Origin of the sequence: Pseudogracilibacillus amylolyticus (SeqCode) (genome assembly GCF_051918545.1) — a bacterium.
Taxonomy (GTDB): Bacteria; Bacillota; Bacilli; order Bacillales; family Amphibacillaceae; genus Pseudogracilibacillus.
On the sequence record NZ_JBPPZG010000003.1, the window covers coordinates 1 to 43259 of the forward strand.

A 43259-nucleotide genomic window follows, 5' to 3' on the forward strand; every position below is an offset into this window, starting at 1 on the left:
GTAACAGACCACTTTTAACAGGAAACTATGGTGTCGATTTTTTCACACTTATTAAGAAATTGGAAAAGGGAGACTTATAAGCCCTTTTCCACCACAAAATCCGAATACCCATTGTTTTTTTGAAATATATACATTCCCCTACATACGCCTAAACTGATTAATATTAATCAGCCCCAAATTAGCCCCAAATACGTTCATTTTCATGCTTTATCTTGCAATTCTAAGAAAAACAAAAAAGCCCCAAACCTTTGATATTTCAAGGGTTTTAAGGCTTTTAATGCTTCACTTTGCAAAGCGAAATTCCTAACGTGAGTAGAACTCAACGATTAGCGCTTCGTTAATTTCAGCAGGTAATTCTGAACGCTCAGGTAGACGAGTATATACGCCTTCCATTTTATCTTGATCAAATGTTAAGTAATCAGGAACAAAGTTGTTCACTTCAATTGCTTCTTTGATGATATCAAGATTACGAGCTTTTTCGCGAACGCCGATTACTTGGTTCGGTTTTACACGGTATGATGGAATATCAACGCGACGACCGTCAACAGTAATATGACCATGGTTTACAAGCTGACGTGCTTGACGACGTGTACGTGCTAAACCAAGACGGAAAACAAGGTTATCTAAACGAGACTCAAGAAGAACCATGAAGTTTTCCCCGTGGATCCCTTTCATCTTACCAGCTTCATCAAAAAGCGTACGGAATTGACGCTCATTTAAACCGTACATGAAGCGTAGTTTTTGTTTTTCTTGTTGCTGTAAACCATACTCCGAAATTTTACGGCGTTGGTTTGCACCGTGTTGACCTGGTGCGTAAGGGCGTTTTGCAAGCTCCTTACCAGTTCCTGTTAACGAAATGCCATAACGACGTGACTTTTTCCAAATTGAACCAGTATATCGTGACATAGACATTTCCTCCTTTATATTTTACTTGCATAAAATAAACGACGTGTACCCAATGTTGTCCATTTTGTTTTCATGTACCATCGCTCCAGCAGCAGAGAGTTACGCGATACACCTCATTTAAGAGGAACAAAATGGGGTCAACCATTAGTCCACAAAAGCTACCTTATTATTTTACACAAAGAATAGTATATAGTTTTACAAAGTAAAAGTCAATGAAAGAACTGTGATTTTAATGATTAGATTAGAAATCCGTTATTCTTCCAATATGGCAAAAAATTTTACAACGAAGGTCTAATTGATTATTCAAGAAAATAAATAAAAAATTAATTGAACTATTCAAGATAATATTTGGATAGTTCTTTTTTATTGTAAAAATTTGGATGACTCCTGTTAGTTATATATAAAATGAACTACAACAAAAGTGCAATGTTAACAGAATTGTCTTAAATATATTAAAAAACATAACTAAAGTATTGAAAATTGAAACAGGTTGTCTTCAAATTTCCTCTAAACTAAGAGTCGAGATTAGACCTTTAGTAGGTTTCTTTAAAAAGAAGTGAAAGGAGGAAAGCTGTTGAATAAGGCAAAAGTACTTTCAATTATCGCTATTACACTACTGATTTTGCAAATGTTTAGTTCAAATTTAGGACTTATGGCGGCAACAAAAAATACAGAAAGTGATAATAGTACCAAAATCAAAGTGGAGGAGCTAGATCATAATGAAGCAGTAATTAATTGGAAAGTTACCATTAATGCGGCTGGTGACGAAAATGATGGGACAAATACAATGCTTACTTTTGGAACAGGACACTCTCACGGAAAAATAAAGGATGTTGGCAATGTAAAAATCACCCAAACATCATCTGGATATAAGGTAGAAACTCCAGAGGGTAATAACACCTATGAATTTAACCTGCAAACGAACATTACAAGTGAAGAGCAAACAATCTTTTCGTTACAAGCAGAATCAGATTACGGAGATAAAACGTTTAAAGCAAAAGATCAAGTAACAATCGAAACATCTCCGCTAGAAGAGGAAGTTGTGGACGAAGAGAAAGTAGAAACGACTAAAGAGTCAGGGTCAGAAAAAAATGAATCTGAGCAAGAAAAGTCCAAGTCCGAACAAAGTGAAGTTAAGAAAGAAAATGCAAGTCCTGAACAAAATGAGGCAGAAGCAAAAGAGCCAGAAGATGAAAAGCAGAAAGAGAAACAGAAGTCGATTGAAGAAATAATAGCTCAGTTAAAGAGCAAACCATTAGAAGAGTTTACTGAGGAAGAGATAAAGAGACTGATAGAAGGTCTATCTGAAGAAGAGTTGCAAAAGCTGGAAGAAGAACTAGGACAGGACGAAGAGGTTGTCATTGATCCAAATTTTAAACCATTTGTAAAATCTGCTCAAAAATTTAACGCAATGTCCATGGATCCAGGGTCTGTTAAGTTAAATGGAAAGGATGCAACACCAACTAAAAATTACGGCGAGTGGGAAATTGAACTTTCCGTAGAAGCGAAAGATGTTGACACAACAAAAGCTACAGATATTGTTCTTTTGTTTGATAGGTCAGGAAGTATGAATGAAGGACAGCGATTGTCGAAAGCAAAACAAGCAGCAAGACAATTTGTTAATGAATTATTGACAGAAGGATCTCAAACAAGAATTGCTGTTGTTACTTTTAGTGACAATTATCAGACATTAGCTGGAGGATTCCAAGGAGCTGGAGGAAAACAAACGTTATTAAACGCGATTAATGGCATTTCAGCCAATGGTGGTACAAATATTCAAGGTGGCTTAAGGGAAGCAAATAATTTGGTTGCCCCTACTAATGCAGAGAATAAAATCATTGTCCTTTTAAGTGATGGAGAGCCTACGTATAGTTATAAAGCTAACAATGCAACTGCACATTCATGGGCTGTTGGTAACTATGATTTTAGACTATCAGACTTTACAAGTACACAGCTTGGAAGTGGAAGCAGCTATAATTTATCGGAACCTACATGTATTCCAATTTTTGGTTGTTTTGGAGGACAACAATATTCCGTTAACGGTTATGACGTTAAAACAAACGGAAGTGCTACTATTTCCGAGGCTTGGCAAATTATGAACAATGGAATTAATATGTATTCCATCGGCCTTGATGTAGGAGGTAATACCAATGCAACAAATGTACTTAAAAACAGTCAAAACAAAGGATACTATCAAGCCGGGCAAGATGATTTGGATGATATTTTTGCACAAATTGCTGGTCAATTAAAACATGCTGCGACAAATGCAATTGTTACAGATCCACTAGGCGACATGTTTAATCTTGTAAAAGGTAAATATAGCGGAACTCATTTTTCTGCAACACATGGAAAAGTCACATGGGATGAAAACACAGAAACATTTACATGGGATATTGGAACTATTAAAGAAGGTGAGAAACCGACATTAAAGTACACCGTTACAATCGATTGGGAGCATCCTGATTTAAAAGGTCATGTGGACTATCCAATGAATAAAGAAACACCACTTCATTATAAAGACGTGAATGGAAACGATCAGGTTAAACATTTTTCTATTCCTAAAGGTCAAATCGATAAAGGTAAAATTAAACGAATTGGATACCGGATGAATGCACAAGGCGAACCAATTGATGAGCAAGGAAATGTTGTCTCTTCAAAAGAAGAAGCCCAAATTTTCTACGATGAATATTACAAAGAAAATAATAGTGAGTTGTTTGAATACGGCACACATAGTGTTCCGTCAAAAGGCGTACAAGATTACACGCTTTACACCGACAGCCCTAAAGTTCTTACATTAAGTCCAAATAACCCAGTACAAACTGTCTGGTTCGGTTATGTGAAAACAACCGATATGGTAGCTGGAGATGTGACGGCAAAATATCAAGATGAAGACGGAAATGAGCTTGCAAGTGATGAAGTGTTCTCAGGAAAAATTGGAGATGATTACGAGACGAAACAAAAAGATATTCCAGGATACGTATTTAAAGAAATGCATCCTAACAGTGCCCCAGCGTCAGGGAAATTTACAAAAGAAGAACAAACTGTCATCTATGTATATACGAAAAAACTAGGTACACTTACTGTCCTAAAAGTGGATGAAGAAGAAAAACCACTTGCAGGTGCAGAATTCAAGTTGACCGGTGCAGAAGGTTTCGAAGCTATTGGAATTTCCGATGAAGATGGAAAAATCACTTTTGACAACCTTGAGTGGGGTACATATACACTCGTAGAGACGAAGGCACCAGAAGGGTACCGTTTACGCACAGGTAAAATTGAAGTAGAAATTACAAGCGAAAATTTACATGTGGAAAAGACGATTGAAAACACAAAACAAGAGTGGACGATTCCAAAAACGGGAGGATTTGGAACGCTCGGTTTTTACGGAATTGGACTTATCTTGATGGTAGTTGCAGCGTGGTTTTTCATTAGAAGACGACAAGCATAAAAATAATAGAATTTTGGAGGGAATAACATCATGAGAAAAAGATTTTCGATTTATCACCTATTAATAGCAATAATGATGTTCAGTCTCGTAATACCAGCCGGAGTAGCGAATGCAGAACCAAGTAATCCAAAAGGATCTTTAACCATTCATAAGTTTGAACAAGAACCAGGGGCAAAACAAGGGAATCCCGATGGATCAGAATTAGATAATCCACCAGACGGGAAAGCACTCGAAGGAGTAACATTTACACTTACGCAGACACATAAATATGATCCAGCAAATGACAAATGGACAGCGTATACAGGAGAACCTTTTACTAGGGTCACAGACGGAAATGGAATAATTAAAATTGACAACATCCCACTTGGTCGCTATAAAGTTCAAGAAACGGCTGGACCACCTCATGTTAATCTTAATAAAGAAGAGTATTTTGTTGATATTCCGATGACAAACAAGGCAGGAACAGATGCTAACTATAATGTTCACATTTATCCAAAGAATGAAACAATTCGTGGAAATGTTAAGTTAACTAAAATTGATGGGGATTCAAAAAAACCATTAAAAGGAGTTAAATTTTCTCTTCACCATAAAAATGGCGATAAGGTAGAAGATACAACAACATTTGAAACGGATCATAACGGAAGAATAACAGTTGATAACCTAAAATATGGTGATTATTACTTTAAAGAGATTGAAACAATTGACGGTTACATGCTAGGTAGTCAAAAAGTAAAGTTTAAAATTGAAAATAGTAAAGAAACTGTTAAAGTGTCTGTAAAAAACTACAAAGAACCGGATGTAGAAAAGGAAGTGGATCTGAATGCAGTAAATCGTGGAGAGGAAGTAACATATACGATTACGGTTGATCTACCTGGTGATATTAAAAGTTATAACTCCTTTATTGTAACAGACGAATTACATCAAAATTTAGAGTTTGTTGAAGTAGTGTCTCAACCGAACGGATTTTCTTTTAGCCAAAATGATCAAAAATTAACGTGGAACGCTACTCCAGGAGATTTGAATCCAGGGAAGGCAGAATTTATATTTAAAGCAAAAGTTAAAGAGGACGCACCTGCAAATGTGGTTATAAATAATAAGGCTTATATTGATTATGAAAATCAACATGGTACAGAAGGACATAAGGATACGGACGATATTCCATTAACGCCAACAGCAGGTAATTTAAAAGTTGTTAAGCAAGATGGAGATGATAATAAGAAAAAACTAAAAGGAGCAAAATTTGAACTTCGTCAAGGGAATAAAGTAGTCCGATCCGGGACTACGGATGAAAACGGTGAAATCAACTTTAAAGAACTTGACTATGGCAATTACCAATTAGTTGAAACAAAAGCGCCAGAAGGGTACAACAAATTAAGAAATCCGATCAATATCACTATTGATGCAAATAATAATGACATCACTTACACTGTCGACAACTACAAATCCGGTTGGGAACTTCCAAAAACAGGTGGAATGGGTACGTTATTCTTCACGCTCATCGGACTTACATTTATGGGATCAGCGCTATTCATGTATATCCGTCGTAGAAGAGCGGATGCATAATCGTTTGACAATTTAATATGGAAAGAAAGGGAGCCGCATGCTCTCTTTCTTTTTACCAAAATTCGATGAAAAGGTCTAGATTTAATGGATTTTTTACCAGTTCCTACTAAATAGTATCCAAAAACTAAAAGGATGGCGGATATGTTACGAAAATTTATTATTCCAGCCGTATTTATTATCGGTTTTCTCATTTTTTTTTATCCAATCGTCAGCAATTGGCTTAGTACAAAAGACCATTATACGGTGATAAGTAAGCATAATGAAGTGCTCGCACAAATGACAGAAGAAGAAAAAAAGCAAGAACGTGAAAAAGCACAAGAATATAATGATTCATTGAATGAAACGGCAATCCCAATCGAAGATCCATTTGCAGAAGACGATGCGCAAACGACGATAACCGGTTATTTTAATGTGTTAGATATTGGAGAAACGATTGGAAGTATTGAAATTCCTAGTATAAATGCTAAGCTGCCAATTTATCATGGGGTTAGTGATGATGTCTTGCAACAAGGAATAGGTCATATGTCTAATTCATCTTTTCCAATTGGAGGGCCAGGCACGCATACCGCTTTAACAGGGCACCGTGGTTTACCAAGTTCAAAATTATTTCGTGATTTAGACAAAATGAAAAACGGTGAACTTTTCTTTATTCATACATTAGATGAAACACTTGCCTATAAAGTCGATGATATTCGAATTGTTCTCCCAGATGAAACGAATTGGCTCGAAATGAAAGAGGATAAGGATTATGCAACTTTAATTACCTGTGAGCCATACATGATTAATACCCACCGACTGTTAGTAAGAGGGGAAAGAGTCCCATATAATGAAGAAATACAAGTCGTTGCAACTACAGACCCAAGTAAAAAGGGTGGAAAAACAATATTAGGCTTATTTATTGGAGGCTTATTGACTATACTAGTATTACTTATTTTCTATTTCCGAAGAATAAGGCAAATGGAAGAGTGACCGCAATGAGAAAAAACAAATTGATTATAATATTATTTTCCTTTGGTTTGTTCATTTTGGTCTATCCGCATATTGCGCAAATTGTGAATAACCAAATCCAAAAATCACAAGTACATCAGTTTAAGAATGAGACTAATTTACTTACCCCAGAAAATATTATGGATAAAGTCGAAGCGGCACGCAATTGTAATGAAGCAATTTATAAAAATGAAGGAGGACTACAAGATCCCTTTACAGAAGGGTATAACCGGAATGATTATCAACAATGCAAAGATGCTCCAGATGATGGAAACCATTTTGCTTCAATTGAAATTCCGAAACTTAATTTAGCAATCCCGATTTTACTGGGAGCAAGTGAAAATGAACTCTCAAGAGGCATAGGTCAGGTAGAAGGATCGTCACTTCCAATTGGAGGGGAAAGTACACATACCGTTTTGGCTGGACACCGGGGCATGGGAACAAAAGCGATGTTCCGGAATCTGGATGCCTTACAACCAGGTGATATTTTCTTCATTTATACATTAGAAGGGAAATTGGAATATCACGTTTATGATGTAGAAGTCATTTTACCACATGAAACGGAAAATTTACAGATTAATGAAGGCAAAGATTTAGCCTCGTTAATTACGTGTCATCCATACCGAGCGAACAGCCACCGACTAGTTGTTCACGGGGAGCGAAAAAATTAAAAGGAGATAATTCCATGGTAGCAAGTAATATGGACGTAAATAAAATTAATATCATTTTAATAGATCATCAACAATTATTTAGAGAAGGGGTAAAACGAGTATTGGAATCAGAATCATCCTTTAACATTCTTGTAAGTAGTGATGATTATTCAGTCGTAAAACCGTTATTACCAGTTCAACATGTTGATGTCATCTTAATTGATGTCAACATTCTCTTAGAAAATAAAGATAGTATACGAGAAGATATTATTAAAAACACTGATACGAAAATTATTGTCATGGCAACAGATGGTGAAGATAACTTTGTCACAGAAGCAGTGAAGTTGGGTGCGCACGGATATCTAATAAAAGAAATGGATATATTTTCTTTCATCGATGCAATTAAGACGGTGGAGGATGGTGCATCTTATATTCATCCAGCTGTTACACACGGATTAGTTGAAGATTACCGAAAAATCATGGAAACGGAAAAAGTTGAAGAAGGAGTCAAAAGACCGCTTCATTTATACACAAAAAGAGAATGTGAAGTACTTCAACTTCTAACAGACGGAATGAGCAATCGTGATATTGCAAAGTCACTTGATATTAGCGAAAAAACAGTCAAAAATCATATTAGCAGTCTGTTTAAAAAAATGAAAGTTCATGATCGAACCCAAGCCGTAGTTACAGCAATAAGGAATAATTGGGTTGAATTATAATGGATATCCAATAAATTGCAGAAATTGCTCCCCCTCATGGGGGTTTTTAATTTCTTCAATGTTTAGGAATCGGTTGTCTGAAATTACAATGCTTAATTTACCCAAAACGTATAGATAGATTTTAATTGTTATAAAGAACGGTATTATAACCATTTTACTCCTAAAATTGCGTTGCCTACTAGTAAAAAATAACTATTAATAGTATAATAATAACATAAATTATGGAAGATAAGTAGGTGTTAAGTATGACTAATAAGTGGATTATTAATCACCTGAAAGCAAGTCTCTTTGAATTAACCTACATTATTGATGATTATAAACGAAAAGAAATTATGGATATGCTTTGCATTCGTACAAAAGATATTTTAAACGCTTCTGAGATAAGTTTTTTTATGTTTAACAAGTCAGAATTTGATCAACCAATTGTTATTCATTCATCTAAATATCCTGTAACAAAATATAAAAACATTCCTATAAAAAAATTTATTACCTATTATAATCAAAAAGAAGATATTACAGTGATTGAAAATGATCAGTTAAACGATTTTTTGGAAAAAGATATAACGTCAGTTTTATTAAAAATATATTGTAAGGAAAATTATTTTGGGTTTTTAGTGGTCAGCTTTAAAGAGCGAAAAACAATCGATTTTGAGCTGCTTGAAAAATCACGTGTTGCTATTAGACAGTTTTTACAAATACTTTTTTCTCATCGTCATTATAAATTTTTGCAGGAACGTAATCATTTATTATTTCAATTATCAACAAAATTACATTCTGTTCATCAAACAGATCAAGTACTGGAAAAAGTGTATCGTACACTGCAAATTCTTTATCCTACATTCTGTTATTACTTCCTGATGTCACAAGAATTTGATAACAATGATCTACCTGTTAAATTAATCGAGTATTCAAATGACACAATACTTTCGGCAGAGCTCCTAGCTTTTATGAATAATAAATTTCAAGCCGAAATAGACAGTGAAAAAGGCGAAACGAATATTTATTCCCCATTAAGTGGAAAACAGGGAGTATATGGAGTCTTACAAATTGTTATCCCGCAAACTGTTGAATTAATTGAAGAGGAAATCAATTTTATTAAAGAATTTACGAACATGGTTGGCAGAGCAATTGAGAGAACGACTTTATATCAATCCTCAAATAAGCTTGTATCCAATCTGAAAATTATTAATAATGCTTCACATGATTTAAATGTAAATTTAGATCGAAATGACATTATTGCAACTGTGAAACAGCACATATTTGAGTCATGTTTTGCAGAACAAATAGGTATTATTCTTTTTACTGCAGACAATCAATCCGAGATATTAACAGGTAGCACAGATTATTTTAATACGGTAAAAGGAAAAAAATTAATAGCTTTTGCTAAAGAAAAGATTCAAACCGAAGAAAAAGCTTGTTTTACAGGTAATTTTCGGTCAAATAAAATAAAAATACCATTCAACTCTTTAATGCTTATACCGATGAGAACCGCAGAAAATATTTTTGGCTGTATTATAATTGCGCATCGAACTCCTTATTATTTTTCATTTGATAAATATAAATTAATCCAATCCTTTATTCAACATGCTTCATTAGCCTTCTATAATACAATTTTAAAAGAAAAGTTAAAACATACTGCTATAACTGATTATTTAACTAATCTTTATTCTAGAAATCATATTGATAAGATTATAAAAAAAGCAATGGAAAATGACAAACAAGGTGCCCTTGTTCTCTTTGATGTCGATGATTTTAAGCGAATAAATGATTCGTACGGCCACTATACAGGAGACAAAGTACTAAAACAAATAGCTGAAATAATTCAAAGTGAAATGAACGATGGAGAAATTGCAGCAAGATGGGGAGGAGAGGAATTTGCTGTATATTTGCCGTTATACAATCTAAACAATGCAACCGAAAAAGCAAATAAGATCCGAGAAAAAGTGATAAATAAATCAAAACCACAGGTGACACTTTCTTGCGGGGTGTCTGTTTGGAATAAACAACAAAAAAATTCTATTGAAGATTTATTTATACGTACGGATGAAGCCTTATATGCGGCTAAATTCTCTGGAAAAAATAAAGTAGTACAAAAAGCGATTGAATGAATTGTCCGGTTAAGATAAAAGTGTTTAGTCATACAGAAATCCGAACTATCATACAGACTTTTTCGATAAAGGTTTGAATAGTTCGGATTTTTCTTTTAACCTACCTGAACTGTGTTGCTGAATATCTATAAACTGTTCAGTAACTTAGGCTAATTTGCTCTGTAAATATCTAAACAAAGTTGTGATATAAAATACCGCTTCGGAAATACACTGCGCTTTCCGCAGGCGGCTGTTGAGCCTTCCTTGTGCTAACGCACTGCGTTGTCTCACCTAGGCCTTTCCTCCTGCAGGAGTCTCCGTGTATTTCCTACGCTGGGTGTGATTGGTAAACAGATCTACACAGTTTGATACTACTATCACAATAGTTGATTGGAGCTGGAGGGCAGTCGACTCCTGCGGGAAAAGCACGTGTCTGAAGTCTCAGAAGCAGTGGGTTTCTGCTTCGGAGGCTGAAGCCGTGCCCGCGGAAAGCGTACTGCCCGGAGGCGGAAATCAACGGTTTACCAACTACCTTAACAAATTTTCACTACTACATAGTTTCCTTCAACTCCGTATTTATGATCAAGACGAAAGGGGCTTTTCTTATCTTATTATCCAATAATCGTTCGTCTTTAAAATTAATCGTTTTTAGTTATCTCTTCGGCTCCTTACTAAAACGAGAAAAATCGTTAAAATGATAATTACCGTGGACAGAGAACCTTTTTCAACGAATTTTTTATATTTTGCCATGAAACGTACATGAAATTAAAGGATTTTTACTTTATTTGTCGTAATAAATAAAGGAGAGGGTGTATATAGATGAAAATTAATCCAACTAAACAAAAAGTTGTGGATGCAGCTTCTTTCCTATTTTTTCAAAAAGGATTTCATGGAACGTCTGTGCGAGATATTGCAGGAAAAGCTTCTGTTAATGTTTCGTTAATCAGTTATTATTTTAAGGGTAAGCAAGGTTTACTGGAATATGCTGTAACGAATTATTTTGAGAACTATTTAACCTTGTTAGAAGAGGAAATAGAATCTAATGAATCCTTGGAGAATGTGGAAAAGCTCAAAAAAGTCATTAATGCTATTATTCATTATAAAACAGAACATTTTCAATTAACTTCATTTATTCACCGCGAATTATCATTAGACTCGACATTCGTTAGAGAGATGACGGTCACTTATTTGGCCAAGGAAAATTATATATTAAAGACATTATTTTTTTCTGTTTTGGGAGAACGCTACAAAAGGCGGAGAAATTTTTTATATATGCAATTAAAAGGGATGCTTGCCTCTCCTTATATATTAAAACATGAATGGAACACCCAACTGCTTGATGAACATGCATTTAAAAATTTTGTTCGAAATTACACAGATTCAATTAACCAATGGCTTCAATTTGTTTGTGAAACGGCTAGAACTAATTAACTATATCAAGCGAAAATCGACAATCGTGTAGAAAAAGTATATTTTTTTGTTTTTTTTAGCAAAAACAGTCGTAATCGTGGTATCATTAATAGAAGAATGTACGTTAAATTATATATATATCCTTCTATAAAAACGATTAGGAGGTAAAAGATGGAATATGTAATTGGGATTATATTAGCAATCATTGTAATTATCATTGTAGGGCTCCTATTAAGAAAACGACTGTATGATTCTGTCGACTATTACGAAAGCTGGAAACTGGATATTATGAATCGTAATGTTGCCCAGGAATTATCTAAAGTAAAAGAGTTAAACTTAGAAGGAGATACGAAAGAAAATTTTGAAGAGTGGAAAGAACAGTGGGAATATATTTTAACGGTTGATTTAGCAAAAGTGGAAGAATTACTTTATGATACAGAGCATGCTGCAGATCGTTATAATTTTCCTGTTGCAAAAAAATATATGAAACAAATTGAAGAAACTTTAGTAACTGTTGAAAAGAAAATTGAAACAATCTTAATTGAATTAAATGAATTGCTAGCAACAGAACAAGAAAATCGCAAAGAAATTGAAGAACTTGAGCCTTTATACAGTGAATTACGGAAAGAATTGACGCATAATCGCTTCAAGTTTGCTCGAGCCGAAGTACGCTTTGAAGTGGAACTTGATGAAATTAATACAGAATTAAAAAATTACGAATCGCAAATTGAAGAAGGAAACTATATTCAGGCAAAAGAGATTGTATCAACGATCAAAAAACGATTAGTTGAATTACAAATAGAAATGGAAGAATTCCCTGACCTTTATAAAACATGTAAACAAGAATTACCTTCACAATTAGATGAACTATCTAAAGGTTTAAGGGAGATGAAGGATGAAGGTTACTATATTGATCATTTGGACTTAACTAGAGAAATTAATGCTTATCAATCACGGTTGCTCGATACAGTTTCTGCTTTGGAAAAAGAAGGGATAGGTACAGCTAAATCTATTATTGAAGAAGTAGAAGAACGAATTACTGAAATGTATGAGCTTTTGGAAAAAGAAGCAATTGCCAAAAACTATGTAGATTCAAAAATGCCAAGTTATGAAAAAGCATTGGATAGTTTTGAAACTCAATTTTTGGAAACAAAATTAGAGGTGGAACAATTAAAAAAAGCATATTATTTTGAAGATACTGATCTGGAAAAATATATGGCTCTTGAAAAAATGATGACTCAGCTAAAAAACAAGTTAATGGAATTTGCCCAAAAAATTGAAAAGAACGATCATGCTCATTCGAAACTTCGTGCTGAATTAGAAGAAGGTTTCCAACAATTGGATAAAATCGAGGAAGAGCATGAGCAATTTAAAAAACGGATTCAAAATTTACGTAAAGATGAGTTTGATGCGCGTGAACAATTAAAAGTTATGATGGATGAGATTTATAAGACGACACGTAAATTACGAAATAGCAATTTACCCGGTGTACCAAGTTTTGTATGGTCAATGATAGAAGAAGCGGGTCTGAAAAATGAGCGAGTCCTTCAAGCGCTAGATGACCAACCGCTTGATATTATTCAAGTTCAGCAAACACTAAGTGAAGCAAAAGTTGCTGTTGAAAATGCAATAGAACAAACCAATGCAATGTTAGAACAGGCGGCATTAACTGAGCAAGTTATTCAGTATGCAAACAGGTACAGAAGTACAGATCCTGAGCTCGCAGCAAAGCTTTCAGAGGCGGAGTCTTTATTCCGAAAAGCTGAATATGAGCTTTCACTGGAACAAGCGGCAAGTGCGATTGAAGATGTAGAACCGGGAGCTTTGAAAAAAATAGAAAAATATCAAGAAATGATTGTATCATAATAAATAAAGACTGTCTCACAGGGAATAATCTCTTGTAGCCAGTCTTATTTACTGTAAATTGTATGTAAAGATATTTGTTAAGCGAAATCCATAAACTGTTGAGTAACTTAGGTTGATAATTTATCGGTCAACCTTGCTACTGCACCGTTGATTTCCGCCTCCGGGCAGTTCGCTTTCCGTGGGCACGGCTTCAGCCTCCGAAGCAGAAAACCACTGCTTCTGAGTCTTCAGACACGTGCTTTTCCCACGACGCACAGGACGTGCTAGTGTCGACGTTGGTCACAGGACGTGACCGCTTTTAGCCGACCAGGAGTCGACTGCCCTCCGGCTTCAATCAACCATTGAGATAGTAGTAACAAACTATGCAGAGTTGTTTACCAAGTACACCCAGCGAAGGAAATACACGGAGACTCCTGCAGGAGGAAAGGCCTAGGTGAGACAACGCAGTGCGTAGCACAAGGAAGGCTCATCAGCCGCCTGCGGAAAGCGCAGTGTATTTCCGCAGCGGTATTTTACTTTGTAACTCATCTATATTTACGTAGATAGTTAAATTTTCACTACTCAACAGTATCCTTCAACTACGAAGACGATATCAGCATAGATTTATGAAGCATTTGGATACTTGAAAATAGGAAGGAATTTCAAAATGATTTACTTAGATAATAGTGCAACAACGAAACCTGATTCTACTGTTGTAGCGAGTTTTAAACAGGTTTCTGAAAAATACTTCGGTAATCCATCCTCAATTCATGAACTTGGTGGAGAAGTAGAGCAATTACAAAACAGAGCTAGAGAACAAGCGGCGAATATATTACAGGTTAAACCAAGTGAAGTAGTGTTTACTTCTGGGGGAACAGAAGGAAATAATTTAGCAATTAAAGGAATAGCGTTAAGACATCAAAAACGTGGGAAACATATTATTACAAGTAAAGTGGAGCATGCTTCCGTTTATGAAACGTGTAAAAGTTTAGAGGATTTGGGTTTTACGATTACGTATCTACCCGTAAAACCTAATGGAGTTATCGATATCGAACAACTTGAAAAGGAAGTTACGGACGAAACAATCCTCATATCGATTATGTATGTAAATAATGAAATTGGTTCTATTCAACCAATTTTTGACATAGGTAAAAAGCTTAAAAAATATCCAAAAATTTTCTTTCATGTTGATGCCGTACAAGCCTTTGGAAAGGTACCATTATATTTAAATGACAGTGGAATTGACTTATGTACATTATCTGGGCATAAGATTAACGGTTTGAAGGGTACTGGGCTTCTGTATGTGAAAGAAGGAACTTCGTTGTATCCATTATTCCATGGTGGTAATCAAGAGTTCGGATTGCGTTCCGGTACTGAAAATGTAGCCGGAAATGTATCTTTTGTTCGAGCACTTCGCTTGATGAAAGAAAAAGAACAAAATCAATGGAAACAATTGAAAAATCTTTATGAAAAATTGTATCAAGGTTTAAAAAAATTAGATCATTTGAAGATAAATTCTTCTTTAGACGGAGCACCTCATATTTTAAATGTATCCGTTCCAGGATTAAAACCAGAAGTCGTCATTCACGCGCTTTATGAAAAAGGAATTATTATTTCGACACAATCCGCCTGTTCTTCCAAACAATTTGATAAAAGTAGAGTTTTAAGTGCATGTGGGATATCAGACGAACGAGCTAGTTCAGGGTTAAGAATAAGTTTATCGTATGAAACGACAGAAGAAGATATTGACATGTTTATTAACGTTTTTAATGAAACAATTACACATTTAAAAGATATATTGGAGTAGATAAGATGCAATACGATCATATATTAATTCGCTATGGTGAACTTGGATTAAAAGGAAAGAATATTAAACAATTTATTGTACAATTACAAAACAATATTCAAGAAGTATTAAAAGATTTCCCAGAAGTTCGTGTTACAAGATCCCAGGGTAGAATGTTTGTCGTTTTGAATGGACAAGATCCGGAGCCAATCATTGAAAAATGTAGAACAATTTTCGGAATTTATAGTTTAAGTTTAGCTATCAAAGTTAAAAATGAAGTAGAAGCAATCAAGGAAGGTGCACTTGCTGCACTCAAACAAAGTGAAAATGCAAGTACGTTTAAAGTGTCTGTTAGACGTGCTAACAAAGGTTTTCCAATAAAGTCTCAAGAAATGAACCAAGTTTTGGGTGCTCATTTATTAAAAAACACATCGGATTTTTCTGTAAATGTTCATGAACCAGATGTAGAAATTAAAGTGGAAATTAGGGAAAAAGCAACGTACATTACTTCGACAGTTATTCGAGGGGCTGGCGGACTTCCTGTAGGAACTGGTGGAAAAACGCTTCTCCTTCTATCAGGTGGAATCGATAGTCCGGTAGCGGGTTATTTAATTATGAAACGTGGGGTTGAATTAGAGATGATCCACTTTCATTCCCCACCTTTTACTAGTGAACGAGCAAAGCAAAAAGTATTAGATTTAACAAAAGTTCTTACGGAATTTGGTGGAACAATAAAAGTTCACGTCGTTCCATTCACTAAATTACAACAAGAAATTTTTAAAGCAATTCCAGACCGGTATGCGATGACAGTAATGCGTCGAGTTATGCTTAAAGTGAGTGAAAAGTTCTGTCAAAAACATAACATTTTAGCGCTGGCAACAGGAGAAAGCCTAGGTCAAGTTGCTAGTCAAACATTAGCAAGTATGAATGTAATAAATGAAGTGACGAATTTACCAGTTATTCGTCCATTAGTTGGCTTAGATAAAGAAGAAATTATTGCTTATTCTAAAAAGATTGGAACATACGATATATCCGTTCGACCTTATGAAGATTGTTGCACCGTGTTTGTGCCTAAATCTCCGGTGACTAACCCAACTAGGGAAAAAGTTAATTACTTAGAAAAGAATATAGATTTCACACCATTAATTGATGAAGCAGTAAATAATATTGAGGAGATTACGATTGATAGTGCTGCAATTTTAGAAGAATCTTTTGACGATCTATTATAGAAGATACACCACTTTAGTAAAAAGTACTTAAATTAACAACAACTACCAAATAAAATAATGTATGATAGACCTCTTTGGTGTGCATCATAAATGGTACCAAGGAGGTGAAGAACATGCCAAATAGCAGCAGAAATAACTCAAACCAATTGCTAGTTCCAGGTGCAGAACAAGCGTTAAACCAAATGAAAACTGAGATTGCACAGGAATTTGGCGTACAACTTGGTGCAGATACTACTTCTCGAGCTAACGGTTCCGTTGGAGGAGAAATTACGAAGCGTCTAGTTCATATGGCGCAACAACAAATGGGTGGAACGCAACAATAACTAGTATAAATACTGAAAATCTAGAGAGTCATTCCTATATTAAATTAGGAATGACTCTCTTTTAAATGTATGTTAAACTTCTCGATCCCAAAAACGAACGTGTGCAATAGCTGCAACGAATTTTTCCGGAAAGTTAGGATGATCTCCATAATAATCCCAGGGACTGCATTTCATGACACTCACCGGTTGTTGCAATTCTATTTGGTTTATTTAAATTGTCACCTTTTAAAGTTCTAATATTCCGTTTGCAATCCGCTTGATTATTTACTTCTCAGCAGAAAACATAAATTGAATCATAAAGTACGGGTATTTCGTTTTAATTGTTTCATTAATTATAATATTTATCCCATCCAGTAAATTTTATCGCATCTCTTGACTTATCTATGAATCCCCTCTCCTTCCTTAGTTTGTCACACTGTATTATTATTTAACCTTTATTTAAAATGGGTTCTTATCCCTTAAAAAAATGTTGACAGGAAAGAATTTTATGGTAATCTACAATATATGTAAACCACAAAATAGAAAGGTGAACATAAAGATGACATAGAGGGGGTGTTTTACATGAGAGAACAAAGTAAAATATTCAAGTTAATTTTTGGAGCAATGTTTGTCGCACTTACCGCTATTGGTGCTAACATGACTTCGATTGCTCCTTTTCTTGTAGTTGGAGGGGTGCCAATTACATTGCAAACATTTTTTGCTGTATTGGCCGGATTAGTTTTAGGAAGCAGATTAGGTGCTTTTTCCATGTTTGTTTATATGATGTTAGGTCTTGTAGGAGCACCCGTTTTTGCTCAATTTAAAGGTGGAGTAGGAATGATTCTTTCACCAACATTCGGTTTCATATTATCATTTATTCTTGTTGCTTACGTAGCTGGTAAAATAAGAGAAATTAATTCTAGTTTCCCTTCTTATATAGTAGCTGCATTAGTTGCAATGGCAATCAACTATGTTTTCGGGACGAATTGGATGTATGTAGCTTATCAAGTATGGTTTGAAGCTCCAGCAGAATTTTCCTATAAAATTGCCTGGTTATGGATGATTGTACCATTGCCGAAAGATATCTTACTTGCGATAGTCGCAGGTATGTTTGCATATCGTTTAGAGAAATATGGGATTACAATTCGTAATCCGATCTCGGAACAGAGTGCATAATTCATTATGTTTTAGAAGTAATGATTTACATAATTAAACAATTAGGAGGAGTTTCATGTATAAGTGGAAAGAATTAGCCGACAAAGTTCTCAATGGATATGAGATTAATAAGGAAGAAGCTTTAGCTATCCTACAATCTTCAGACGACGAAATCTTAAATGTAATGGATGCTGCGTTTAAAATTAGGAAATACTATTTTGGTAAGAAAGTAAAATTGAATATGATCATCAGTACAAAAACAGGTCATTGTCCTGAAAATTGCGGTTACTGTGCCCAATCAATTGATTCAACAGCCCAAATTGAAAAATACACGATGATGACAAAAGAACAAATCATTGCAGGGGCAAAACGTGCACATGATTTGAAATCAGGAACATATTGTATTGTTGCAAGTGGAAGAGGCCCTACTAATCGTGAACTTGATGTTGTAACGAGCGCAGTAAAAGAGATTAAGAAAGAGTATACGGATATGCGTGTATGTGCTTGTTTAGGGATTTTAAGAGATGGGCAAGCAGAAAAATTAAAGGCTGCAGGGGTAGATCGTTATAATCATAACTTAAACACTTCAAAAGAGCACCATTCGAATATTACGACAAGCCATACATATGACGACAGGGTAAATACAGTTGGTAAAGTAAAAAACGTAGGAATTTCACCTTGTTCTGGCGTTATTGTTGGAATGAAAGAAACGTTAGAAGACGTTTATGAAATGGGAAGAGCGCTAAAAGAACTAGATGCTGATTCTATTCCTGTAAACTTCCTACATGCAATTGATGGAACAGCACTTGAGGGGACAGATGAACTTAATCCATTATATTGTTTAAAAGTACTAGCTCTATTTCGCTTTATGAACCCTACTAAAGAAATCCGTATCTCAGGAGGTAGAGAAGTGAACTTACGCTCTTTACAGCCATTAGGATTATTTGCTGCAAATTCAATTTTTATCGGTGATTATTTAACGACTGACGGACAAGAAAGGAACAGTGACTATCAAATGTTAAAAGATCTAGGGTTTGAAATTGACTTTGATAATGTAGAAGACAGAGAAAAAATGTTGAATTGATGTTAATAATGCACAAAATAATGGACATTCCTCTATCACTTATTCATAATAAGAGTAAATAATAATGGAAAGGTTGATCTATAGTGATAGAAGTTACATTTAAAGATAGTCCCGTTACATTATTAGGTACAGAAATTAAAGTTGGAGATGACGCACCAAACTTTACCGTTTTATCAAATAGTTTGGAGGAAAAGTCTCTAGATGATTACAAGGGAAAGGTAAAATTAATCAGTGTTGTTCCTTCACTTGATACAGGTGTTTGTGCTGAACAAACGAAACGATTCAATCAAGAAGCGGATAAGTTAGATAATGTTCAGTTACTGACAATAAGTATGGATCTACCTTTTGCGCAAACCCGTTGGTGTAGTGCTGAGGGAGTTCAAAATATCGAAATTTTATCAGATCATCGTGATGCCGATTTTGGCGAAAAATATGGTGTTTTAATAAAAGAATTGCGTCTTCTAGCAAGATCCATTTTTGTCGTAGATAGTAATGATAAGGTGACATATGTAGAGTATGTTCCGGAAGTTTCGAATCACCCTGACTATGAGAAGGCATTAGAAGCAGCTAGACAAGCAGAGTGAAGGTTTAAGAAGCGGACACAATAAATGTTGTGTCCGCTTTTTTTGGGCAGAATAAATCCTTGTTTAATTCGTTCACGATTAAATTAGTATAAGTAAAACGAATAATTTGATATTGATAATAATTTTAACGAAACACGGTAAACCAAGCAAAATATACAAGTAAGGCACTAAAAATAACAACTTAAACATTTGTACGTTAATTCATGTCATTTTTCGCGAAATTTGGTACAATAATATGTGATTTATTAGAATAAAGCCGGACTCGGGAATTGGAGGAGGCGGAACATGAATGATTCAAAAGTAGTAGAATTATACGAATGGCTAGAAGAAACAACCTTAACGATACAAAGCAGTGCAAATGAACCTTTTTTAGATAGTTTGGCTATAGCTTTGGAAGCGCTGTTTTACGGAGATATCCATGAAGAAAATTTGGAAGGATTAAATGAAAAAATTCAAGAGGCACTTGTGCGAATTAATCTTACCGATTATTCAACCGAAAATATTAGAAAGGCAATCCAGTTGGCTGTCTTAAAGGGGATGAAAAAAGCGACACAACATCATCATACAATGACTCCAGAAGCAATTGCATTATTCATCGGTTACTTGGCGGAAAAATTAACGCAAAATTTAAATGAAGTTCGCATATTTGATCCGGCTAGCGGTACAGCAAATTTACTGTTGATTGTAATGAGTCATTTAACACAACCCGTAAAGGCATTTGCCAGTGAAATTGACTCTACCTTGCTTAAAATCTCACTTTTAAGTGCAAATTTACAGAAGAAAAGGGTAGAATACTTTCATCAAGATAGTTTGCGACCATTACTATTAGATCCAGTTGATCTAGTTGTTGCAGATCTTCCGGTCGGTTATTATCCAGATGATATTCATGCGAGTAATTTTGAGTTGAAAGCAGAAAAAGGTCACTCATATGCACACCATCTATTTATTGAACAAAGCTTAACATATACAAAAGAAGGTGGCTTTTTAATATTTATTATTCCAGAATTTTTATTCGAAAGTGATCAAGCTGAACAATTGCACATATTTTTACAAAAAAATGCACATATAGTTGGACTTTTATCGTTACCAGAATCAGCATTTACGTCTAAAGAGAATAAAAAGAGTATCTTTATCCTTCAGAAGAAAGGACAATCAACTAAAGAGATTAAACAACCACTTTTGGCCATGCTACCATCATTTAAAGATACAATAGCAATGGAAGATATGTTAGTGAAAATAAACAATTGGTTTAATAAATCTGAACTTAACAGTTAAATTTAATCGATGATCAAACTTGAAAATATTGATTTTTTGCCTCAAGAGAGAAAAATGAGGCAAAAAATCATTTATATAGATTGGAAAAGGAAGTCAACATAAATTAGATGAATTCAGACTATTTAAAATATAAAAATCATTTATCGGATTGGGTTTGTGAAACTTATCTTTGTTGGCAGATAGGTAAGTATAAAACTTTCCTACTGCTCACTGGCTAAAAGCGCGACGTCTTGCCGCAACGCCAGTACTAGCACGTCCTGTGTGTCGTAAGTGCAACCAAGGCTTGCCGATAAGCCAAGTTTTCTAAGCGGATGGGTAAGTATAAAACATTTACTATTCGGTAATCAAAAGCGTAGCATAAAAAGACAACGTTTACGTTCGTGGTAATGAATAGAGTTTGTTGCAGGCATTAGCTGTGCGTGTGACTAAAGTTTTCGTCAATAAAAGTTTAGCGATAAGCAAAGTTTTTCCAATCTAATCAGGGTTGATAAAGAGGAGGATATTGAGTTGGGGAAAATATTAGCGATTAATGCTGGAAGTTCATCTTTAAAATTTCAATTGTTTGATATGCCAGAAGAGGAAGTCCTAGCGAAAGGATTAATTGATAGAATTGGAACTAACGGTTCTACATTCAATTTAGAAACAGGTAAAAAAACAAATACTATTACGAAAGATATGGAGGATCATGAAGAGGCAGTTAAGTTATTGCTCAACCAACTGATTGAGTTAAAGGTTATTGAATCTTACGATGAGATCGATGCCATTGGTCATCGAGTAGTCCACGGTGGTGAATATTTTAGTGAATCAGTGTTAATTGATGATGACGTGATTTCTAAAATTGAAGCGGTATCAGAATTAGCTCCTTTGCATAACCCACCAAACTTAACAGGAATTCGTGCTTTTAAAGAATCTTTACCAAAAGTGCCTATGGTAGCGGTTTTTGATACAGCGTTCCACCAAACGATGCCGGAAAAATCCTACTTATATAGTTTGCCTTATGAATATTACGAGAAATATGGTATTAGAAAATATGGTTTTCATGGTACGTCACATAAATATGTTTCAGAAAAAGCAGCAGAAATCTTAGAACGTCCATATAAACAACTTAGAATAATTACATGTCATTTAGGAAATGGAGCAAGTATTACTGCTGTTGAAAATGGTAAATCGATTGATACGTCCATGGGATTCACTCCACTTGCTGGGGTGACAATGGGAACAAGATCTGGTGATATTGATCCAGCAATAATCCCATATTTAATTGAAAAAACTGGATTGAATGCTGCCGAAGTTGTTGATGTGTTAAATAAAAAGAGTGGTTTATTAGCTCTATCTGGTATTTCAAATGATTTGCGAGACATTCAAGAAGCGGCAGCTACCAATAAACGTGCTGAGTTAGCACTCGAAATATTTGCTGCTCGCATCCACCAGTATATTGGCTCATATGCTGCAAGAATGGCGGGTGTAGATGCAATTGTATTTACAGCAGGTGTTGGAGAAAATAGTAAACTTATCCGAAGTAAAATTTTAACTGGATTAGAATTTATGGGAGTTTATTGGGATCCTGCATTAAATGACGAATGCGGTAGAAGAGGTTTAATTAACTATCCACATTCACCAGTAAAAGTATTAGTCATTCCGACAAATGAAGAGGTAATGATTGCTAGAGATACAGTTAAATATGCGGAGGAGAAAATAAAGGTTACTGTCTGAAAAGATCAAAAAAGAGCAAAAAATGGGAAATACTAAAAATAGCAACGAATAAACAGCTTCGTTGCTATTTTTAATTCATTATTAAAGTTTTTTACGCAGACAGTTCAAAAATATTTCACAGACTGTTACATCCACATGTGTTGCCGGCGTCATTTTATCCTAACTTGTTAAATTGACAAACTTCATAAAATCGGGGATTTAAGGTTTCTCTCATTCATTATCTTGAATTCTGTCTTCTAACTCGTCAAAGATTTCATCAGAAGTTTTCACTAAATCCTGTTGCATTTGTCTAAAAACAGCATCTTCTTGATTGTTCTGTGCTAAATTTTGATAGGCAATTTCTTGCTGATTTAGACGTGGATCTTGTCGCTGCACAAAACTATTTTCATTTTCACCACGGTTATAATGATGTTTTACTCCTCGGTCATGGTGAGATTTATTATCTTTTTTTGCCAATATACTCGCTCCTTTATAACCCGTATTTATGTTTTAGCATTACCCGATTATTTATTGCTATTCTTTCACAATAAATTTTGAGCTAATCGTTTCTTGGAGAATCCGAAAGCTTGAAAACATCCCTAATTCCACAATAGACTTAAGTAATATAAAATAACTAGTCATAAAGAACTAATTATGGTAATATACGATTGTTGTATAGGCAGGAATATTATAAAAAAATAAAATTAATGCTTACACAATAAACAGTCTACTCAAAAATTGGAGGATGTTTTTATGGTGAAATTAAAAAATGTAGGTTTAGGGAAGGATGTAGTAGTTGATGAAAATCCAGTTTCAAGGTGGTTATTTACGAATACCTCTTCGGCTTGGATTTGGTTGATTTTACGGCTATATCTTGGGTACTCTTGGTTAACGGCAGGTATTAACAAAGTTACTTCGGACGATTGGACAGGATCCAACGCCGGCATGGCTATTAAAGGTTTTTTGGAAGGCGCGCTTGGCAAAGTGGAAGCTGGTGATGTCGCTGGCTGGTATGCTTGGTTTCTAGAAACTGTCGTTATTCCAAATGCAGTACCTTTTTCCTACATGGTCGCTTGGGGAGAAGTATTAGTAGGACTTGGTTTAATCGTAGGAATTTTAACAGGAATTTCTGCTTTTTTTGGTGCACTTATGAATATGTCATTTCTTCTTGCTGGGACAGTAAGTACGAATCCCGTCATGTTTATGATTGCGATGTTACTCATCATGGCCTGGAAGGTAGCAGGTTGGTACGGACTTGATCGCTGGGTATTGCCACGCTTAGGAACGCCATGGTCGCTTAAAGATAAAGCTTAGAATAATGATTCATTTCTCCATTTGCTTATTGGTATTAAATTGGCTATCGTATAGATAAGAAATGGAGTTGATAAATGTGCATCATGTTAAGAAGCGGTCTGTTCGTTGCTTCATTGCAACCGTTAGTGATACAAGAACGGTTGAGACGGATAAAAGCGGGAAGTTAATAAGAGAGTTACTGGAGCAAAATGAGCATAAATGTGTAAATCACGTAATTGTTCCGGATGAAATGGATGAGATTGAACGAATAATTCAGCAAGGGATAAAGAATGAACAGGTAGAAGCGATACTCCTAACAGGGGGGACCGGTATTTCAGTGCGTGATGTTACCATTGAGGTGGTAGAAAAAAATATTGAAAAAGAGATCCCTGGATTTGGAGAAATATTTAGGATGCTAAGCTATACAGAAGACATTGGTTCTGCAGCAATGATGTCTCGTGCAATTGCGGGAGTAAAGAATCGAAAAGTTGTTTTTGCAATGCCCGGCTCTTCTGGTGCGGTGAAACTTGCAATGAATAAGTTAATTTTACCTGAAATTTTACATATTATTCATGAATTACATAAGGATATTAAATAGATTAAAATACCGCCCAGTTTCGGGCGGTATAATTTTTTACCTAACAATAAGTACATCACATTTTGCATATCTAGCAACACTTTCTGAAACGCTACCAATTAGGAAACGCTCTACAGCATTTAACCCAGTTGCACCAACAATGATGAGGTCAGCGTCTTTTTCAGGTGCAATTTCTTTAGCAATTGCTACTTTCGGAGAGCCATACTTAATAACCAATTCTACATTCTCTACTCCTGCTTCTTTCGCATTTTCAACGTACTCGTTCATTAAATCTTTTGCGTATTTTTCAGCTCGTTCTGATAATGACTTATCATACGCTTCGGCTGTAGCAAAAGTACGTGTGTCGACAATATGAGCTAGGATTAGAGTTGCATTATCCGCTTTTGCGATCTCAACAGATTTTTTAAACGCTTTTTCAGAAGCTTTTGATCCATCAACTGCGATAACAATTTTTTCATAGTTATTACTCATTTTTTTGTCCTCCTTTAAAGTTCGTCCCTACACTTTAATTATAACTCATTCTGTGAGAAATTGGAAAAGAATTTAATAGATTAGTAGTCATATTACAACAAAGTTCATACAAATTTAAAAATTAATGATTTTTCGTCTTTTTAAAAAGGGAAATAATACATAAATAATATAATGCATTTTAAAGGTATATTTGATAAAATGTAAATGGTTTAAATTTTTTAAAAATTTCTTAAGAGGTGTAGGTCAGATGAAAATTGGAATCCCGAAGGAAATATTGAATAATGAAAATAGAGTTGCTCTTAGTCCAGCTGGAATTCTCACTTTAACACATGCTGGTCACGAAGTTTATGTTCAAGCAGGTGCAGGAGAAGGAGCAAATTTTACAGATGCTGAGTATGTCGAAGCAGGTGCAACAATTGTAGAAACGGCGAAAGAAGCTTGGGATCAAGAGATGATTATGAAAGTAAAAGAACCTTTGGAAGAAGAATATGATTTTTTACATGAAGGGCAAATTATTTTTACATACTTACATTTAGCGTCACATCCAGAATTAACTCAGGTAATGCTAGATAAAAAAGTTATCGGGATTGCTTATGAAACAGTTCAATTACCAGATCGATCATTACCATTACTTACACCAATGAGTGAAGTAGCAGGATATATGGCTACACAAATCGGTGCACAGTATTTGGAAAAGACCAAGGGCGGTAAAGGAATTTTACTTGCGGGGATTTCTGGTGTAAAACGCGGAAACGTGACGATTATCGGTGGCGGTGTAGTTGGAACGAATGCCGCAAAAATGGCAGTTGGACTTGGTGCGAATGTAACGATTTTTGATTTGAATCCAGTAAGATTAAAAGAATTGAATGACTACTTTGGTAACTCTGTAAATGCATTAATGTCAACTCAATTAGATATTGCAAATGCGATTGCTAATACAGACTTAGCTATCGGTTCTGTGCTTATTCCTGGAGCAAAAGCACCGGTACTCGTGACTGAAGAAATGGTTCAATCTATGGAAGCAGGATCAGTAATCGTTGACGTGGCGATAGACCAAGGTGGAAACTTTGCAACAAGTGACCGGACAACAACACATGATGAACCTACTTTTGTAAAACATGGAGTCGTGCACTATACTGTTCCTAATATGCCGGGAGCTGTCCCACAAACGTCAACGACAGGTCTAACAAATGCTACAGTACCATACGCATTACAAATTGCGACCAAAGGTTTTGAAAAGGCAATTAAGGAAAACGAAGCTCTTTTAAAAGGAGTAAATATTATTGAGGGGAAAGTGACGAATCAAGGGGTTGCGGAGGCACTTGGTTATGATTATGTAGAAACATTGAAAATGATTAAATAATAATGACATTTTTGGTGGCACTCTGTACGTTTTGAAACGAAAACTTTTCTGTATCTGTTCGCGTCATTCTCTCGCGCCTTCGATCTCGGTGGAAATGAAGGAGAAGAAACGTGCGTCGTTCTCCCGCACCTTCGATCTCGGTGGAAACGGGAGAGAAGAACCGCGCAGCGTTCTCCCGCGCCTTTGATCTCAGTGGAAATGAAGGAGAAGAGCCGCGCAGCGTCCTCCCGCGCCTTTGATCTCGGTGGAAACGGAAGAGAAGAACCGCGCAGCGTTCTCCCGCGCCTTTGTTCTCGGTGGAAACGAGGGAGAAGAGCCCCGCGTCGTTCTCCCGCGTCTTTGATCTCGGTGGAAACGGGAGAGAAGAACTGCGCAGCGTCCTCTCGCGCCTTTGTTCTCGGAGGAAATGATGGAGAAGAGCCCCGCGTCGTTCTCCCGCGCCTTTGATCTCGGTGGAAACGGGAGAGAAGAACTGCGCAGCGTCCTCTCGCGCCTTTGATCTCGGAGGAAATGATGGAGAAGAGCCGCGCGTCGTTCTTCCGCGCCTTTGTTCTCAGTGGATAAGAAAGAGAAGAGCTACGCGGCATTCTCTAAATAGATAAAATGTCTAAAGAATAATGATTTATCTTAAATAGAATCGTATTTTTTCTCTGGAAAGATTTAGAATTTATTATTTCTGTGATAGAATAGAATGCAATAAAATTATGCGAGGAGAGATATGGATGAAGGTAACGTACCATGGACATTCTTGTGTTCGTGTAGAAACAGATTCTCACAAAATTTTAATTGACCCTTTTATTACCGGAAATGAACTGAGTGATCTCGACCCAGATACAGTAGAAGCAGATGTTATTATTTTAACCCATGGACATGGAGATCATGTCGGAGATACAATGAAAATTGCTGACCGCACCGGCGCGTTTATTGTTGCTTTGAATGAATTGGCGGTTTATCTGGGGCAAAAAGGATATAACGCGCACGGCATGAACATCGGTGGAGCATATGACTTTGAATTTGGACGAGTAAAATACACGCAAGCATTCCATAGCTCATCATATGAAGAAGAAGATGGGACATTCATTTATACTGGTATGCCTGGTGGATTTTTACTTACTATTGATGATAAAACCATTTACCACCTAGGTGATACTGCACTCTTCTCCGATTTAAAACTTATCGGTGAAATGAATAATATTGATTTAGCCTTCGTTCCAATTGGAAATAATTTTACAATGGGGCCAGAAGATGCTTTAATTGCTTCAGAATGGATTAAAGCTGATATCGTTGTACCTGTTCATTACAATACTTTCCCTGTAATTAAACAAGATGGGCAGGCATTCGCCGAAAAAGTAAAACCCGGAAGAGGGGTTGCACTAAAAGTTGGCGAATCGTTAGAATTATAATTTTAAATAAAAGAGCATTGTTCTCACGTAGCAATGCTCTTTTATAAGCCTTATAACAACTCTTCATTTTTTCTCACCAACATTTTCCCTACCATAAACTACCTGAAATTAACTAGTTTTCCCTAAAATCTACTATAATTAAAATTAATAGATATTTTCTCGTTTAAGGAGCTTAAAAAATGGATATGTTTTGGGTTATTATGCTTTTTTTGTTTGGCATTATATTTGGATCATTTTTTAATGTAGTAGGTCTTCGTTTACCTAAAAAGATACCTTTTTATCATGATCGTTCTTTTTGTCCTGTATGTAAGCGGCAATTAAAATGGTACGAGCTTATTCCCATATTTTCTTTTATCATACAACGTGGAAAATGTAGGAATTGTTCAGCGAAAATTTCGCCTATTTATCCGATAATTGAAATGTTAACAGGTCTGTTATTTGCATTTAGTTATGCGCAAATTGGATTTCAACTTGAACTTATAATAGCATTATTATTTATTAGTATGCTGATGATCATTTTTGTTTCTGACATTACTTATATGTTAATTCCAAATAAAATTTTATTATTTTTTCTACCTTTTTTCATTATGTTGAGAATTCTTGCACCTTTAACACCTTGGTATGATGCTATTATTGGAGCGATAGTAGGCTTTGGCTTAATTGCACTCATTATTATCGTCAGTCAGGGTGGTATGGGAGCCGGTGATATGAAGCTATTCGGTGTAATTGGGATTGTGCTTGGTTGGAAAAAAGTGTTACTTGCTTTTTTTATCGCAGCTTTCCTAGGAGCAATTATTGGTGGAATATTAATGGTCGTAGATAAAGTGAAAAAGAAGCAACCAATACCATTTGGCCCTTATATTGTAGTTGGTGCATTAGTCAGTTATTTTTGCGGTGAACAAATTATAACATTTTATTTGTCATTACTATGAACATTTAGTCATAGTTATATTCCAGTATTGACATATTTATGGGTTATTGTTACTATTTTATTAGTTCTAAATAACTATTCTAAGTGAAAAGTAAATATGAATTAATAATCATTAAAAGGAAGCGTTGAAGTACGATTGTTAAATTGGGCACTTAAATCGTATGGAGCTAGTTGTGCAACCGGCCTTTACTTAAAATACGTGATGTATTTGTAAAGGCCGTTTTTTGTGTTTATTAAACAAGTTAAAAGGATATATCGCCTAACTGTGTATAAATGGATATTTTTAATCGTGGAAAAGGGGCTAAAAAAATGAAGAAAAATTATTTCTTAGCTGTTATGATAAGCATCGTTTTATTCTTACCGATAAATGTTGCGGCAGCTTCTAAAATGCCAAATGATTCTATGATTGCAAATATTTCTATTGCGGACAAAACAGAAAATGAAATAAGCGAATTATTAGAAAGTGAGGTTACTTTATGGCAAGAAGGTGCAGACATTATTTTGGAAAGTGATTTTGAACAAATAATGATTCCTCGCTCTGCATTTCAATTTGATATAAATGCAACAATTAATGAGTTAAAGGAAAGAACGAAACGGACTTTTTCGAATTTTTTTATGGGGCAAAAAAATGTCCATATTCCGTTATCCGTTCAGATAGACGAAGAGAATGAAGCAATTCAAGCATTGCAAAAATTAGACTATATCGACTTGGACAGAACATTAACGAGCGTAGAAGAAATGGCAAGTCAATTAGATAGTTCACCAGTCAATCTTACATATATTGAAGGAGAAGAAATACCGCTAGAAACGATAGCAAGTGTGGAAATGCAAATTCCTACGTTGTCAAATGCCATGTTAACTTATGCGATTGATGAATTAAATGGTTTTATTATTAGTTCTGAAGAAACTTTTTCATTTTTACAAACGGTCACCTTTCCAGAAGGAATAACAAATTCGACAAAAGAAGCGAGTTTTTTAGCAACTGCCTTATATTCGCTTTTCTTGCAAACGAATTTTGACATAATAGAGCGTCACGCCGGGTTAACTGTACCCCCTTATGCGGAATCAGGACTTGATGTAGTAGTAAATGATAAAGAAACAAAAGATTTTATCGTGATGAATCCCAATAATATCTCTTATAAAATTGAAATCTCCAAAAAGAACGACCATATCAATGCGGAATTGAAAGGATTTCCATCAGAGACTACATATCAATATGAAACAAAAAAGGTAAAAGAGATAAAACAACGTACAATATATCGTTATAGTAAAAAATTAAAAGCTGGGGAACAAGAGACCATTCAAAAAGGACAAAATGGAGTAATGATAGAAGTTCACCGTTCAAGTTACTCTGATAATAATACATTCATAGACTCCGAACGAATTAGCCAAGACGTTTATTTACCTGTTCCGAAAGTCGTGCTTGTATCAACCGATGAAGCGGTTACAGAAGAAGAACAGGTTGATCCCGAAAGCATTGAAGACAAAATAGATGAGCTTGAACAAGATATGAATGACTTGGATGAAGAATTAGTTGATGATGGTGAGTCCACAACATCCGATGCTTCCATTAACATCGTTCCTATTGATCAACTAGAAGAAATTTTGCAGCGACAAGAGGAATTACAAGAAAAAATAATCGAAATGGAAGAAAAAATTAAAGTATTTGAGTTAACGATGGAAGAAGATATGGATGGTCGACAGGAAAAGTTAGATAAAAGATTTAAAGACTTAAAAGAAAAATACGAACAACTGTTTGAACATCTATTAGACAATGATATTGCCGTTGAAGAAGGAAAGGAGACCGCAAAATGAACAGAAAAAGACTCGGAGATTTACTAGTAGATTCCGGTCTTATTACGGACGCTCAACTTTCCACCGCTTTAGCGGAAAAAATGCCAAACGAAAAGCTAGGAGATGCTCTTCTAAGGGAAGGGTATATTACGGAGCAGCAATTAATAGAGGTACTTGAATTTCAACTCGGTGTTCCTCATATAAATATTTTTCAATATCCGATTGAGCAAGAAACGGTACAACTTATTCCACAAGAACTTGCCAAACGACATCAAGTCATGCCAATTCGTACCGAAGATAACCAATTGTTTGTAGCAATGGCTGACCCGATGGATTACTTTGCAATCGAGGAATTGCGGATGGCGACTGGATACCAAATTGTCCCGGCAATCGCTACGAAAGATGCATTGCAGCGAACCATTGCAAAATTTTATGACTTCCAGGAATCACTCGATGCAGCAATAGGTGACTTTTTGCCACAAGAAACCGTAGAAGAAGCGGGAATTACCGATGATGATTCACCAGTAGTTCGTCTTGTCAATCAAATTATTTCAAATGCAGTAACAGAGCGCGCAAGTGATATTCATTTTGACCCGCAAGAAGTAGAATTAAAAATTCGCTACCGGGTTGATGGTGTGCTCATAACAGAACGAACTTTACCAAAACATATGCAGAACGTTATTGTTGCACGCCTTAAAATTATGGCAAATTTAAATATTACAGAAAGTCGGATTCCTCAAGATGGACGGATAAAATTAACGGTTAATTTTAAGCCAATCGATATTCGAGTTTCAACTTTACCATCAATTTATGGTGAGAAAATAGTTATGCGGATCCTTGATTTAAGTAATGCTCTTGACCAACTCGATAAAATTGGCTTCACCGAAGACAACGAAGCGGCATTTAAAAAAATGATTACAAAACCGAATGGGATTGTACTAATTACAGGTCCAACCGGTTCAGGAAAATCATCAACACTTTATGCGGCCTTGAATCAATTAAATGAAGAGTCCGTGAATATTATTACAATTGAAGATCCAGTCGAATATCAGCTTGCCGGTATTAACCAAGTTCAAGTGAATGAAGCTGTTGGGATGACTTTTGCAACGGGTTTACGATCGATTTTAAGACAAGATCCTGACATCGTGATGGTTGGAGAAATTAGAGACTATGAAACAGCACAAATTGCCATACGAGCATCTCTTACCGGGCACCTCGTTCTGAGTACATTGCATACAAATAGTGCCGTTGCAGCATTAACGAGATTAATTGATATGGGGGTTGAACCGTTTTTAATTTCATCCTCATTAACAGGGGTTGTCGCACAACGTTTAGTGCGCAGAGTTTGCCGTGATTGTGTGGAAACTATCGAACCAACGGAACGAGAAAAAGAAATATTTAAACATGCAAATATGCAAATTGACATGGTTCAGCGTGGTCGTGGTTGTGGGAACTGTAACAATACGGGGTATAGAGGACGAATTGCAATTCATGAAGTTTTGCCGATTAATGATGAGATTCGGAGCTTGATTATGACTTCGGCAAGTGCCAGTAAGATTCGAGAGTATGTAAAAAATGAAGGAATTTTATTTTTACTGGACGATGGATTAACAAAAGTACAGCAAGGTTTAACGACGACAGAAGAAGTGCTCCGTGTCGCAACAATAGATTAAGGAGGAAACGATTTGGAACTCGATATTGATTTTTTACTAACGAAAGCTTTCACAGATGAAGCATCAGATTTACATATTTCAGTTGGTTCAGCTCCAATTTATCGTATCCACGGTGAGTTAACTCGATATGGGGATGTACCACTTACTTCAGCACATGCAGAGCAAATGGCAAAAAAGGTTCTAGGTCAAAATTGGACAACATTTCTAGAGACTGGTGAATTCGACTTTGCTTACCATATTGAAAATGTCGCCCGGTTTCGGATTAATATATTTAAACAAAAAGGTGCGGTCAGTATCGCCGCTCGAGTTATTCCAACCGAAATTCCGACAATTGAAAAGTTACATATGCCTGAAACTTTAAATACATTAGCATTAAAACCCCATGGATTGATACTAGTTACTGGACCAACCGGTTCTGGAAAAACAACGACTCTTGCAGCGATGATAGATTATGTAAATCGACATATGAAAAAACATATTATCACACTGGAAGATCCGATCGAGTATATCCACGCACATGGAGAATCTATTATCCAGCAAAGAGAAGTAGGAGTTGATACGAAAAAATTTTCCAATGGATTGAGAGCTGCTTTAAGACAAGATCCTGACATTATATTAGTAGGGGAAATGCGTGATTTAGAGACAATTTCTACCGCAATAACTGCAGCCGAAACAGGGCATCTTGTTCTTGCTACATTACATACAAACAGTGCAGCACAGACAATAAATCGAATCATTGATGTATTTCCACCGCATCAACAAGGGCAAATACGTATCCAATTGGCATCTGTTTTAAGAGCAATTATTTCACAAAGGTTATTTGCTCGGCGAGATCGTCCAGGTCGAATTGCAGCAACAGAGATTTTACTCGGGTATCCATCTGTTTCGAACTTAATTCGTAATGAAAAGGTTGATCAAATCAACAATGTGATCCAAACGAGTAAAGCACTTGGTATGCATACGTTGGAAATGTCGATTAATGAACTAATTAACGAAGGTAAAATTACGATTGACCAAGCAGCGCCATATTTATTAAATGCAGGTGAGTTTTAATGTTGTTGTATAAATATGTCGGACGGACGAGAAAAGGTTCATTAAAGAGGGGGACGATCGAAGGAATATCCAGAAATGACGCTATTCAAAAATTACGCGATCAAGGAGTAAGTCCTCGTGAACTAACGGAAACAAAGCCGACTATATTTAATAAAGACTTAGCAATTGGTGGAACGACGGTCAAAAATGAACATTTCGTTATTTATTGCCGTCAGTTTGCAACATTAATTCGTGCAGGAGTTACGATCGTTGAAGCTACAAATATTTTAGCAAATCAAACGGAGAGTAAAGGGTTAAAAAAGGTACTTGCAGAAGTAGAGCATGATATTAAAGGAGGAATTGCTTTTTCCGACGCGGTAGAAAAACATCCGAAAGAATTTCCAACCTTATTTGCCAACATGATTCAAGCAGGAGAAATGACCGGGAATTTAGATGACACATTGGACAGGTTAGCGACTTACTTTGAAAAACAACATTCTTTAAAAAAGAAAATTCAATCCACATTAGCATATCCGTCGATACTATCTGTTTTAATCGTAGGCGTAGTAATATTTTTACTCGTAGTAATCATTCCACAGTTTGAAGGGATTTACGATTCCTTTGGTGGTGAATTACCAGCGATTACGAAGTTTGTTTTAAATATTAGTGAAATAATGCAAAAATTTTGGTGGATTGGCTTCATTATAGTTTTGTTATTAATTGGAATATTTATATTCAGCTATAAAACAAGTAAACAATTTAAATATATAGTTAATAGTACTATTTTAAAAATGCCAATATTCGGTAAGTTGCTCCAAAAAGCAGCTATCGCACGGATGACCCGAACACTATCATCTTTATTTTCGAGTGCAGTACCGATTTTAGACGCATTGGGCATTGTAGCGAAAGTAGTCAACAATCCTGTCATAAGTAGAGTCGTTTTGGAAGCTCGCGGAAGCTTAGAGTCGGGAGGTACATTATCGGAACCACTCGCCGCCCATTGGGTTTTTCCACCGCTCGTTCACCAAATGACAGCGATCGGTGAGCAGACAGGAACGCTCGATTATATGTTAGAAAAAATTGCGGACTTTTACGAAGAAGATGTCGATCGAACGGTCGATACGTTAAAGTCTCTAATCGAGCCAATTATGATCGTTTTACTTGCTTTTGTCGTCGGTTTTATCGTCTTGTCGATTATGATTCCAATGTTTTCAGTCTTTACGGAAATTCAATAAAGCTGAAGCTACTTTTAAGGAGGTGGTAAGGAGACAGATTTAGTGTAGTGGAATTATCTATTAATCTATTATAAACATTTTAGGAGGAGACCAACATGAAGAAACTAATGAAAAGATTTAAAAATGAACGTGGGTTAACACTTGTTGAGTTGCTAGCTGTTGTTGTTATTTTAGCGATTATTGCTGTAATCGCATTTGTACTTATAGGTAATGTAATTGATAACTCGAAGAAAGATGCGCATATTGCGAACGCACAGCAATTAATTGCTTCGGCGAAATTGTATGAAGCGAATGGAAAAGCGATTGAGACAAATGGTGTAGGTGCAGGTCAACTTAAGGCTGAAGGTTTACTTGATAAAATTATTGATCCATGGTCTAAGAAAGAATATAGCGGTATTGGTGCTAATGATCTAGGTACTAACGGTATTGTTACTAAGAATTCTGATGGAGAATATTCAGTTACATTAAATGCATCTAAATGTAATCTACCCGACGTATCAGAACAAAAATTAATTGAAGATGGTAGAGAAGTTTGTAAGTAAAGATTATGAAGTTCCCTCGGTGTTTCCTACATCGAGGGCTGCTTTCCTATCAAACATAAATAATATTTTTCTAGAAATGAGTGAGCAGATATGTTTTCATTCGGGAAATCAAAATGTGTTGCAAATATTGTAGTTGAAGACTATGTAATTCGCATGGTTGGAAATAACGGAAAAGATTTTGCCTCTATTAAAAATACCGCAGAAAAACCGCTTCCTACAAATACGATTCAAAACGGGAAAATTGTCGATGAAATGAAATTTTATGAATTTATGAAAGAACTCGTTCAAGAATGGGGAATAAAAAATTGTCATGCCCGTTTTTATGTTCCCCACGCACTTATCATTATGCGGGAAATCGACATTCCTGAAAACGTAAATAACAATGAAATAAAACAATATATAACGATGGAAATCGGAAATACGATCCATTTCCCATTTAAAAACCCTGTTTTCGATTTGTATGAAGTCCCCTACGATAAAGATGTGAATAAGGTGACTGTTCTTGCAGCCCCAGAAGAAGAAATTATTAAATACTCACAAATTTTCGATGACGTAAAACTAAAACCAATAGCAGTCGATGTACAAGCATTAGGTGTCTACCGTTATTTTTTACATCAACAAAAACAACTTCAACTTGATAAAGTTTATTTAATCTTGGAGTTAAATCTGACATCATCAAATATTAGTATATTTCATCAACATAAAATCGAATTTCTCCGTTATCAACCGTTAAATGTTTCCGTAAATGATTGGCAGCCGAATGAGGAACAACCGATTCAATGGAATTTTACAGGGGATGAAACTCGTTTGCAAGGTGAAATGGAAGATCATTTAAATGAAATCGATCGATTATTGAACTTCTATCGTTTCTCACTTCATCAAGGGGAAAAAGCTGTAACCGATATGATTGTACTAGGAGATATTCCTGAACTTACCGATATAGTAGCAAGAATTAAACATAGATATGATTTGCCTATAACAATGTTAACAACTGAACATGTAACCAATCGGCAAATAAGTATTGATTTTATCCCTGCATTAGGACTTGCTTTAAAGGGAGGGAAGTAATGTGCCTGAAGAACTACCCGATATTAACCTATTACCTAAATATGAACGCCGAAGCTCAAGTACATTCTATCTTATTATCGCTATGCTGATTATTATTTTAGTATCTTTTATATTATTGGGCTTTTATTATTTTTCAATAAAAAATAAGGTGCAAACTGCGGAGGCAGAGTACGAAGAAATAAGTCTTAAAGTGGAAGAATTAGAGGCACAAGTACAACAACTGGAAGTAGGTGGAACTTCCACGTTAGATCAAGCGGTTGGGTTCATTGAAAATCACAACATTCCGACCTCCATGTTTATTACAGAATTAAATGATTTACTTCCCGAACATAGTTATTTGAGTGAATATGAATATGCAAATCAAGTTGCTAAAGTGTTTGCTCATTTTGAACAACTTGATACAGTTGCAAATTACACGACTGAATTAACAACATCTGACTATATGTTGGATACGAAAGTGGATAAAGTAGAAACGTTTGGTTTAAAAGAAGAAATACCAGAAGAAGATATAGTTAATTTTAATGTTATTCCACGTTATGAAGCAGAATTTACATTAAACATAAATAAGCAGAAGTTGAAAGGAGAATCTGCAGAGGATGAATGAATATTTTCAGGAAAATAAACGCTCCTTATTCATATTAGCAGGGTTATTCTTCATCCTAATCGTTGTGCTTTACGTTGTGTTATTGCGCCCTCTAATAGCAGATTTATCCTCTAAAGAGAAGGCGATTAGCTCAGCAAAAGACGAAATTCATATTTTAGAAAAAAAGCTTGAAAATTTTGAACTTGAAACAGAAGATATGGATGTCGAACAATTAAAATTGGAAAATAAAATCCCTATGGAGAGGGAGCTAGATGAATATATATTGTCTTTACAACAACTAGAGTTAATAACAAATAGTAAAATAGAAAAAATAGAGTTCATGTATGATAGTAATTTGGACGATGTGGAAGAAGAGACAGAAAATATCGAAGACAATGAAGAAACTGTTGAAGAAGTGGAGAATCTTGAATCAGAAGATGAAGAAAAAGCCGAGGAAATACAAATTGATCCAGTTATCTTAGATGAAAAACCTGAAGAACTACAAATAATCACAGTAAAAGTAACTGCAGCTTCTCCTGAATTTGAAGATTTTATTGAACTGCTAAAAGCAATAGAAACTCAAGAGAGAATATCAATTGTAAATAAATTAAAGTTTATAAAGCCAACTGAATATGATTTGTATTTTGAAGATCTACCAACAGCAATTGCATTTGAAGCGGAACTAACAACTTTTTATTATGCAGAATAAAAGGGGCATATGCCAATGAAAAAGGTAAAGAAATATAGTTATGCAAATGAAAATGGCTTAACGCTTGTCGAAGTTCTAGCTTCTATTGTGATTTTATCAATTATATTAGTTTCTATATTAATGATCTTACTTCAATCGATGAAAGCTAAACAGATATCTGAAGTGATAATTGATGCTACTTATATAGCACAAACTGAAATGGAGAAAATGTATGAATTAAGTGGGCAGTTAAAAGCAAGTAAACGTGATGAATGGTTTGCAAACGAAAAATATTACCATTCATCTGTATTAGATGATAAGGAAGTGTTATGGGAAGTTTATAGGAAAGATGCTGATATTTATGATATTGAAGTTTGGTGGACAGATACAGATGAACAAATGACACGAATTATTGTTAAAGTATACGATAAGTCCAGCACATCCAAACCGCAAGCTCAAATGGAAAATTTACTAGAGTGGAAGGCTGATGATATTGAAGAAACTATTCCGTAATGAACAAGGTCTTTCTTTAGCAGAGCTATTAGCCACACTCGCCATTGGCTCATTATTCATCATTTTAATCATGAGCATCCATATACTTATTCAGAAACAATACAATAGTCAATCAGAAGATATTAAGCGTCTAACAGATGTTACAATTGCCGTTACATCCATTACAAAGGACATTCGGGCGTTTGATGTAACAGAAATAAGTGGAGATACGATTACATTTGAAAGTGGTGATGGTGAACTCGTAACTTATGTATTTAATAAGGATAATAAAGTGCTACAGAAAAATGATACGAATTATATTTATGAGATTAAAAATTTTAACGTGACTCAAGAGGATCAAAGGATAATTCTTGAAATAGTAAGTGAATCGGGGAAGGAAATCAATACAACAATAATGCTAAGGGAGGAGACAGAGAGTGACGAATAAATGGGAACAAGAATCTGGATATACGCTAATAGGTGTTCTTGCAATTTTTGTTATTTTAACTGCATTAGGAATGAGTCTTGTAATGTTATCTGTTACTTCTGTTAAGACCTCTACAACCGAACGAGATGATCAATCCGCTTTTTATATCGCTGAAGCAGGGTTAAATTATAAAATGAAAGAAATTGAAGAAGATGTGTTAAGTGTGTATGAATTAAAAAAAGTAAAAACTAAAGAAGATTTTTATAGTAAGGTTAAGGAAAAATTACTAGTGAACGATGAAAAAGTTTATGAAAAATTTGAATCCGACGCATGGGCAGAGCTTGTTGTAAATCCATTGAGTGGAACGGAAAATGAATATGAAATAATATCAACGGGTTATTCGGGAAACCAAACTAGATCGGTTGCAAAAATTATTACAGTTACATGGAAAAATAAGATAAAAGATTTTAAATTACCACCATTTGCAGTATTTACAAGTGGTAGTTTTAATATGGGAAGTGGCTCTATTACAGGTGATATAGGTACGGTAAATGAAAGTAAGGGTGGAATATATTTTGGAAATAATGGTGGACAGCACAATGATGGAGCAATTTATGTTCCTAGAATGGATAAGGATATAGTGAAGTCGAATAATAGTAACATTAATTCTGAGATAAAAGCTATCGATGAAACCTATTCTATTCCCCAACTCCCTCCGTTTCCAGAAATACCGTCTAATTTTACTAAGTTACCTGATCAAATGATAAAGAACGGAAGTAATACGACCGATTTAATAAAAGATAATAACCTTTTAATAACAAATTGGATTACAAATAACTATACTTTAGTAATGAATAATGATTTAGAATTTCATAGCATTACATTAAATGAAAATAATAAATTATATATAGATGTAGGAGATACTGATAAAAGGATTGTTGTAAACAATTTAGATATAGTGAATGGTCATGTTGAACTTAAAGGTAAAGGAAATTTAACTATTTATGTAATAGATAAAATAATAATGGGCGCAGGAAGTACAATTAATAACAATGGGGACGTTAACCGATTAAATGTTTATTTAAAAGGATCAGATGCTTCAAATCAACCTAAGAAAATTGTCTTATCGGGAGCACAAAAAGTATATGGTTCACTTTATGCTGAGGATGCAGATATTACCTTAACAGCTGGTGGTGGATTTATTGGCAACATTTTCACTGGAGGGAAAAATTTCAAAGTTGATGGTGGATCCTATAATCAGGCACAGTTATTTTTTGCGCCCAATGCCAACTTTGATATGACAAGTGGAGGTAACGAATTTGAAGGAATGATTATTGCTAATACATTTGAAATTTCCGGTGGTTGGCAGATTTTTTATAAAGAATTTCAATTTTCCGATGGACCTATCTCTCCCGCTGCCTTAGGAATAAATAATGGTAATGATAATGACGGCTTTAACGGTGATGAAACCGGGGAAGGTCCATCGCTTACTACAACCCCTCTACGCGAAGTGACTAAGAACGTTAAATAAGTTCTCTTCTTCTTCAAAAAGCATATAGTAGTATAAACGATAGAGTTAGAGGAGGACTTATTTTGAAAAACTACTCAATCTTACGTTTGTTATTTGCTGTATTTTTATTATATTTCGCTTGGCCTTATATTCCAGAAGCGATAGCCCCAATTGAAAAATTATTTTGGGGAGCTTGGATGATATTTTTAATTCTCGTAATAGGCGGAAATCTTGCGACACTGTTAAATATTTCTTACCCACCTGTGATGGAACAAAAAGTAAGTCATCAACAAGAAAAAGTACAACAGCAAGAAAGGAATTATTAACTTTGTGATCTGTTGAAAAATAGTATTATAATGCTATTTGGAGCATTTAAAATAATAAATATTGAGCTTCTAGTGAAACAACTGTATAATAGGCTTAATAGTTACAGACTAGTACAGTTGAAAGCTAGGTGAAGGATATGGCAACAAAACATGAACAAATCATTCGACATATTACATCTCTTGAGGTTGGACATAAAATATCTGTCAGACAAATTGCAAAAGAACTTAGCGTCAGTGATGGAACTGCTTATCGAGCAATTAAGGAAGCGGAAAATCAAGGTTTAGTTAGTACAATTGAACGCGTGGGAACAATTCGGATTGAACGAAAAGAAAAAGAACAATTTAAACATTTAACTTTTGCGGAAGTTATTAATGTTGTTGATGGACAAGTACTTGGAGGTCGCGGAGGTCTCCATAAAACATTAAATAAATTTGTTATTGGTGCGATGCAACTTGAAGCGATGATGCGCTATACAGAAGCGGATTCACTTTTAATTGTCGGGAACCGGGTTAAAGCGCATGAACTTGCTATAAAAGCAGGTGCAGCTGTTTTAATTACCGGTGGTTTTGATACGAAAGAACATATTAAAAAGCTTGCTGATGAAAAGAATTTACCAATCATGTCGACAAGTTATGATACGTTTACAGTGGCAGAAATGATTAATAGAGCTATTTATGACCAAATGATTAAAAAAGAAATTGTGTTCGTAAATGATATTTATACTCCGTATGACCAAGTGCATAATTTATATAATAACGATACAGTTGATGATTGGTACAAATTAAATGAGTTAACAAGCCATACTCGCTTCCCGGTTATTGATGATACTAGAAAGGTTATCGGTATGGTAACCTCCAAAGATGTTGTAGGCGTAGAAGGGGATACATTAATCGAAAAAGTGATGACGAAAAATCCATTTGTTGTCCAAGCAAAAACGTCTCTCGCATATGTTGCTCACCTAATGGTTTGGGAAGGAATTGAAGTGGTTCCAATTGTTGATCAATCAAATGCACTGGAAGGGCTTGTTTCCAGACAAGATGTGTTAAAAGCATTAAATGAAGTGCAACGTCAGCCACAAGTTGGTGAAACGATTCATGATGTAATTTCTCGTGGGCTTGATTCAACTGAAGCGGATCCGGTCGTTTTTGAAACGACAGTAACCCCACAAATGACAAACCAGCTAGGAACACTTTCAAATGGAGTGTTAACGACATTAGTTACCGAGGCGAGTGCTCGTCTACTCCGTCATTTGAAAAAAGGAAATATGGTTGTAGAAAGTTTAAATGTTTATTTCATTGAACCTGTTCAGATGGATAGTCATTTAACGATTAAACCCGAATTACTCGATGCTGGTCGTTTATATGCCAAAATAAATGTCGAAATTTTTAATGGACGCAAGCTTGTATGTAAAGGAATGTTAATGGCGCAATTAATGGATCGATGAGCTTCTACAATTTTATTCGACTTGTAAATAAAAAACGTTGAAATTGGCAATATTTTAAAGGGAGCCGTTTCAACGAATTTTTATCTACAGGTATTAGCTTTCCGGGTTTAGACGTTTCCATTCATTACGATAATGTTTTGCCTCTTTAAACCCATCAATTGCTTGAATTACCCCAAGGAACAAAAATACAATACTAATGAAGAGAATCAGTTTCGTTTGATATGCAATGTATTGATTAATTCCAAAGAAAATTAAAAAAGTACCTAAAAATATTCTAGATTTCGCGTTTATATATTTTTGTGACAGTTTATCTTTTGTTTTTAATATTGCTACTTTATAATAAATATATAATACTATAGAAATCATGATCAGTATTGCGAATATAAACATATTATCGTCTCCTGTTTGTAGGCTATTATCACTAAACTCTATTGTATCTATTTTTACGTCAATAATCTAGAAAAATTGTTTGTTGTAGATAGGAGTAGTCAAATGGTAAAACAACTTATTTTGGATAAAATTAAAGAATATGAAACGATTTTGATCCATCGTCATGTCCGTCCAGATGCGGATGCACTTGGTTCACAATGTGGATTAAAAGAAATAATAAAACTTTCATTTCCTGCAAAAAAAGTATATGCAGTTGGCGAGGAAGATCCCGCACTTCACTTTTTTGCACGGATGGATCATGTTGATGATGACATATATAATGATGCTCTAGTCATCATTTGTGACACTGCAAATACTGGCAGAATCAGTGATGAACGATATAAATTAGGAAAAGAAATTATAAAAATTGATCATCACCCGAATAATGATCCGTATGGAGAAATTATGTGGGTAGACACTTCTGCTAGTTCAACTTCAGAAATGATTTATGATTTTTTTAAGTTTGGAGAAAATAAAGAGCTTCAGCTTAATAGTCAAATAGCTAGACTAATTTATGGTGGGATCGTTGGAGATACCGGTCGATTTTTATTTCCGAGCACTAGTGATAAAACGTTTCGTTATGCAGCAGAATTAATTGAGTATCCATTTGATCGTACCGAACTTTATAATGGTCTATATAACGTTGGAGAAAATATTGCAAGATTAAGAGGCTATATACTTCAACATTTCACAATGTCTCCAAATGGTATGAGCTCGATAAAGTTAACAAAGGAAATATTAGATAAACACAATGTTGAACCTATTGATACCGGTAAATTAGTCGGTACACTTGGGGATATTGAAAATATCAAAGCATGGGTTTTCTTCATTGAAGAAGATGATGTAATTCGAGTGAGAGTTCGATCAAAAGGACCCGTTATAAATAATTTGGCGGCAAAATTTAATGGTGGCGGACATCCGCTAGCAGCAGGTGCTTCTGTTAAAACATGGGAAGAAGCTAAACGCTTTATTAAAGATTTAGAAGAAATATGTGCAAATCATAAATAAAAACTGCTTACCAAAAGACTTTCTTACTCTGCACAATAGCTGTAAACTGTTGAGTAGTTGATCTACCGCAACGGTAAATAAAATTAGTACCTGCTCACTTCTTACTTAAATTTGTGATGAAAAATCGCTTCGGCAGAATACTACGCTTTCCGCGGGCACGGCTTCAGCCTCCGAAGCACAGGACGTGCAAGTGCAGGTGTTGCGACAGGACGTCGCGTACTTAACCTGC

Annotated in this window: 39 protein-coding genes and 1 riboswitch; of the genes, 35 read left to right on the forward strand and 4 right to left on the reverse strand. The window is 35.2% G+C overall.

Going from position 1 to position 43259, the window contains the following annotated elements; genetic code table 11:
* Nucleotides 1-303: 303 nt before the first annotated feature.
* Nucleotides 304-906: a 30S ribosomal protein S4 gene (rpsD, locus tag ACPYKA_RS00575; RefSeq protein ID WP_479540512.1), complete on the reverse strand. Its 603-nt coding sequence runs from the start codon at nucleotides 904-906 to the stop codon at nucleotides 304-306.
* Nucleotides 907-1480: 574 nt separating this feature from the next.
* On the opposite strand from rpsD, the gene ACPYKA_RS00580 reads away from it, so the two are divergent.
* The 16 genes from ACPYKA_RS00580 to ACPYKA_RS00655 all read left to right on the forward strand — a co-directional run bounded on the left by ACPYKA_RS00580 (nucleotide 1481) and on the right by ACPYKA_RS00655 (nucleotide 22740).
* The gene (locus ACPYKA_RS00580) at nucleotides 1481-4351 is read left to right on the forward strand and encodes a MucBP domain-containing protein (RefSeq protein ID WP_479540475.1); all 2871 of its coding nucleotides are present in this window, start codon (nucleotides 1481-1483) and stop codon (nucleotides 4349-4351) included.
* A gap of 30 nt (nucleotides 4352-4381) precedes the next feature.
* The gene (locus ACPYKA_RS00585; protein ID WP_479540476.1) at nucleotides 4382-5914 is read left to right on the forward strand and encodes a SpaH/EbpB family LPXTG-anchored major pilin; all 1533 of its coding nucleotides are present in this window, start codon (nucleotides 4382-4384) and stop codon (nucleotides 5912-5914) included.
* Nucleotides 5915-6055: 141 nt separating this feature from the next.
* Nucleotides 6056-6883: a class C sortase gene (locus tag ACPYKA_RS00590; RefSeq protein ID WP_479540477.1), complete on the forward strand. Its 828-nt coding sequence runs from the start codon at nucleotides 6056-6058 to the stop codon at nucleotides 6881-6883.
* Between the two features lie 5 nt (nucleotides 6884-6888).
* Nucleotides 6889-7572 (forward strand): class C sortase, encoded by a 684-nt coding sequence (locus ACPYKA_RS00595; RefSeq protein WP_479540478.1) that lies wholly within the window; start codon nucleotides 6889-6891, stop codon nucleotides 7570-7572.
* A gap of 14 nt (nucleotides 7573-7586) precedes the next feature.
* A complete protein-coding gene (locus ACPYKA_RS00600) occupies nucleotides 7587-8270 on the forward strand; it encodes a LuxR C-terminal-related transcriptional regulator (protein WP_479540479.1) in 684 nt (227 codons plus the stop codon).
* Between the two features lie 245 nt (nucleotides 8271-8515).
* Nucleotides 8516-10378: a sensor domain-containing diguanylate cyclase gene (locus ACPYKA_RS00605; RefSeq protein WP_479540480.1), complete on the forward strand. Its 1863-nt coding sequence runs from the start codon at nucleotides 8516-8518 to the stop codon at nucleotides 10376-10378.
* 798 nt (nucleotides 10379-11176) lie between these two features.
* Nucleotides 11177-11788, forward strand: a complete 612-nt coding sequence (refZ, locus tag ACPYKA_RS00610) for a forespore capture DNA-binding protein RefZ (protein WP_479540481.1) — start codon at nucleotides 11177-11179, stop codon at nucleotides 11786-11788.
* A gap of 150 nt (nucleotides 11789-11938) precedes the next feature.
* Nucleotides 11939-13633, forward strand: a complete 1695-nt coding sequence (ezrA, locus tag ACPYKA_RS00615) for a septation ring formation regulator EzrA (RefSeq protein ID WP_479540482.1) — start codon at nucleotides 11939-11941, stop codon at nucleotides 13631-13633.
* Between the two features lie 646 nt (nucleotides 13634-14279).
* The gene (locus tag ACPYKA_RS00620; RefSeq protein ID WP_479540483.1) at nucleotides 14280-15419 is read left to right on the forward strand and encodes a cysteine desulfurase family protein; all 1140 of its coding nucleotides are present in this window, start codon (nucleotides 14280-14282) and stop codon (nucleotides 15417-15419) included.
* 5 nt (nucleotides 15420-15424) lie between these two features.
* Nucleotides 15425-16627 (forward strand): tRNA uracil 4-sulfurtransferase ThiI, encoded by a 1203-nt coding sequence (gene thiI / locus ACPYKA_RS00625; protein ID WP_479540484.1) that lies wholly within the window; start codon nucleotides 15425-15427, stop codon nucleotides 16625-16627.
* A 113-nt stretch (nucleotides 16628-16740) separates the two neighbouring features.
* Nucleotides 16741-16950, forward strand: a complete 210-nt coding sequence (locus ACPYKA_RS00630; protein WP_336261403.1) for an alpha/beta-type small acid-soluble spore protein — start codon at nucleotides 16741-16743, stop codon at nucleotides 16948-16950.
* Between the two features lie 561 nt (nucleotides 16951-17511).
* Entirely contained in the window at nucleotides 17512-18105 is a 594-nt protein-coding gene (locus tag ACPYKA_RS00635; protein WP_479540485.1) for a biotin transporter BioY, read from the forward strand.
* 55 nt (nucleotides 18106-18160) lie between these two features.
* Entirely contained in the window at nucleotides 18161-19168 is a 1008-nt protein-coding gene (bioB, locus tag ACPYKA_RS00640; RefSeq protein ID WP_479540486.1) for a biotin synthase BioB, read from the forward strand.
* An 83-nt stretch (nucleotides 19169-19251) separates the two neighbouring features.
* A complete protein-coding gene (gene tpx, locus ACPYKA_RS00645; RefSeq protein ID WP_479540487.1) occupies nucleotides 19252-19752 on the forward strand; it encodes a thiol peroxidase in 501 nt (166 codons plus the stop codon).
* A 285-nt stretch (nucleotides 19753-20037) separates the two neighbouring features.
* Complete coding sequence (locus ACPYKA_RS00650; RefSeq protein WP_479540488.1) at nucleotides 20038-21027, forward strand: class I SAM-dependent methyltransferase; 990 nt, start codon at nucleotides 20038-20040, stop codon at nucleotides 21025-21027.
* Between the two features lie 507 nt (nucleotides 21028-21534).
* The gene (locus tag ACPYKA_RS00655) at nucleotides 21535-22740 is read left to right on the forward strand and encodes an acetate kinase (protein ID WP_479540489.1); all 1206 of its coding nucleotides are present in this window, start codon (nucleotides 21535-21537) and stop codon (nucleotides 22738-22740) included.
* A 210-nt stretch (nucleotides 22741-22950) separates the two neighbouring features.
* Here ACPYKA_RS00655 and ACPYKA_RS00660 read toward each other — a convergent pair whose 3' ends face one another.
* On the reverse strand, nucleotides 22951-23196 hold the full coding sequence (locus ACPYKA_RS00660) for a hypothetical protein (RefSeq protein ID WP_479540490.1): 246 nt from the start codon (nucleotides 23194-23196) through the stop codon (nucleotides 22951-22953).
* Nucleotides 23197-23472: 276 nt separating this feature from the next.
* Here ACPYKA_RS00660 and ACPYKA_RS00665 point away from each other — a divergent pair, with 276 nt between their 5' ends.
* Both ACPYKA_RS00665 and ACPYKA_RS00670 read left to right on the forward strand, forming a co-directional pair.
* Nucleotides 23473-24033, forward strand: a complete 561-nt coding sequence (locus ACPYKA_RS00665) for a DoxX family protein (RefSeq protein WP_479540491.1) — start codon at nucleotides 23473-23475, stop codon at nucleotides 24031-24033.
* Between the two features lie 61 nt (nucleotides 24034-24094).
* Entirely contained in the window at nucleotides 24095-24610 is a 516-nt protein-coding gene (locus ACPYKA_RS00670; RefSeq protein ID WP_479540492.1) for a MogA/MoaB family molybdenum cofactor biosynthesis protein, read from the forward strand.
* A 36-nt stretch (nucleotides 24611-24646) separates the two neighbouring features.
* On the opposite strand, the gene ACPYKA_RS00675 is transcribed toward ACPYKA_RS00670, so the two are convergent.
* On the reverse strand, nucleotides 24647-25081 hold the full coding sequence (locus tag ACPYKA_RS00675; protein ID WP_479540493.1) for a universal stress protein: 435 nt from the start codon (nucleotides 25079-25081) through the stop codon (nucleotides 24647-24649).
* Between the two features lie 247 nt (nucleotides 25082-25328).
* On the opposite strand from ACPYKA_RS00675, the gene ald reads away from it, so the two are divergent.
* The 16 genes from ald to ACPYKA_RS00755 all read left to right on the forward strand — a co-directional run bounded on the left by ald (nucleotide 25329) and on the right by ACPYKA_RS00755 (nucleotide 41593).
* Nucleotides 25329-26444, forward strand: a complete 1116-nt coding sequence (gene ald, locus ACPYKA_RS00680; protein WP_479540494.1) for an alanine dehydrogenase — start codon at nucleotides 25329-25331, stop codon at nucleotides 26442-26444.
* Between the two features lie 722 nt (nucleotides 26445-27166).
* Nucleotides 27167-27847, forward strand: a complete 681-nt coding sequence (locus tag ACPYKA_RS00685; RefSeq protein ID WP_479540495.1) for a metal-dependent hydrolase — start codon at nucleotides 27167-27169, stop codon at nucleotides 27845-27847.
* Between the two features lie 179 nt (nucleotides 27848-28026).
* The gene (locus ACPYKA_RS00690) at nucleotides 28027-28779 is read left to right on the forward strand and encodes a prepilin peptidase (RefSeq protein WP_479540496.1); all 753 of its coding nucleotides are present in this window, start codon (nucleotides 28027-28029) and stop codon (nucleotides 28777-28779) included.
* A gap of 108 nt (nucleotides 28780-28887) precedes the next feature.
* Nucleotides 28888-28972, forward strand: a riboswitch (cyclic di-GMP riboswitch).
* A gap of 115 nt (nucleotides 28973-29087) precedes the next feature.
* Nucleotides 29088-30593, forward strand: coding sequence for a G5 domain-containing protein (locus ACPYKA_RS00695; protein ID WP_479540497.1), 1506 nt, complete (start codon nucleotides 29088-29090; stop codon nucleotides 30591-30593).
* A complete protein-coding gene (gene gspE, locus ACPYKA_RS00700) occupies nucleotides 30590-32245 on the forward strand; it encodes a type II secretion system ATPase GspE (protein ID WP_479540498.1) in 1656 nt (551 codons plus the stop codon). Before ACPYKA_RS00695 ends, gspE begins: the two co-directional genes overlap by 4 nt.
* 12 nt (nucleotides 32246-32257) lie before the next feature.
* The gene (locus ACPYKA_RS00705; protein WP_479540499.1) at nucleotides 32258-33298 is read left to right on the forward strand and encodes a type IV pilus twitching motility protein PilT; all 1041 of its coding nucleotides are present in this window, start codon (nucleotides 32258-32260) and stop codon (nucleotides 33296-33298) included.
* On the forward strand, nucleotides 33298-34512 hold the full coding sequence (locus ACPYKA_RS00710; RefSeq protein ID WP_479540500.1) for a type II secretion system F family protein: 1215 nt from the start codon (nucleotides 33298-33300) through the stop codon (nucleotides 34510-34512). Before ACPYKA_RS00705 ends, ACPYKA_RS00710 begins: the two co-directional genes overlap by 1 nt.
* A 95-nt stretch (nucleotides 34513-34607) precedes the next feature.
* Entirely contained in the window at nucleotides 34608-35054 is a 447-nt protein-coding gene (locus ACPYKA_RS00715; protein WP_479540501.1) for a prepilin-type N-terminal cleavage/methylation domain-containing protein, read from the forward strand.
* A gap of 90 nt (nucleotides 35055-35144) precedes the next feature.
* Nucleotides 35145-36122, forward strand: coding sequence for a type IV pilus biogenesis protein PilM (gene pilM, locus ACPYKA_RS00720; protein ID WP_479540502.1), 978 nt, complete (start codon nucleotides 35145-35147; stop codon nucleotides 36120-36122).
* Nucleotide 36123: 1 nt separating this feature from the next.
* Nucleotides 36124-36726 carry a hypothetical protein gene (locus ACPYKA_RS00725; protein WP_479540503.1) on the forward strand — a complete coding sequence of 201 codons (603 nt, stop codon included), beginning with the start codon at nucleotides 36124-36126 and terminating at the stop codon, nucleotides 36724-36726.
* On the forward strand, nucleotides 36719-37414 hold the full coding sequence (locus ACPYKA_RS00730; RefSeq protein ID WP_479540504.1) for a hypothetical protein: 696 nt from the start codon (nucleotides 36719-36721) through the stop codon (nucleotides 37412-37414). The genes ACPYKA_RS00725 and ACPYKA_RS00730 overlap by 8 nt, the downstream gene beginning before the upstream one ends.
* Nucleotides 37415-37429: 15 nt before the next feature.
* Nucleotides 37430-37906 carry a type IV pilus modification PilV family protein gene (locus tag ACPYKA_RS00735; RefSeq protein ID WP_479540505.1) on the forward strand — a complete coding sequence of 159 codons (477 nt, stop codon included), beginning with the start codon at nucleotides 37430-37432 and terminating at the stop codon, nucleotides 37904-37906.
* Nucleotides 37887-38333 (forward strand): PilW family protein, encoded by a 447-nt coding sequence (locus ACPYKA_RS00740; RefSeq protein WP_479540506.1) that lies wholly within the window; start codon nucleotides 37887-37889, stop codon nucleotides 38331-38333. The genes ACPYKA_RS00735 and ACPYKA_RS00740 overlap by 20 nt, the downstream gene beginning before the upstream one ends.
* Nucleotides 38323-39843 carry a pilus assembly PilX N-terminal domain-containing protein gene (locus ACPYKA_RS00745; protein ID WP_479540507.1) on the forward strand — a complete coding sequence of 507 codons (1521 nt, stop codon included), beginning with the start codon at nucleotides 38323-38325 and terminating at the stop codon, nucleotides 39841-39843. Before ACPYKA_RS00740 ends, ACPYKA_RS00745 begins: the two co-directional genes overlap by 11 nt.
* Before the next feature lie 62 nt (nucleotides 39844-39905).
* On the forward strand, nucleotides 39906-40148 hold the full coding sequence (locus ACPYKA_RS00750; protein ID WP_479540508.1) for a hypothetical protein: 243 nt from the start codon (nucleotides 39906-39908) through the stop codon (nucleotides 40146-40148).
* A gap of 137 nt (nucleotides 40149-40285) precedes the next feature.
* A complete protein-coding gene (locus ACPYKA_RS00755; RefSeq protein WP_479540509.1) occupies nucleotides 40286-41593 on the forward strand; it encodes a DRTGG domain-containing protein in 1308 nt (435 codons plus the stop codon).
* A 93-nt stretch (nucleotides 41594-41686) separates the two neighbouring features.
* On the opposite strand, the gene ACPYKA_RS00760 is transcribed toward ACPYKA_RS00755, so the two are convergent.
* A complete protein-coding gene (locus ACPYKA_RS00760; RefSeq protein ID WP_479540510.1) occupies nucleotides 41687-41983 on the reverse strand; it encodes a YtpI family protein in 297 nt (98 codons plus the stop codon).
* 102 nt (nucleotides 41984-42085) lie between these two features.
* Here ACPYKA_RS00760 and ACPYKA_RS00765 point away from each other — a divergent pair, with 102 nt between their 5' ends.
* On the forward strand, nucleotides 42086-43030 hold the full coding sequence (locus ACPYKA_RS00765) for a DHH family phosphoesterase (protein ID WP_479540511.1): 945 nt from the start codon (nucleotides 42086-42088) through the stop codon (nucleotides 43028-43030).
* The last annotated feature ends 229 nt before the right edge of the window (nucleotides 43031-43259 follow it).

Excerpts from the sequence above, each read along its gene's own strand:
- rpsD (WP_479540512.1), bottom strand. The coding sequence starts at position 906 with ATGTCACGATATACTGGTTCAATTTGGAAAAAGTCACGTCGTTATGGC.
- ACPYKA_RS00585 (WP_479540476.1), top strand. The coding sequence starts at position 4,382 with ATGAGAAAAAGATTTTCGATTTATCACCTATTAATAGCAATAATGATG.
- ACPYKA_RS00590 (WP_479540477.1), top strand. The coding sequence starts at position 6,056 with ATGTTACGAAAATTTATTATTCCAGCCGTATTTATTATCGGTTTTCTC.
- ACPYKA_RS00595 (WP_479540478.1), top strand. The coding sequence starts at position 6,889 with ATGAGAAAAAACAAATTGATTATAATATTATTTTCCTTTGGTTTGTTC.
- ACPYKA_RS00600 (WP_479540479.1), top strand. The coding sequence starts at position 7,587 with ATGGTAGCAAGTAATATGGACGTAAATAAAATTAATATCATTTTAATA.
- ACPYKA_RS00605 (WP_479540480.1), top strand. The coding sequence starts at position 8,516 with ATGACTAATAAGTGGATTATTAATCACCTGAAAGCAAGTCTCTTTGAA.
- refZ (WP_479540481.1), top strand. The coding sequence starts at position 11,177 with ATGAAAATTAATCCAACTAAACAAAAAGTTGTGGATGCAGCTTCTTTC.
- ezrA (WP_479540482.1), top strand. The coding sequence starts at position 11,939 with ATGGAATATGTAATTGGGATTATATTAGCAATCATTGTAATTATCATT.
- ACPYKA_RS00620 (WP_479540483.1), top strand. The coding sequence starts at position 14,280 with ATGATTTACTTAGATAATAGTGCAACAACGAAACCTGATTCTACTGTT.
- thiI (WP_479540484.1), top strand. The coding sequence starts at position 15,425 with ATGCAATACGATCATATATTAATTCGCTATGGTGAACTTGGATTAAAA.
- ACPYKA_RS00630 (WP_336261403.1), top strand. The coding sequence starts at position 16,741 with ATGCCAAATAGCAGCAGAAATAACTCAAACCAATTGCTAGTTCCAGGT.
- ACPYKA_RS00635 (WP_479540485.1), top strand. The coding sequence starts at position 17,512 with ATGAGAGAACAAAGTAAAATATTCAAGTTAATTTTTGGAGCAATGTTT.
- bioB (WP_479540486.1), top strand. The coding sequence starts at position 18,161 with ATGTATAAGTGGAAAGAATTAGCCGACAAAGTTCTCAATGGATATGAG.
- ACPYKA_RS00650 (WP_479540488.1), top strand. The coding sequence starts at position 20,038 with ATGAATGATTCAAAAGTAGTAGAATTATACGAATGGCTAGAAGAAACA.
- ACPYKA_RS00665 (WP_479540491.1), top strand. The coding sequence starts at position 23,473 with ATGGTGAAATTAAAAAATGTAGGTTTAGGGAAGGATGTAGTAGTTGAT.
- ACPYKA_RS00670 (WP_479540492.1), top strand. The coding sequence starts at position 24,095 with ATGGAGTTGATAAATGTGCATCATGTTAAGAAGCGGTCTGTTCGTTGC.
- ACPYKA_RS00675 (WP_479540493.1), bottom strand. The coding sequence starts at position 25,081 with ATGAGTAATAACTATGAAAAAATTGTTATCGCAGTTGATGGATCAAAA.
- ald (WP_479540494.1), top strand. The coding sequence starts at position 25,329 with ATGAAAATTGGAATCCCGAAGGAAATATTGAATAATGAAAATAGAGTT.
- ACPYKA_RS00685 (WP_479540495.1), top strand. The coding sequence starts at position 27,167 with ATGAAGGTAACGTACCATGGACATTCTTGTGTTCGTGTAGAAACAGAT.
- ACPYKA_RS00690 (WP_479540496.1), top strand. The coding sequence starts at position 28,027 with ATGGATATGTTTTGGGTTATTATGCTTTTTTTGTTTGGCATTATATTT.
- ACPYKA_RS00695 (WP_479540497.1), top strand. The coding sequence starts at position 29,088 with ATGAAGAAAAATTATTTCTTAGCTGTTATGATAAGCATCGTTTTATTC.
- gspE (WP_479540498.1), top strand. The coding sequence starts at position 30,590 with ATGAACAGAAAAAGACTCGGAGATTTACTAGTAGATTCCGGTCTTATT.
- ACPYKA_RS00710 (WP_479540500.1), top strand. The coding sequence starts at position 33,298 with ATGTTGTTGTATAAATATGTCGGACGGACGAGAAAAGGTTCATTAAAG.
- ACPYKA_RS00715 (WP_479540501.1), top strand. The coding sequence starts at position 34,608 with ATGAAGAAACTAATGAAAAGATTTAAAAATGAACGTGGGTTAACACTT.
- pilM (WP_479540502.1), top strand. The coding sequence starts at position 35,145 with ATGTTTTCATTCGGGAAATCAAAATGTGTTGCAAATATTGTAGTTGAA.
- ACPYKA_RS00730 (WP_479540504.1), top strand. The coding sequence starts at position 36,719 with ATGAATGAATATTTTCAGGAAAATAAACGCTCCTTATTCATATTAGCA.
- ACPYKA_RS00735 (WP_479540505.1), top strand. The coding sequence starts at position 37,430 with ATGAAAAAGGTAAAGAAATATAGTTATGCAAATGAAAATGGCTTAACG.
- ACPYKA_RS00755 (WP_479540509.1), top strand. The coding sequence starts at position 40,286 with ATGGCAACAAAACATGAACAAATCATTCGACATATTACATCTCTTGAG.
- ACPYKA_RS00760 (WP_479540510.1), bottom strand. The coding sequence starts at position 41,983 with ATGTTTATATTCGCAATACTGATCATGATTTCTATAGTATTATATATT.
- ACPYKA_RS00765 (WP_479540511.1), top strand. The coding sequence starts at position 42,086 with ATGGTAAAACAACTTATTTTGGATAAAATTAAAGAATATGAAACGATT.